This is a genomic window from Thalassospira lucentensis (assembly GCF_011806425.1).
GTDB lineage: Bacteria > Pseudomonadota > Alphaproteobacteria > Rhodospirillales > Thalassospiraceae > Thalassospira > Thalassospira lucentensis_B.
In genome coordinates this window covers 115,343-173,013 of record NZ_JAATOV010000003.1, presented here as the reverse complement: position 1 = coordinate 173,013, position 57,671 = coordinate 115,343, and the positions used below count along the sequence as shown (strand labels likewise).

General features: G+C 52.9%; 55 protein-coding genes (2 of these 55 running past the window's edge). 23 read left to right on the top strand and 32 right to left on the bottom strand.

Annotation, left to right across the window (positions count from 1 at the left end; translation table 11 throughout):
* From HCZ99_RS10760 to bfr (HCZ99_RS10750), 3 genes are all read right to left on the bottom strand, one after another.
* Positions 1-436, bottom strand: the start of a protein-coding gene (locus tag HCZ99_RS10760) for a heavy metal translocating P-type ATPase (RefSeq protein WP_167446982.1). The gene continues 2,099 nt to the left of window position 1, outside the view; 436 of the gene's 2,535 nt are visible here — the first part of the coding sequence; the start codon lies at positions 434-436; its stop codon lies off the left edge, out of view.
* Between the two features lie 196 nt (positions 437-632).
* Positions 633-1,124 (bottom strand): bacterioferritin, encoded by a 492-nt coding sequence (gene bfr / locus HCZ99_RS10755; protein WP_167446981.1) that lies wholly within the window; start codon positions 1,122-1,124, stop codon positions 633-635.
* Between the two features lie 21 nt (positions 1,125-1,145).
* Complete coding sequence (bfr, locus tag HCZ99_RS10750) at positions 1,146-1,622, bottom strand: bacterioferritin (RefSeq protein ID WP_167446980.1); 477 nt, start codon at positions 1,620-1,622, stop codon at positions 1,146-1,148.
* Between the two features lie 278 nt (positions 1,623-1,900).
* On the opposite strand from bfr (HCZ99_RS10750), the gene HCZ99_RS10745 reads away from it, so the two are divergent.
* Complete coding sequence (locus HCZ99_RS10745; RefSeq protein WP_167446979.1) at positions 1,901-3,475, top strand: cryptochrome/photolyase family protein; 1,575 nt, start codon at positions 1,901-1,903, stop codon at positions 3,473-3,475.
* A gap of 137 nt (positions 3,476-3,612) precedes the next feature.
* On the opposite strand, the gene HCZ99_RS10740 is transcribed toward HCZ99_RS10745, so the two are convergent.
* Together HCZ99_RS10740 and HCZ99_RS10735 are read right to left on the bottom strand one after the other, a co-directional pair.
* Positions 3,613-3,777: a DUF1127 domain-containing protein gene (locus tag HCZ99_RS10740; RefSeq protein ID WP_167446978.1), complete on the bottom strand. Its 165-nt coding sequence runs from the start codon at positions 3,775-3,777 to the stop codon at positions 3,613-3,615.
* A 240-nt stretch (positions 3,778-4,017) separates the two neighbouring features.
* Entirely contained in the window at positions 4,018-4,869 is an 852-nt protein-coding gene (locus HCZ99_RS10735) for a prephenate dehydrogenase (RefSeq protein ID WP_167446977.1), read from the bottom strand.
* A gap of 541 nt (positions 4,870-5,410) precedes the next feature.
* Here HCZ99_RS10735 and HCZ99_RS10730 point away from each other — a divergent pair.
* The 4 genes from HCZ99_RS10730 to HCZ99_RS10715 all read left to right on the top strand — a co-directional run bounded on the left by HCZ99_RS10730 (position 5,411) and on the right by HCZ99_RS10715 (position 9,692).
* Complete coding sequence (locus HCZ99_RS10730; RefSeq protein WP_167446976.1) at positions 5,411-6,673, top strand: ABC transporter substrate-binding protein; 1,263 nt, start codon at positions 5,411-5,413, stop codon at positions 6,671-6,673.
* Between the two features lie 113 nt (positions 6,674-6,786).
* The gene (locus HCZ99_RS10725; RefSeq protein ID WP_167446975.1) at positions 6,787-7,695 is read left to right on the top strand and encodes a carbohydrate ABC transporter permease; all 909 of its coding nucleotides are present in this window, start codon (positions 6,787-6,789) and stop codon (positions 7,693-7,695) included.
* Entirely contained in the window at positions 7,688-8,575 is an 888-nt protein-coding gene (locus tag HCZ99_RS10720; RefSeq protein ID WP_167446974.1) for a carbohydrate ABC transporter permease, read from the top strand. The genes HCZ99_RS10725 and HCZ99_RS10720 overlap by 8 nt, the downstream gene beginning before the upstream one ends.
* 4 nt (positions 8,576-8,579) lie before the next feature.
* Positions 8,580-9,692, top strand: a complete 1,113-nt coding sequence (locus tag HCZ99_RS10715; protein WP_167446973.1) for an ABC transporter ATP-binding protein — start codon at positions 8,580-8,582, stop codon at positions 9,690-9,692.
* A gap of 123 nt (positions 9,693-9,815) precedes the next feature.
* On the opposite strand, the gene HCZ99_RS10710 is transcribed toward HCZ99_RS10715, so the two are convergent.
* The 3 genes from HCZ99_RS10710 to HCZ99_RS10700 all read right to left on the bottom strand — a co-directional run bounded on the left by HCZ99_RS10710 (position 9,816) and on the right by HCZ99_RS10700 (position 13,839).
* Positions 9,816-11,321 (bottom strand): sensor histidine kinase, encoded by a 1,506-nt coding sequence (locus HCZ99_RS10710; protein ID WP_254869572.1) that lies wholly within the window; start codon positions 11,319-11,321, stop codon positions 9,816-9,818.
* A gap of 15 nt (positions 11,322-11,336) precedes the next feature.
* Positions 11,337-12,071 (bottom strand): response regulator, encoded by a 735-nt coding sequence (locus HCZ99_RS10705; RefSeq protein ID WP_167447521.1) that lies wholly within the window; start codon positions 12,069-12,071, stop codon positions 11,337-11,339.
* 172 nt (positions 12,072-12,243) lie between these two features.
* Complete coding sequence (locus HCZ99_RS10700; protein ID WP_167446971.1) at positions 12,244-13,839, bottom strand: choice-of-anchor I family protein; 1,596 nt, start codon at positions 13,837-13,839, stop codon at positions 12,244-12,246.
* Between the two features lie 184 nt (positions 13,840-14,023).
* Between HCZ99_RS10700 and HCZ99_RS10695 the strand changes: the two genes are divergently transcribed.
* Together HCZ99_RS10695 and HCZ99_RS10690 are read left to right on the top strand one after the other, a co-directional pair.
* The gene (locus HCZ99_RS10695) at positions 14,024-15,094 is read left to right on the top strand and encodes an NAD(P)/FAD-dependent oxidoreductase (RefSeq protein ID WP_167446970.1); all 1,071 of its coding nucleotides are present in this window, start codon (positions 14,024-14,026) and stop codon (positions 15,092-15,094) included.
* Between the two features lie 45 nt (positions 15,095-15,139).
* Positions 15,140-15,337 carry a DUF2256 domain-containing protein gene (locus HCZ99_RS10690; protein ID WP_167446969.1) on the top strand — a complete coding sequence of 66 codons (198 nt, stop codon included), beginning with the start codon at positions 15,140-15,142 and terminating at the stop codon, positions 15,335-15,337.
* Positions 15,338-15,362: 25 nt separating this feature from the next.
* On the opposite strand, the gene pgi is transcribed toward HCZ99_RS10690, so the two are convergent.
* The 7 genes from pgi to HCZ99_RS10655 form a co-directional block, all read right to left on the bottom strand.
* Entirely contained in the window at positions 15,363-17,009 is a 1,647-nt protein-coding gene (gene pgi, locus HCZ99_RS10685; protein WP_167446968.1) for a glucose-6-phosphate isomerase, read from the bottom strand.
* 142 nt (positions 17,010-17,151) lie between these two features.
* Positions 17,152-18,111: a PfkB family carbohydrate kinase gene (locus HCZ99_RS10680; protein ID WP_167446967.1), complete on the bottom strand. Its 960-nt coding sequence runs from the start codon at positions 18,109-18,111 to the stop codon at positions 17,152-17,154.
* 161 nt (positions 18,112-18,272) lie between these two features.
* Positions 18,273-18,857, bottom strand: a complete 585-nt coding sequence (locus tag HCZ99_RS10675) for a tyrosine phosphatase family protein (protein ID WP_167446966.1) — start codon at positions 18,855-18,857, stop codon at positions 18,273-18,275.
* 112 nt (positions 18,858-18,969) lie between these two features.
* Entirely contained in the window at positions 18,970-19,938 is a 969-nt protein-coding gene (gene speB / locus HCZ99_RS10670; RefSeq protein ID WP_167446965.1) for an agmatinase, read from the bottom strand.
* 57 nt (positions 19,939-19,995) lie between these two features.
* On the bottom strand, positions 19,996-21,501 hold the full coding sequence (locus HCZ99_RS10665) for an aldehyde dehydrogenase (protein WP_167446964.1): 1,506 nt from the start codon (positions 21,499-21,501) through the stop codon (positions 19,996-19,998).
* Between the two features lie 84 nt (positions 21,502-21,585).
* Positions 21,586-22,134 carry a cupin domain-containing protein gene (locus HCZ99_RS10660; protein ID WP_167446963.1) on the bottom strand — a complete coding sequence of 183 codons (549 nt, stop codon included), beginning with the start codon at positions 22,132-22,134 and terminating at the stop codon, positions 21,586-21,588.
* 46 nt (positions 22,135-22,180) lie between these two features.
* The gene (locus tag HCZ99_RS10655) at positions 22,181-23,563 is read right to left on the bottom strand and encodes a glutamine synthetase family protein (protein ID WP_167446962.1); all 1,383 of its coding nucleotides are present in this window, start codon (positions 23,561-23,563) and stop codon (positions 22,181-22,183) included.
* Between the two features lie 477 nt (positions 23,564-24,040).
* Between HCZ99_RS10655 and HCZ99_RS10650 the strand changes: the two genes are divergently transcribed.
* From HCZ99_RS10650 to HCZ99_RS10635, 4 genes are all read left to right on the top strand, one after another.
* The gene (locus HCZ99_RS10650) at positions 24,041-25,411 is read left to right on the top strand and encodes an aspartate aminotransferase family protein (RefSeq protein WP_167446961.1); all 1,371 of its coding nucleotides are present in this window, start codon (positions 24,041-24,043) and stop codon (positions 25,409-25,411) included.
* A 166-nt stretch (positions 25,412-25,577) separates the two neighbouring features.
* Positions 25,578-26,927 (top strand): NAD(P)/FAD-dependent oxidoreductase, encoded by a 1,350-nt coding sequence (locus HCZ99_RS10645; protein WP_167446960.1) that lies wholly within the window; start codon positions 25,578-25,580, stop codon positions 26,925-26,927.
* Between the two features lie 85 nt (positions 26,928-27,012).
* Complete coding sequence (locus HCZ99_RS10640; protein ID WP_175581478.1) at positions 27,013-27,498, top strand: group III truncated hemoglobin; 486 nt, start codon at positions 27,013-27,015, stop codon at positions 27,496-27,498.
* A gap of 178 nt (positions 27,499-27,676) precedes the next feature.
* Positions 27,677-28,393 (top strand): cysteine hydrolase family protein, encoded by a 717-nt coding sequence (locus tag HCZ99_RS10635; protein ID WP_167446959.1) that lies wholly within the window; start codon positions 27,677-27,679, stop codon positions 28,391-28,393.
* Here the strand turns inward: HCZ99_RS10635 and HCZ99_RS10630 are convergent.
* From HCZ99_RS10630 to betI, 5 genes are all read right to left on the bottom strand, one after another.
* Complete coding sequence (locus HCZ99_RS10630; protein ID WP_167446958.1) at positions 28,390-29,706, bottom strand: NAD(P)/FAD-dependent oxidoreductase; 1,317 nt, start codon at positions 29,704-29,706, stop codon at positions 28,390-28,392. The genes HCZ99_RS10635 and HCZ99_RS10630 overlap by 4 nt on opposite strands.
* 427 nt (positions 29,707-30,133) lie before the next feature.
* Positions 30,134-31,726: an L-serine ammonia-lyase, iron-sulfur-dependent, subunit alpha gene (locus HCZ99_RS10625; RefSeq protein ID WP_167446957.1), complete on the bottom strand. Its 1,593-nt coding sequence runs from the start codon at positions 31,724-31,726 to the stop codon at positions 30,134-30,136.
* Positions 31,727-31,905: 179 nt separating this feature from the next.
* Positions 31,906-33,591 (bottom strand): choline dehydrogenase, encoded by a 1,686-nt coding sequence (betA, locus tag HCZ99_RS10620; RefSeq protein WP_167446956.1) that lies wholly within the window; start codon positions 33,589-33,591, stop codon positions 31,906-31,908.
* A 63-nt stretch (positions 33,592-33,654) separates the two neighbouring features.
* Entirely contained in the window at positions 33,655-35,112 is a 1,458-nt protein-coding gene (gene betB / locus HCZ99_RS10615; RefSeq protein WP_167446955.1) for a betaine-aldehyde dehydrogenase, read from the bottom strand.
* A 66-nt stretch (positions 35,113-35,178) separates the two neighbouring features.
* Positions 35,179-35,769 (bottom strand): choline-binding transcriptional repressor BetI, encoded by a 591-nt coding sequence (betI, locus tag HCZ99_RS10610; protein ID WP_167446954.1) that lies wholly within the window; start codon positions 35,767-35,769, stop codon positions 35,179-35,181.
* A gap of 376 nt (positions 35,770-36,145) precedes the next feature.
* Between betI and HCZ99_RS10605 the strand changes: the two genes are divergently transcribed.
* The 3 genes from HCZ99_RS10605 to choV all read left to right on the top strand — a co-directional run bounded on the left by HCZ99_RS10605 (position 36,146) and on the right by choV (position 39,273).
* Entirely contained in the window at positions 36,146-37,105 is a 960-nt protein-coding gene (locus HCZ99_RS10605) for a choline ABC transporter substrate-binding protein (RefSeq protein WP_167446953.1), read from the top strand.
* Positions 37,106-37,246: 141 nt separating this feature from the next.
* Entirely contained in the window at positions 37,247-38,095 is an 849-nt protein-coding gene (gene choW, locus HCZ99_RS10600) for a choline ABC transporter permease subunit (protein WP_167446952.1), read from the top strand.
* 2 nt (positions 38,096-38,097) lie between these two features.
* On the top strand, positions 38,098-39,273 hold the full coding sequence (choV, locus tag HCZ99_RS10595) for a choline ABC transporter ATP-binding protein (RefSeq protein WP_167446951.1): 1,176 nt from the start codon (positions 38,098-38,100) through the stop codon (positions 39,271-39,273).
* Between the two features lie 96 nt (positions 39,274-39,369).
* Here the strand turns inward: choV and moaD are convergent, their stop codons facing one another.
* Positions 39,370-39,621, bottom strand: coding sequence for a molybdopterin converting factor subunit 1 (gene moaD, locus HCZ99_RS10590; RefSeq protein ID WP_167446950.1), 252 nt, complete (start codon positions 39,619-39,621; stop codon positions 39,370-39,372).
* Between the two features lie 78 nt (positions 39,622-39,699).
* A complete protein-coding gene (locus tag HCZ99_RS10585) occupies positions 39,700-39,858 on the bottom strand; it encodes a hypothetical protein (RefSeq protein WP_254869571.1) in 159 nt (52 codons plus the stop codon).
* Here HCZ99_RS10585 and HCZ99_RS10580 point away from each other — a divergent pair.
* The 4 genes from HCZ99_RS10580 to HCZ99_RS10565 are packed head-to-tail and all read left to right on the top strand — an operon-like array spanning position 39,812 to position 43,203.
* Positions 39,812-40,357, top strand: a complete 546-nt coding sequence (locus tag HCZ99_RS10580) for a hypothetical protein (protein ID WP_167447519.1) — start codon at positions 39,812-39,814, stop codon at positions 40,355-40,357. The two genes, HCZ99_RS10585 and HCZ99_RS10580, sit on opposite strands and share 47 nt — an antisense overlap.
* The gene (locus HCZ99_RS10575; protein WP_167446949.1) at positions 40,354-41,499 is read left to right on the top strand and encodes an NAD(P)/FAD-dependent oxidoreductase; all 1,146 of its coding nucleotides are present in this window, start codon (positions 40,354-40,356) and stop codon (positions 41,497-41,499) included. Before HCZ99_RS10580 ends, HCZ99_RS10575 begins: the two co-directional genes overlap by 4 nt.
* Before the next feature lie 22 nt (positions 41,500-41,521).
* Positions 41,522-42,808, top strand: a complete 1,287-nt coding sequence (locus HCZ99_RS10570; RefSeq protein WP_167446948.1) for a M20 family metallopeptidase — start codon at positions 41,522-41,524, stop codon at positions 42,806-42,808.
* Between the two features lie 47 nt (positions 42,809-42,855).
* Positions 42,856-43,203, top strand: coding sequence for a RidA family protein (locus HCZ99_RS10565; RefSeq protein ID WP_167446947.1), 348 nt, complete (start codon positions 42,856-42,858; stop codon positions 43,201-43,203).
* Between the two features lie 72 nt (positions 43,204-43,275).
* On the opposite strand, the gene HCZ99_RS10560 is transcribed toward HCZ99_RS10565, so the two are convergent.
* Positions 43,276-44,508, bottom strand: a complete 1,233-nt coding sequence (locus HCZ99_RS10560; RefSeq protein ID WP_167446946.1) for a bifunctional alpha/beta hydrolase/OsmC family protein — start codon at positions 44,506-44,508, stop codon at positions 43,276-43,278.
* 98 nt (positions 44,509-44,606) lie between these two features.
* Here HCZ99_RS10560 and HCZ99_RS10555 point away from each other — a divergent pair, with 98 nt between their 5' ends.
* Positions 44,607-45,119, top strand: coding sequence for a GNAT family N-acetyltransferase (locus HCZ99_RS10555; protein WP_167446945.1), 513 nt, complete (start codon positions 44,607-44,609; stop codon positions 45,117-45,119).
* Between the two features lie 54 nt (positions 45,120-45,173).
* Here the strand turns inward: HCZ99_RS10555 and HCZ99_RS10550 are convergent, their stop codons facing one another.
* From HCZ99_RS10550 to HCZ99_RS10540, 3 genes are all read right to left on the bottom strand, one after another.
* Positions 45,174-45,671, bottom strand: a complete 498-nt coding sequence (locus HCZ99_RS10550; RefSeq protein ID WP_167446944.1) for a thioesterase family protein — start codon at positions 45,669-45,671, stop codon at positions 45,174-45,176.
* The gene (locus HCZ99_RS10545) at positions 45,668-46,609 is read right to left on the bottom strand and encodes an ornithine cyclodeaminase family protein (RefSeq protein ID WP_167446943.1); all 942 of its coding nucleotides are present in this window, start codon (positions 46,607-46,609) and stop codon (positions 45,668-45,670) included. Before HCZ99_RS10545 ends, HCZ99_RS10550 begins: the two co-directional genes overlap by 4 nt.
* A gap of 126 nt (positions 46,610-46,735) precedes the next feature.
* Complete coding sequence (locus HCZ99_RS10540) at positions 46,736-47,587, bottom strand: alpha/beta hydrolase (protein WP_167446942.1); 852 nt, start codon at positions 47,585-47,587, stop codon at positions 46,736-46,738.
* 196 nt (positions 47,588-47,783) lie between these two features.
* Between HCZ99_RS10540 and HCZ99_RS10535 the strand changes: the two genes are divergently transcribed.
* The gene (locus tag HCZ99_RS10535) at positions 47,784-48,278 is read left to right on the top strand and encodes a hypothetical protein (protein ID WP_167446941.1); all 495 of its coding nucleotides are present in this window, start codon (positions 47,784-47,786) and stop codon (positions 48,276-48,278) included.
* A gap of 52 nt (positions 48,279-48,330) precedes the next feature.
* Here HCZ99_RS10535 and HCZ99_RS10530 read toward each other — a convergent pair whose 3' ends face one another.
* The 5 genes from HCZ99_RS10530 to HCZ99_RS10510 form a co-directional block, all read right to left on the bottom strand.
* Positions 48,331-49,401, bottom strand: a complete 1,071-nt coding sequence (locus HCZ99_RS10530; protein ID WP_167446940.1) for a D-TA family PLP-dependent enzyme — start codon at positions 49,399-49,401, stop codon at positions 48,331-48,333.
* Positions 49,402-49,450: 49 nt separating this feature from the next.
* The gene (locus HCZ99_RS10525; protein WP_167446939.1) at positions 49,451-50,920 is read right to left on the bottom strand and encodes a M81 family metallopeptidase; all 1,470 of its coding nucleotides are present in this window, start codon (positions 50,918-50,920) and stop codon (positions 49,451-49,453) included.
* An 85-nt stretch (positions 50,921-51,005) separates the two neighbouring features.
* Positions 51,006-52,064 (bottom strand): TRAP transporter substrate-binding protein, encoded by a 1,059-nt coding sequence (locus HCZ99_RS10520; RefSeq protein WP_167446938.1) that lies wholly within the window; start codon positions 52,062-52,064, stop codon positions 51,006-51,008.
* Positions 52,065-52,164: 100 nt separating this feature from the next.
* Positions 52,165-53,445 carry a TRAP transporter large permease gene (locus HCZ99_RS10515; RefSeq protein WP_167446937.1) on the bottom strand — a complete coding sequence of 427 codons (1,281 nt, stop codon included), beginning with the start codon at positions 53,443-53,445 and terminating at the stop codon, positions 52,165-52,167.
* The gene (locus HCZ99_RS10510) at positions 53,442-53,963 is read right to left on the bottom strand and encodes a TRAP transporter small permease (RefSeq protein WP_167446936.1); all 522 of its coding nucleotides are present in this window, start codon (positions 53,961-53,963) and stop codon (positions 53,442-53,444) included. Before HCZ99_RS10510 ends, HCZ99_RS10515 begins: the two co-directional genes overlap by 4 nt.
* 207 nt (positions 53,964-54,170) lie before the next feature.
* Between HCZ99_RS10510 and HCZ99_RS10505 the strand changes: the two genes are divergently transcribed.
* From HCZ99_RS10505 to HCZ99_RS10495, 3 genes are all read left to right on the top strand, one after another.
* Complete coding sequence (locus HCZ99_RS10505) at positions 54,171-54,557, top strand: RidA family protein (protein WP_167446935.1); 387 nt, start codon at positions 54,171-54,173, stop codon at positions 54,555-54,557.
* 90 nt (positions 54,558-54,647) lie between these two features.
* Complete coding sequence (locus HCZ99_RS10500; protein ID WP_167446934.1) at positions 54,648-55,532, top strand: MurR/RpiR family transcriptional regulator; 885 nt, start codon at positions 54,648-54,650, stop codon at positions 55,530-55,532.
* Positions 55,533-55,618: 86 nt separating this feature from the next.
* Entirely contained in the window at positions 55,619-56,593 is a 975-nt protein-coding gene (locus HCZ99_RS10495) for a sugar kinase (RefSeq protein WP_167446933.1), read from the top strand.
* 103 nt (positions 56,594-56,696) lie between these two features.
* Here HCZ99_RS10495 and HCZ99_RS10490 read toward each other — a convergent pair whose 3' ends face one another.
* A protein-coding gene (locus tag HCZ99_RS10490) for a translocation/assembly module TamB domain-containing protein (RefSeq protein ID WP_167446932.1) crosses the window boundary here: on the bottom strand, positions 56,697-57,671 show its final stretch. Its footprint extends 3,480 nt past the window's final position; only the last 975 of its 4,455 coding nucleotides appear in the window; its start codon lies off the right edge, out of view — the gene reads right to left on this strand; it ends in the stop codon at positions 56,697-56,699.

Genomic DNA, 57,671 nt, shown 5'->3' with positions numbered 1-57,671 from the left:
CCGTGGCTTCTGTCACACCGGGCAACCCCGCCAAGGCCTTTTCCACCCGGCCAGCACAGTTCGAACAGGTCATGCCATCAATGTCATAGGACCAAGTTTCATCGACAACACCATATCCAGCGTCGCGCACGGCCTGCGCAATGCGCGCCGTATCAAGCTTATCGCCATCAAAGGTGACATGCGCCGTATTCAGCGCCACATTGACGTCGACATCAGAAACGCCATCAAGGGCCGCAACAGATTTCTTGACCCGTCCGGCACAACCGCCGCAATTCATGCCAGTGACCTCAAGCTTAAGTTCACGGTCAGCATTGGTTGCGCTTGGTGCGCTGGTGTCTTGCGACGACGTTGCTTGCCCACTGTCACATTGAGTGTGGCAGGCCTCTGCCCCATCATCCGTAATAGGTGTGTCGTTGGCGTCGGTGCTGCGGTCCATGTGCGTTAACCCTTAATGCGGTTTGCAGTTTTATGGGGTGACCATAGACCTTCCAGCCACTGGAAGGTCAAGCACGAAAATACAATTAGTGAATGCACGCATCCACTGCCCCACCATCCGCGCATAGAAAAAGGCCCCGACACATATCGGGGCCTTTTGGATATCTGACAGTCAAGCAGGACATTAACCCGGTGGGTTATCCTTGCGGAGTTGGTTCGCCCGCAGCTTTGAACTGAATGTAGTTTTGCAGGCCCATCATATCGATCAGGCGAACCTGCTGTTCGAGCCAGTGCGCGTGATCTTCTTCGCTATCGTCAAGAAGTACGGTCAGCATGGCACGGGTCTGGAAATCGTCTTCTTCCTCGGCAATTTTGATCGCCTTTTTCAAAAGACTGATCACGTGATATTCGTGTTCGAGATCATTTTTCATCATCTCTGGCACGGTTTTGCCGATCTTGATCGGTTCACGTGATGCGGTATCTGGAACGCCTTCAAGGAACAAGATACGCTCGATCAAACGCTTTGCGTGCTCAAGCTCTTCGTCCTTTTCGTGGTGCATGCGTTCATACAGCGCGTGCAGGCCCCAATCGGCATACATTTCGGCGTGGGTATTGTACTGGTCGGCAGCCGACAACTCAGCGGTAAGCTGTTTGTTAAGTGCGGCGATAACCTTTTTACTGCCCTTCATGGCGTAAGCTCCTACTTCTGATTAATCGCCGTCGCCTGAACGGCTCTGGATGTAATTTTGCATACCAACATTCTCAAGCTGCCATTGCTCGGTCTCGAGCCAATCGACATGCTCTTCCTGTTCTTCAAGGAACTTGACCAAAAGATCACGGGTCACGAAATCCTCGGCCTTTTCACAGGCGGTAATTGCTTCGCGTAGCAGCGGCAAGGAAGCCAATTCAAACTTCATGTCGCATGTGACGATTTCCTCAACATTCTCACCAATCATGAGCTTGTTAAGGTTCTGAAGATTGGGCAGCCCTTCAAGAAACAGAATGCGTTCGATGCTATCGTCCGCACGCTTCATTTCCTTGATCGAGAGCTTGTACTCGTACTCGCCCATTTCTTCGACGCCCCAATCGCGCAGCATACGGGCATGCAGGAAATATTGGTTAATCGCGGTCAACTGGTTGGTCAAAATGCGATTAAGATATGTGATGATCTTGGGATCACCCTTCATGGTGGCTCTCCTGATGGTTCGTCTGGGCAGATATTGGGAATCACGCGACGCCGTTTCAAGGAAAAACCGCGCCTTTGATTACCATTATCAGTAATTTAGGCGTTTTTTTGGAAATAAAGCGAGAATGCCAGTTTAGTAAAAATCATTCGCACAGTCACACATGAGAATGCAAATCGGTCCGCCAAGTTTCAATGTCATTTGGGTCTTGTTGCGATCTTTTAGCATGGTTCGCCCGTACGAGTCGGAACAAACGTGCAACCAAAAGAAAAAGTGATGCAATGTCCAAACTTCGCACCATTCGTTTCGTCCTGGGCGATCAGCTAAGCCGATCTGTTTCCAGCTTATCGGATGCCGATCCCGATCAAGACCTGATCGTCATGGCGGAACCCAAATGCGAAGCAGCCTATGCCCCGCATCACCGCCAAAAGATCGTCCTGATCCTGTCGGCAATGCGTCACTTTGCCAACGCACTGCGTGATGACGGTTTCCAGGTTGATTATTTTGACTATGAAACCCGTCCAACCGACAGTTTTTCCGCCGCCCTTAAAACCGCCATGGCAGATCATGGCATTTCACGCGTGATTATTGCCGAGCCCGGCGAATGGCGTGTGCACCATGAAATCAATACATGGGGAAAAGACCTTGGCGCGTCCGTATCAGTTCGGCCTGATGATCGCTTTTTCGCACCCATTTCGGCCTTTGCAGATTTTGCCAAGGACCGCAAAGAACTGCGGATGGAATATTTCTATCGCGGATTACGGCGCGAAACAGGCATCCTGATGGAACCAGATGAAAAGCCGGTTGGCGGTCAGTGGAACTTTGATCACGACAATCGTAAACGTCTGCCCGATGAAGTGAGCCCAACATCACCCAAAACATTTAAGCCAGACGATATCACCCGCGATCTTTTGTCAAAGGTCGTCGATGATTTTCCGAATGCGGTCGGTGATACACAATCCTTTGGCTGGGCCGTGACCCGCGATGACGCCCTTTCTGCCCTTGATCATTTCATAGCCCATCGACTGCCGCACTTTGGCGATTATCAGGACGCCATGACAGTCAAAAGCCCGACGGTCTATCACGCGCTGATCAGCCCCTATATCAATATCGGTTTACTGTTACCCGATGAAGTCTGCCGCGCAGCTGAGAAAGCCTATCACGATGACAAGGCCCCGTTAAATGCGGTGGAGGGTTTCATTCGCCAAATTCTGGGCTGGCGGGAATATGTCCGGGGTCTTTATTGGTTCATGGGCGATGATTATGGCAAAGGTAATCATTTCAATGCCAAACGGTCGCTACCAGACTTTTTCTGGGGCGCGGATGTGCCGATGAACTGTCTGCAACAGGCGATCGGTGAAACCCTTGAAAATGCCTATGCCCATCACATTCAGCGCTTAATGGTGATTGGCAATTTTTCGCTGTTGGCCGGTTTAAACCCACAGGAAGTCTGTGACTGGTATCTTGGGGTTTATATTGATGCGTTTGAATGGGTCGAGTTGCCCAACACATTCGGCATGGCGCTTTATGCCGATGGTGGGAAAATGGCGTCCAAACCCTATGCCGCCAGTGGCAAATATATCGATCGCATGTCTGATTACTGCGATGACTGCCAATTTTCGCCCAATAAAAAGACTGGCCCGGATGCCTGCCCATTCAACGCACTGTACTGGCATTTTATGGACCGAAATTCCGATAAACTGGGGAAGAACCCGCGCCTTGGCATGCCGTACCGCAATTGGGCACGGATGAACGATGACACCAAACGCGATCTAATCGCGCAGGCCGATACGTTTTTGCAAAAACTTGATGACGGCAAACTTACCAAGGTCCCCAAGCAAGAGAACTTATTGTAGCAACCTGCACATCAAGCAATCAGTCGACCGGCTCAGCCATGGGCGGCATATGAAACAGCCAAAAACACAAAAAGCCGGACATGTGTCCGGCTTTCGCACTGGCAATCCCGATAAAGGGTGCCGATATATCGCTGGCGTTATGCAATCGCTTCGCGAGCAGCTTTACGAGCAACGTCTTTGATCTGCCACTGGGAAATCCCAACGTCGTCAAGATCGCGTTTATCAAGACCGTAAAGTTCATTCGCAACTGAGCGAGCATAGGCCCAACGGCGAACAGCAACAAAAATACTGGACAAGATCATGGTAAATCTCCTTGGGTTACTATTTTAAGAACGCTGCCTTAAAAGCCGGTTCGTTTGTTGGCCTCTGTTTTGATGGCGCGTCCTGCTCATCAACTTCTGCGTTGCAATATGCCCTGAAGTTATTCGATCCTCAATTACCTAAGTTTGCACATCATCTATTCCACAGCGTCATAACTGAACCGTTTCAAGTTGGGTACTTATCCCCTTACGCTGACCAAAAACTCAAACAAATCAAATATATCACGCCACAGCCCCAGCGTTGCGATGCAGCATTTCCGGTTCGTTAACATTGACGACGTCGTCCGTTGCCACCAACCCAGACGATAAATTTTCAGATAATTGGTCCCGCACACCGGCGGCCAAATCAAAAAAGTTCTCTCTGACATCGCGGGCATAGGGGTTGGCATTTTCAATTGCCCAGAAAACGCTTGGCGCGTCGTAGCGCACCATCTCGGTAGCTTTGAGCAACAAATCAAAGCTTGCGGTCGTCATCCGGGTCGGCAACGGGTCCATTTTCACCAGCACCTTGGCAATCAGATGCGTGACACCCTGCACCACGGCGGCTTCGCGGTCGTGCTCTTCTGGAGTAACCACAAATACTTTTAATCCAAGAACGTGGCGCAAGAACGCAGCCAATCGTTTGTATTGCTGGCCGCGTACCGGGCATATCGCAATCTTAAGCCCGGCAATGCCATCACGCGCACTTTGTGGGCCAAATAACGGATGGGTTCCAATGATCTCGACATGGTCAGGAAGCCCATCAAGCATCACGCGTGCTGGATCCATTTTGACAGAACCAACATCCAAAACGACGGCCCCACGCCGAAGGTAAGGTGAAATCGCCGCAATCACTGACCGCATTTCTGCGACCGGCACAGCTAAGATAACCATATCGCAGCGGGCGACGGTCGCCAGACTTGCGGCATGAATGTTTGGATGATCCGCATTTGACACATGCGCAGCCAGCGCATCGGCGTCGCGATCATGCACAAAAACCGAAAAATGATCCGCCAGATGTCCGGCGGTTAATCGCCCAAAGGCGCCAAACCCGAAAATCCCGATGGTCGGATGAGAAGGAAATAAAAAAGGCATCGTCTGTCTCCAAAGAGCCGCGATGCCGGTGCTTGCCTTTTTTTAAAAAATCAACCGCCGACGACGCAGCGGTTGAACATAGAAAACGCTCCCGCCTTATGTGGCAGGGCCGTAATAAAACTCAGCGAACAAGCAAATGACGTTTTCCATGGTTGTGATTAATACGGCCCACAGATTTTCTGTCAAGCGGTCTCCTGATTGATCGGCGTGCGGGACACACTCAAAAAGAGAAATTCTGCATAACCCGATCAACAATCCCTATCGCAATCAGGATCAAAACCACAGCGATACCAGGCATTTGTGCACGAATAGCAACCAGATACGAGCTATTTATGCAAAACCGTCACAGGTTTAATGCAAAGAAACACCCTAATGATTTACGCTGCTTTGCAATATATTAGGGTGTAATTATACCATTTTTGTAACAAAGTGTTTCAGTTCGCATTCTGGAAACGCCTTGTTACAGTTTTGTGGATGCAATAGACCGCCTCTCGCCGCATGTTGTGGCTGTAAATGGTTCAAAGCCAGGGAGGAAACTTAAATGTATCTGCGCAAAACCATCCTTGCCACCGGTGTGGCACTTTCTGCACTTTCCGCTGCGAGCTTTGCTCATGCTGAGCCGACCGCTGAAGTCCTGCATTGGTGGACATCAGGCGGCGAAGCAAAAGCTGTTGCAGCCCTTAAAGAAGATTTTGAAGCCAAAGGCGGCAAATGGGTCGATAGCCCTGTCGCAGGTGGCGCAGGTGATGCAGCCATGACGGTTTTGCGTTCGCGCGTTCTGTCAGGTGATGCACCGGCAGCTGTTCAGCTTAAAGGTCCTGCCATTCAGGAATGGGCTGAACAGGGCGCACTTACCAACCTTAATGATGTTGCCGAAGCCGAAGGCTGGGATGATGTCATCCCGCCAGCAATCCAAGACGTTATGAAATACGACGGCGACTACGTTGCTGTTCCGGTGAACATTCACCGCGTTGACTGGATCTGGGCAAACCCGACCCTTTTGGCAAAAGTTGGTGCAGACTCTGTTCCGACCACATGGGACGAGTTCAACACCCTTGCTGACAAACTTCAGGCAGCGGGTATTACCCCGGTTGCCCATGGTGGTCAGCCGTGGCAGGACGCAACCATCTTTGAAACCGTCGTTCTTGGCCTTGGCGGCCCGGAATTCTACCAGAAAGCACTGGTTGACCTTGACGAGGACGCACTGAAATCCGACACCATGAAAGCGGTGTTTGACCAGATGCGTAAAATCCGCGGCTATGTCGATTCTGATTTTTCTGGTCGTGACTGGAACCTTGCAACCGCAATGGTCATGAATGGCGATGCCGCCATGCAGATCATGGGTGACTGGGCCAAAGGTGAATTCCTTGCTGCTGGTAAAGTACCGGGCAAAGACTTCCTTTGTGCACCGACCCCGTCCGATCATGGTTACCTGTTCAACACCGACAGCTTTGCCATGTTCAACGTTTCGGGCGACGACAAAGTCGAAGGCCAGAAACTGCTTGCAGAACTGATCGTTGGCGAGAAATTCCAGGAAACCTTTAACCTTCTCAAAGGTTCGATCCCGGCACGCCTTGGCGTTCCGATGGATAAATTCGACGATTGTGCCAAAAAATCCGAAGCTGATCTTAAAGCAGCCCAGGATGCCGGTGGCTTCTTGCCGTCAATGGCACATGGCATGGCGCTTCGTGGCCACCTTTCCGGTGCGATCATTGACGTTGTGACTGCACACTTCAATTCCGACATGACGTCTGACGAAGCCGTTTCGCGTCTTGTCGAAGCAATTGATTTGGCAAAAGACTAATCCCAGTTCGTTAGTACAGTTTCACTGTCTGAACATCGTGCAGGCCCCGGATTTCATTTGATGAGATTTCCGGGGCCTGTTTCCCACTACTTCCAACTTTTGAGGCAAAGGGTATGGGGGCTTCTCAAAGCACCGAAAGCAACCTGACGGCCGGCATCCAACGTCATCTTTCAAAGATCGTGGTTGCACCGTCCTTTGCTGCGTCCCTGTTTTTCGTTTACGGGTTTATCCTGTGGACCGGCTATATGGCGTTTTCCAAGTCGCGCATGCTCCCTGTTTGGGATTGGGCAGGCTTGCGACAATATGAACGTCTGTGGCAGATGGAACGCTGGCATGTTGCCATTGAAAACCTGTTTATCTTTGGCGGTCTTTTTATTGTGGCCTGCCTGGTGATCGGGTGCCTTTTGGCAGTTCTTCTTGATCAGCGTATTCGCGCCGAAGGCGTTCTTCGCACGATCTTTCTTTATCCGATGGCCCTGTCCTTCATTGTGACCGGGACCGTTTGGAAATGGCTTCTTAATCCGGGGCTTGGCCTTGAAAGTGCAATGCATGATCTTGGCTGGACAAGCTTTAAGTTTGACTGGCTGATCAATTCCGACATGGCGATCTACACGGTTGTGATTGCTGCTGTCTGGCAAGCATCGGGCTTTGTCATGGCAATGTTCCTTGCGGCTTTGCGCGGCGTCGATCAAGACATCATTCGCGCAGCCTATATGGACGGTGCCAGCCTGCCGCGTATCTATTTCGGCATTATCATTCCGTCAATCCGCCCGGTTTTCCTAAGCGCGATTGTCGTTCTGGCCCATCTGGCCGTGAAAAGCTTTGACCTTGTCATCGCCCTTACGGGGGGTGGTCCGGGCTATTCATCGGATCTTCCGGCAACCTTCATGTACACCATGGCATTCCAGCGCAACCAACTTGGTGTTGGCGCGGCCAGTGCAATGATGATGCTGGCGACCGTGATGGCGATCATTGTGCCGTACCTGTATTCCGAACTGCGCGGAGGCAAGAAAAATGGCTGATATTCAGACCTACAGCCACGACGCAGGCTGGAAAAACGTCGTACTGCGTGGATTGCTGTATCTCGTTTTGATCCTGTTTGCGCTTTACTATCTCTTTCCGCTGATTGTCATGATTTCGACGTCGTTGAAATCGCTTGATGAAATCCGCGAAGGATCCCTTGTTTCACTTCCGCGCGTCATCACGTTTGATGCATGGAACTATGCTTGGAACGAAGCATGTGTGGGTGTGGAATGTACGGGGATTAAGCTTTATTTCTGGAACTCGGTCAAAATGGCGATCCCTGCTGTTTTGATTTCGACCTTCCTTGGTGCGATCAACGGATATGCACTGACCAAATTCCGCTTTAAGGGTGCGAACATTGTTTTTGCCCTGCTGTTGTTTGGTTGCTTCATCCCGTTCCAGGTCGTTCTGCTGCCGATGTCACAGGTTCTTGGTAAGCTTGGTCTTGCCAGTTCGACCTCGGGCCTTGTCATGGTCCATGTCGTGTATGGCCTGTGCTTTACCACCTTGTTCTTCCGAAACTACTACGTTTCGATCCCGGATGAACTGGTCAAAGCAGCCACCATTGATGGTGCCGGTTTCTTTACAATCTTCTGGCGGATCATTTTGCCGATCTCGACCCCGATTATCGTGGTGTCGGTGATTTGGCAGTTCACCCAGATCTGGAATGACTTCCTGTTTGGGGCTTCGTTCGCCTCTGGTGCGAATGCCCCGATGACAGTCGCACTCAACAATATCGTCAACACCACTACCGGCGTGAAACAGTACAACGTGGATATGGCCGCAGCCCTGCTGACGGGTCTTCCGACGTTGCTGGTTTATGTTCTGGCAGGCAAATACTTCGTCCGCGGCCTGACCGCTGGTTCGGTGAAGGGATAAGCAAATGGCATCACTCACCCTCGATAAAGTTCGCAAGGCTTTTGGCCCTGTTGAAGTTCTCAAGGAAATCAATCTGGCAATCGAAGACGGCGAGTTTCTTGTTCTCGTTGGTCCGTCAGGTTGCGGTAAATCGACCCTTCTGAACCTGATTGCGGGTTTGGAAACATCCTCGGGCGGGGAAATCCGCATTGGCGATCGCGTCATCAATGACGTACATCCCAAAGACCGGAACATCGCCATGGTGTTCCAGTCTTATGCGCTTTATCCCAACATGACCGTGCGCAAGAACATCACCTTTGGTCTGGAAATCCGCGGCGTCTCAAACGCGGAACGCGACAAGGCAGTTGACGAGGTTGCAAAGCTTTTGCAGATCGAACCCCTGCTTGATCGCAAACCAGCCCAGCTTTCTGGTGGTCAGCGTCAACGTGTTGCCATGGGCCGTGCGCTTGTGCGCGATCCAGACATCTTCTTGTTTGACGAACCGCTGTCAAACCTTGATGCCAAGTTGCGCGTTGATATGCGCACCGAGATCAAGAAACTGCACCAGCGTCTTGGATCGACAATCGTTTACGTCACCCATGATCAGATCGAAGCCATGACCTTGGCATCGCGGATCGCGGTGATGAAAGGCGGTATCCTTCAGCAGTTCGATACCCCGCAAAACATCTATGAACGCCCCAACAACATGTTTGTTGCCGGCTTCATCGGGTCACCATCAATGAACTTCATTGATGCGACGCTGACCGAACAAAACGGTCAGTTGGCGGTGTCTATCGAACGTCCTGGCAGCCCGATCACCCTTCCGCTGTTTGAAGCACCGGAAAGCTATAAGGCATATGCGGGCAAAAAGGTTGTCTTTGGCATCCGTCCAGAGGGCCTGACGCATAAACGCAGCAGTTCCGAACAGAACGGCAGCCAGTATGTCAATTTCGATAGCAAGGTTGAAGTGATCGAACCAACAGGTGCCGACACCATGACCGTGATTGAAATTGGCGGCAAAGAAATCGTCGCCCGCGTCCGTCCGGACCGCGCACCAACACCGGGCGAGAGCATGACGTTCTCGGCCGACATGTCTCAGATCAGCTTGTTTGACCCGGAAACCGAGTTACGCATCTGATCTGACTGGCGGGTGGTTCTGGGGGCCACCCGCCCATCTTTTTCTAAAGAACCATCAAAAAAGCGGCCCTGATTTCGGGCCGCTTTTTTTGTCTCTATTCCTCGCCCGTCATACTTTGACCCGTCACGCTTCACCCGTCGTAACCCGGCGCGGCAACGATATGATCACTTCAAGGCCCCTGCCCGGCATATTTCGAAGGGTAATATTGCCGTCATGGGCATCGATCACGGTTTTCACAATCGACAGGCCAAGGCCACTGCCGCCCGTTGTGCGCGCACGCGATCCTTCGACGCGGTAAAACGGCAAAAACACCTTGTCTTGGTGCTCGTCAGGGATGCCTGGCCCGTCATCACGGATGGTCACCAGAACATTGTCAGCTGTTGCATCCAGACTGACATTTGCCCGGTGGCCGTATTTCAATGCGTTTTCAATCAGGTTGGTAAAGGCACGCTTTAACGTCCCAGGACGGCATGACAACCGAATGCTGCGTTTGCCATCAAAGGAATGCGGTGCATCCCCGCCGCCAAAAACCGTATGCACGGAACTAAATTGCAACGGTTGCGGACCATCAAACGCCACCGGACGCCCCAGATCGGCATAATCATCACAGATGGCTTCCAGCACGGAAACGAAATCGACAGTGCGTTCTTCTTCCTTGGCAATCCAGTCACCCAGGAAATCAAGCGCGTCGCTTAACAGGCTGTCCATTTCATCAAGATCGCGCAGCACGGTTTCACGCAATTCATCATTTTCAATGAACTCCGCGCGCAGGCGCAGGCGCGTACTGGGTGTGCGCAAATCATGGGAAATTGCCGCTAACATCCGGGTTCTATCGCCCAGCATCCGCGATATCCGTTCACGCAGATCGTTATAAGCTGCCGCCATCGACCTTGCCTCGGTCGGGCCGCGTTCTTCGACCGGTGGCCCACCGACTTCGTCACCTTGATTAATGATCGCACGTGTCAGGTTCTTAAACGGTCCAGCCATCAAGTCCGCCAGCGCGGCAAACACCGCCAGAACAGCTGCCACCCCCATCAAGAACATCAAAAACACCAGTGATGGCGATGAATAATGCGCCCATAATTCATCATGGCTGACCAAAACCCGTTTGCCCGACGGCATCAGGATTTCGATCTGCGCTTCCAGGCCGACACGGGCGATTTCACGCGACAGCTCAGCGAAAAACAGGCTGGGATTTTCTGTGGCCTCGATCTTTGCACGCTGCGCGGAACTAAGCTTTCCGCGTTGAAAATGGACTTTAACCGATATCGGCCACCCCGTATTTGAAAGCCGTGCGGGCAAGGCGATATGTTGGGCGGGCCGCGAAAACAAAAGCAATCCGCCAACATCATCTTTTGGCAAAATGCGAAGCACCATGCCATCGCGCGCAGCGATATCGACAATGTCTGCTTCAAATTCGGGATTTTCGGCAATGCGAAGCAATTCGCGGATGGTAAAGCCCAATGTATAGGCGCGACTGATCCGCTCATCACGTTCAATCACGTAATAGGATGCCATTGCACTTAGGGTGGCGATGATCACCCCACCAAGCATCATCAGCATAAAGATGCGCCCGCCAAGGGTGCGCGGTTTATAGCGACGAAGGTAGTTTTTAAAGTCTGCGAACATTGCGCGCATCAGACGCTACAGCGTTTGGGTATCAGCACAGAACTGATACCCGATACCGCGTACCGTTTTGATCAGCTTGGGATTTTTGGCATCTTTTTCGATTTTGCGGCGCAGACGGCTGATTTGGATATCAATGCTGCGATCAAACGGCAACGAGCTTTGACCGCGCACGATATCCACCAGTTGCTCACGCGATAAGGCGCGCTTGTTGTTTTTCACCAAGGCGCGTAACAGCGAAAATTCACCGGTCGAAAGATGTACCGCAACGTTATCAGCATCGCGCAATTCACGCGATCCGATATCCAACGTCCAGTCGCCAAACACAATCCGCTGGGTTGGCGTGACTTCGTTATCAACCGGCCCCACCGTGCCGGTTTCAAACCGTCGGAAAACAGCCCGGATACGGGCCAGTAATTCACGCGGATTAAATGGCTTGGTCAGATAATCATCCGCGCCCAGTTCAAGGCCAAGAATACGGTCGGTATCCTCGCCAACCGCGGTCAGCATAACAATCGGTACTTTGGATGTGCGACGCACGTCACGGCACAATGCAAAGCCGTCTTCGCCTGGCAGCATGATATCAAGGATCACAAGATCGATTTTCCAGTCGCGCAAAGCCCGGTGCATTTCATTGCCATCAGACACCGTGGTGATGCGAAAGCCATGCTGCAGCAGGAACTTTTTCAAAAGCTTCTGGATTTCCTGATCATCATCAACAACCAGAATATGCGGTTCACGTCGTGTCGTCAGCGTCCCTACCTCCCAATAGCAGACAGGCCCGATAGGACCGTCGCGGGAGTTTAGTCTATAATGCCAACGGTTTGAACCATTTTACTCTTTGTAACAAACAAAAGAAAAAGCCGGGGGTTTCCCGGCTTTCTCCATTGAAATTCAAATACTTCGCATTGCGCGATTTTATCTCTTATTTCAGGTCATAAACCTTTGTGCTGCCCGATACTTCGGACGCCACCACCAACATCGCATTTCCAGTCGGGCTATCTTTGGCCGAAATGAACTGGAAACCTTCGGGCGCCAACTCGCCAGCGGTATCGCCCTCTGGGCTGCCCGAGAAACGACGATCGCTGTGATAGGTCACAAACTTGGGATTAACCGGGTTGGTCAGGTCATAAACCATAAAGCCACCCTGACGTTCCAGACCGATAAAGGCATATGGCGTGCCGTTGACATACCCTGATGCAATGCCTTCTGGCTCAGGGCCTTTGTCGTCGGATCGGTTATCGCGGCTGTAATTTTCGGTATCGGTTGAATTAAATACATTGGCGTAATTGGCCGCCATGTACTGCTCAAACGCATCGCCGCTGTCAAAGACCATCTCGCCCACGGCATCAAGGACCGAGAACGACCGCGCGCCAAAGCTGTAAATCACATCAACATCGCCATCACCGTCGGTGTCGCCCTGTGCAGTTGTGGTCTTCAACCGGCCAAGATTTTCATCTTTCTGAAGGCTAAGCGCATTGGGAAACGCCACTGGATCAAGCGTCAGCTTTCCAACGCGGGTTTCCTCGCTATAGCCGTCGTAATCGCGTGAATCCCCTTCGTTGGCGATCAGAACCCACGTTTTGCCGTCAATATCGATGGTATCGATGCTGTCTGGCATATACATGCCCATGACCGGCCACGTGCGGATATTGACCTTGCCATCTTTGTCGCTGGCATCAAATGCATGGACCGAATGGTCCTTAAAGCCAAGACCCGCGATCCGCTTTACCGCGCCCGATGCGATATCAATAATCGCAACCGCATTGTTTTCCTGAAGCGAGACATAAGCCGTTTTGCTGTCTTTGGAAACCGCGATGTATTCCGGCTCAATATCTTGGGCAACGCTGGACGTGCCGGGATTGGATGTCCGCATTCCGTAAGGCAATGCCACATCGTTCAGGAATTTGAAATCGACTGTACGCACGTTTTCTGCGGTTAATTTATGAACGCCACCGGCCAGCGAAATGATCGAAACGCTGCCTTCTGGATCGTTGGTAAAGGCGTCATTTGGCTCCCCCTCATTGGCAACCAAAACATGTTCGCCGTCAGGGGTGAATTTAATCATGTCGGGCAATGCGCCCACCACAACTGCCGAAATCAAGTTACCATCTGTGTTGAAAAACACGGCCAGTCCCGGCGCCTGTTTGTCTTTGTTTTCAACCGCAACCGCAACCACGCCGTCCTTAACCGCAACACTGTTGGCACCCTTGCCCCACGGGCCCATCGCGATTGCACCGACCTTGGTCAGGCCATTGGGATCTGACATATCAAGAATATCAATTGATTTGTCTGCACCATTGACCACGAAAAGACGTTTCGACACCGGGTCAAACGCCGGAATTTCAGCCGCACTTTCATCCAGTTTCCCGGTGCGATATTCGCCCATTGGAACGATGTTCAATGGATGCGGCCCCGCATTCACGACATCGTTTGACGTCATCTCTTCCTGTGGTGTTGTCGCCGCACAGGCCGTTAGCAAAACCGAAAGTGCCGCAGATGCCAAAAGTGAAGAACGCATAATTTCCCCTAAATCATTATATTTAACAATGCCGACAACCTGCTGGTTTTTCGTGACAATTTCATGACGCACGAATGACAATTACATAATTATCTTTTCGGCAAGACTGCTCCAATCGGCTTTAGCGCGCGTACCAAAAGCTACACCATTTATTTGTCCGCCCCAACCAAACAGGATCAGTTTCATGCCCCAGATCAAAATTGCTGTCATCGGCGCGGGAATGGCCGGATTAAAAGCCGCCAGCACACTGCATCAGGTCGGGATGGAGGTAACTGTTTTTGAAAAAAGCCGTGGTCTTGGTGGCCGGTTGGCATCGCGCCGCACGGACTTTGGTCATTTTAACCATGGGGCGCAATATGTCACGGCGCGCAATCCGGGATTTGACGCATATCTGCAACAAGCAACCGAACATAAATCGGCGCGCAACTGGCGGCCCAACCTTCATCGCGGCGCCCCGGAAAACGGGATAATCACCCCTGCCCGGGATAATGCTGCCCCCCAAACACAATTGGAACAAACCGCACACACCAGCACCGAAGGCAATCTTGCGATCGATCACTGGTTTCAGGGCGCACCACAGATGAATAAATTGATCCATCCGCTATTGGCATCCTTTGATATCAAAAAGCAGCACCGCATCACGGAAATTGAACCATCAGGCCCACGTCACTTTATGCTGCATGATGATCTTGAAGGAACGTTTGGTCCGTTTGATGGGGTGATCGTTTCGTCCCCGGCACCACAAACATATGATCTTTTGCATCCGCTGAGCGCGCGATTTGATCCGATTGCCGATGTGGTTATGGCGCCATGTTGGGCGGTCATGGTCGCGTTTGAGCAACCCTTGCCAACCGCATTTGATGCCATGCTCTATCCATCGCCGGAAATCAGTTGGGCCGCACGCAGCAGCCAACATGACGATGCCTTTCACACCCGAACACCAGATCCGTGGGTGCTTCATGCCACACCGCAATGGTCGCGTGACCACCTTGAAGACGACAAGGATCAGGTGATTGAAAAACTGCTGGCAGCTCTTCGTACCGCAAGTGGCGTCAAACTGCCTGAATTGCATAGTGTGAACGCCCACCGCTGGCGCTATGCCCGCACCGAAGTCCCGCTTGGCAAAAGCTATCTGAGTGGGATGAATGGCCGGGTGATTGCCGCGGGTGACTGGTGTCTTGGCGCACGGGTTGAAACAGCGTGGCGCAGTGGCCAAACCGCCGCCCATGCCCTGATGGAAACGCTGATCGGCTAAGCGCAAATCGCCAAAAGCAACTCGGACAACCAAGGTCAGAGTCTCATGCCACGCAATGCAAATGGCCCGCAAACCAAAAAGGCAGACCTTCCGCACAAGGTCTGCCCGGTCTGTAACCGACCATTTTCATGGCGTCGGAAATGGCACAATTGCTGGGACACGGTTCGCTATTGCTCAGATAGATGCCGCAACAACAGCAAACAAAAAGTGCGGCACACGCCATCGCACACGCCGCACTTTTAAGAAATCACTTTAACCTCGCTGCACCTTAACCCCGAAGGGAAGACAACCGCTTAATCAGGCCTGCAGTTGATGCATCGCGTGAAGCAGCATCTTCTGTGCCCTGCACCATCGGCAGCAGTTCCTTGGCCAATTGTTTGCCAAGTTCAACGCCCCACTGGTCATAGGAATTCACATTCCAGATGATGCCCTGAACAAAGATTTTATGTTCATACATCGCCACCAATCGGCCAAGCGTGAAGGGATCAAGCTGCTTATACAGGATCATGGTGCTTGGCTTATTACCGGCAAAGACCTTTTGCGGCGCAAGAACATCAATCTCGGCCGGGGAAAGGTCACCACCAGCCAGTTCTTCGCGGACTTCATCCTCGGTCTTGCCCCGCATCAGGGCTTCGGCCTGGGCAAAGCAGTTGGTAACCAACTTTTCGTGGTGGTTTGACAACGGATGCAGCGCATTCGCCGCGACCAAGAAATCAACCGGGATCAGTTCCGTGCCCTGATGGATCAGCTGATAAAATGCATGCTGACCGTTCGTGCCCGGTTCGCCCCAAATGATTGGGCCGGTTTCATAGGCAATCGGTTGACCATCGCGGGTGACCGATTTGCCGTTACTTTCCATATCTGCTTGCTGCAAATAAGCCGGCAAACGCGAAAGATGCTGATCATAGGGCAAGATTGCCTGACTTGATGCGCCCAATACATTGCGATACCACACCCCAATCAGGGCCAAGATCACTGGAATATTGGTTTCAAGCGGGGCTGTTCTAAAGTGGGTATCCATCGACTGCGCACCGCGCAGCAATTCTTCAAACTTGTCATATCCAACAGCAAGAATGATCGGCAGCCCAATCGCTGACCACAGGCTATAGCGCCCACCAACCCAGTCCCAGAAACCAAACGCATTGTCGGTATCGATCCCAAATGCCGCGACCTTATCAAGGGCGGTTGAAACCGCGACAAAGTGCTTGGCGACTGCCGCCTCATCCCCAAGTGCCTTGATCAGCCAATCACGCGCGGAATAAGCATTGGTCAGGGTTTCATCGGTGGTGAAGGTTTTCGATGCAATAATGAAAAGCGTCGTTTCCGCATCAAGGTCTTTGAGCGTATCGACAATATGCGCGCCGTCAACGTTCGATACAAAATGGCAGCGAATGCCCTCCACGTGATAGGGACGCAGGGCTTCATTGACCATCACCGGGCCAAGGTCCGATCCGCCAATCCCGATATTAACCACATCGGTGATTTTCTTGCCGGTATGGCCCTTCCATGCGCCGGAATGAACGCGGGTTGCGAAATCCTTTAACCGGGCCAGAACGCCTTTGACGTCAGGCATGACATCAACGCCATCCACCATAACCGGACCGCCATCCAGTTTACGCAAAGCGGTATGAAGCACAGCGCGGTTTTCGGTAACGTTGATCCGATCCCCGGCAAACATCCGGTCACGCCAGGATTCAACCTCCGCCGCCTTTGCCAGATCGACAAGGGCCGCCATCACGTCATCCGTAATCAGGTTTTTTGAATAATCGACAAACAGATCATTCAGTGCCGCGCTGTACCGGTCAAACCGATCAGTATCATCGACAAATGCCTTACGCAGGTTCAGGTTTTCAGAAACTTCCGCACCCAGATGATCAAGTTTTTCCCAAGTAACGGTCAGTTTTTCTGCGGACATCGCACCCTCGCCAAATTCAAATTAAGTCACAACAAAACATCATGCCAATCAGGTTAGCATGTGCTCAAACCATGTGGGAAAGTTTAGGCAAAATTATGTGGCGGCGATGGGGCCGCCGCCACGTCCTGATGGATATTTTTTTCTAGTGTTCGGAAAGAAACGCTACGACCTCTTTTTCGGTCGGAAGCGCGTTGATCGCACCGCGTTTGGTCGCGGTAATCGCGCCCACCGCATTGGCAAAGGCACATGCGCTGCGAAGCTTTTCTTCTGATCCCAGCAAGGCCGGGTCTTTTAACAACCGCGACAGGAATCCCGCCGTGCAGCCATCCCCTGCCCCAGTCGCATCAACAGCGGTGATTTTGTACGACGGAACAAAGCCATCAAATTCCGGCGTGATGAACCGCGATCCTTTGGGACCATATGTCACAATAAGCGCACGCCATTGATCCGACCACAGGTCGCGAATGCCTTCTTCAAGGTCATCCTTGCCCGACACGAAAATGATTTCCTCGTCCGACATTTTAACGACATCGGCCTGACGGATCGCAAGGCGCAAGATTTCACGTGCTTTTTCTTCGCTTGGCCACAGCGGCAAGCGCAAGTTCGGATCACAGGAAATAATCGCACCGTTTTCGCGCGCAATCCGGATCGCCTCAAGCGTCGCGGCACGCGGATCATCATCAATCATGCAAAGCGTTCCGTAATGGAACAAATCCGCAGATTTCAGCATATCCTGATCAAGATCGGCGGGACACAACAGCATGTCCGCCGACGGGCTGCGATAAAACGAAAATTCACGTTCCCCATCAGCACGCAACGACACAAATGCAAGCCCGGTCAACGCTTCCTTGGTCAGGACGATACCGGATGTATCAACATCGGCACCTTTAAGGGTATCGACCAGAAAATGACCAAAGGCGTCATCGCCCAACTTACCGATAAACCCGGTTTCAATGCCAAGTCGCTGCAATCCCACCGCCGCATTGCCCGGTGCCCCGCCTGCCGCCTTGGCAAATGCCGGCGCATCAGCAAGACCGGTTCCGGTCACAGTCGGTACAAAATCGATCAGAAGTTCCCCAAGGCAAACAGCTTTTGCCGTCATCGCATTTCTCCGTTTTTATCACCCGGACAACGCCCGGGATCGTATCATTTGCTGTGGGACGCACCGCTTTTAAATCGATTCAATTGATCACGCAAAGGAATTAGGGACGTCTTGGGAAACGCCCCTGCTTCCTAGCTGTCAAAAGACGGCATTTTATCGCCTTAGACCGCCCAACCTTGATCAACTTCGCGGCCCCGACCAAGTGACCGCATCCATTCATCAAACGTCGGATCGCGATCAAGCTGTGCGCGGTAATGACGATGCAGGGCTGCAACCAATCGACCATTGCGTTTCAGCAAATCATCGGCATAACCGATCATGCGTGAATTCGGCCACGCAATCGACCGAATGCTCCGAAGTCGGTTAAACAGGCTGTCTTCGTCAAGGTCAGGCTGTGCTTGCGCCATCAAGATCAGCATCGCCGCGGTCGAGCGCGAAACCCCCATATGACAATGGACAAGCAAATGGCCGGTTGACCGCTGATCGACGGTGCTTTTCAAGCCTTCACCAAAGCGCAAAATTTCTTCGACCGTTTCTGGCGTTGGCGCAACCATGTCAGGTTTGTCATCAATGACATCGTGAAACCGCAGCAAGGTGCGTTCATGTGGGCTGTAAAACGTAAAAACATCGGGATCATCACGATCCGGATCAATCATGGACAACACATGGGAAACCGCATTGCTACGATGGGTCGGCAGCTCGTCAATGCCGCAAATTGTCAGCATAGAAATTGCGATATCTTTCATGTCATCCTCCTTGATTTATTTTGTCGTTATAAGACCACAGCATTTTGAAAAAACAAGGGCCGGTTTCATTTAATGAAACCGGCCCTGATCGCTAAACACCTATGGCAAAAGATTATTTGCGGTTCGCAGCATGGATATTCAACATTTCCCACGCCATCGTCGCACCCGCCAGTGATGTAATATCCGAAACATCATAAGGCGGGGAAACTTCCACAACGTCACTGCCGATCAGGTTGATATTCCCGGCAAGCCCGCGCAGGATCGACACTGCCTGATGGCTGGTCAACCCGCCCAACACCGGCGTTCCGGTGCCCGGCGCATAGCACGGATCAAGACCATCAATGTCAAAGGTAATGTAAGCCGGACGATCGCCGACCGTTTCCTTGATTTTCGCAACAATGGCATCAATCGACATTGCCTGCACATCCGGGCCATACAGGATGTTAAATCCATGCGTTGACTCATTGTGGGTGCGAATACCGACCTGAATGGATTTTGACGGATCGACAATGCCCTTTTGGGCCGCATGCCAGAACATCGTACCATGATCGATGCGATCACCGTCGTCTTCCCATGTATCGGAATGGGCATCAAACTGGATCAGCGAAATGCCATCGCCATACTTTTCAGCATGGGCTTTAAGCACCGGATAGGTGATGAAGTGATCCCCACCGATGGTCAGCATTTTGGCACCTGATTGAACAATATCGCGTGCGTGATCTTCGATCATCTCAGGCAGTTTTTCCGGGTGGCCCGGGTCAATGACCATATCGCCGTAATCAATCACAGCCAATTCGGCAAAGATATCGCGACCAGACGGAAAGTGCGGTGCCCATGCCAAATTGGCCGATGCACGGCGCACCCCTTGCGGGCCAAGACGCGTGCCCGGTCGGCTTGAGGTCGCCAGGTCATAGGGAATACCGGTCACGGCCACATCAATGCCCGCCAAATCGCGCGAATATTTACGGCGCATAAATGACAATGCGCCGGAATACATCGGCTCGCTGGTGTTTTGATGCACGGACTTTGCCGTAAAGGCGTTATCGCCGCCCTTGGTATCAATCACGCCGGTACTGCTCATGTTTCATTCCTTATCTTTGAATGACGGTTCGGATCGCAATCCAGAACCCAAATCCAATTACGCGTCGCCAAGGGCAATCCACGTTGATTTGATTTCACAATATTTATCAAGTGCATGCAACGAACGGTCACGCCCCGTCCCCGATTGCTTGTACCCGCCAAACGGCATGGTGATGGAACCACCGTCCCAGCAATTGACCCAAACCAGACCAGAACGCAGTTTTTTCGCGGTCAGATGCGCCTTATTGATGTCACGAGTCCAAACAGCCGCGGCCAAACCAAACGGGGTGTCGTTTGCCGTCTGCACGGCTTCTTTCCAATCTTTTACCGAGATCACCGACAGAACCGGGCCAAAGATTTCTTCCTTGGCGATGGTCATGTCGTTCTTGATCCCGTCAAAGACGGTCGGTTCGACATAATACCCACCGGTTTCAGTCCGCGCGCGTTTACCACCGGTGCGCAGAACGCCACCTTCGGACGATCCTTTTTCGATATAGCCCAGAACGCGGTTCATCTGACTTTCGTCAACAATCGCGCCCATTTCGGTTTTCGGATCCAGCGGATCGCCCGGCTGCATTTTCGCCCCCGCCGCGATGACTTTTTCGATCAATTCGTCTTTGATGCTTTCTTCAACAATCAGGCGCGAACCCGCTGTGCAAACTTCACCCTGATTATAGAAAATACCACCCGCAGCCGCCGCGGCCGCTGCATCCAAATCCGGGCAATCGGCAAGAACGATATTTGGGCTTTTGCCCCCACATTCCAGCCACACACGTTTCATGTTCGACTGACCGGAATACTGCAAGAACAGCTTTCCGACTTCGCCAGAACCGGTAAAGGTCACGCAATCCACATCTTCATGCAGGCCAAGTGCCTTACCCGCCGTTGGACCAAAGCCCGGAATAACGTTCAATACGCCTTCTGGAATGCCAGCCTCGACTGCGATTTCCGCAACACGAAGGGCGGTCAGCGGCGATTGTTCTGCTGGTTTCAGAATGATGGAATTGCCCATTGCCAAGGCCGGGCCAAGTTTCCAAACCGCCATCATCAGCGGGAAGTTCCATGGCACAACAGCCGCGACAACGCCAAGCGGCTCACGCGTAATCATGCCAATCGCGTTGCTTTCACCCGGCGAAATTTCGTCATACACCTTATCAATCGCCTCGGCGTACCAGCGAATGCATTTATACGAAAGCGGCAAGTCATCACGCGAGGCAAGCGTAATCGGCTTGCCCATATCAAGGCTTTCAAGCAACGCCAATTCCGGGGCGTTCTTCTCCAGCAGATCAGCGAAATGAAGCAAGATTGCCTTGCGCTTTGCCGGGGCGGCTTCGGACCAGCTGCCTTTTTCGAAAACCGCACGTGCTGATGCAACCGCGCGATTGACGTCTTCGACATCACATTCGGCAACCTTGGTCAGGACCGAACCATCACGCGGGCTGATGCAATCAAACGTTTTGCCCGATGCAGCATCGACATAGGCACCATTAATGAACGCCTTGTTACGAATATCAAGGCTGGCAGCCTGTGCAGTCAATTGTTCAAAATTCAACGGATTGGTCATCGGAAATCTCCTGACGGATGGCGCTTTTCGGCCTTGTTCAAGTTCTGAAAGGATCGACGCGTAATTTGCCGGTTTTATGGCAGCCTAATAAGATGGGGGTGTGGCGGCACTAACCACTTCACATTCCCCATCACCGACATTTCGGAAACGGTGCGGTATTTCGGCGTTGAAATAATACGCATCCCCGGGGCCAAGAATTTTGACCCGTTCCCCGACGGTCACTTCAAGTTTGCCGCGCACGACGACACCGGCTTCTTCGCCCTTTTGGACGATCAATTTATCACCCGTGTCACCGCCTGCCGGATAGGTTTCATGCAAAACGCGCAAATTACGGTCCTTGCGCGTTGCCCCGACAAGACGCATTGACATGGTCCCGTCGGACAGTTCGACAAGGTCATCCTTGTCAAAGAAGATTTCTTCACCGGTATCAAGATCAACGGTGAAGAAATCAATCAGGGTCATGGGGATACCTGCCAGCACCTTTGCCAGACTATCGACTGACGGGCTGACGCGGTTTTGTTCGATCGTTGAAATCGTGCTGTTGGTGACACCGGCACGACGGGCCAATTCGCGCTGCGACAGCCCGTACATGCTGCGTACAGCTTTTAACCGATCCCCTACCTTTTGAGACATTCCTGTTCTTTTCCCTATGGACGCTTTTTATCGTTTGTATGTGCGTTTAGACCGCATCAAGGTACCAGCGATATTCAAGCTGGGTCACCTCAGAGAAAAACTCGTCATATTCAGCACGACGGCAAATATCGAATACTTCGACAAAGCGTTCGCCGAGATATTCTTTGACAATGTCACCATCAACAAAGCGATCAAGAGCCGAAATCATGCTGCGCGGAACGATTTTACCGCCATGCTGCTCATAGCCATTGCCAACCGTTGGTTCGCCCGGATCAATCTTGTTTTTCATGCCGTGATGCACACCAGCCAATACACACGCCAAAACCAGATACGGGTTGGCATCCGCACCAGACACACGGTGTTCAACACGTGCGGCCTTTGGGCTTCCGGCCGGGATACGCAGGGCAACCGTACGGTTATTCAAACCCCAGTTCGGCGACATCGGCGCATAGGCCTTGTTTTGGAACCGGCGGAATGAATTCGGGTTCGGGGCAAAGATCGCCATGCTTTCAAACATCGCTTCCTGAAGGCCACCGATGGCAAAGCGCAGATTATCTGACACTTCTTCATCGCCCTTGGGCGACATAACATTGTTGCCGTCATCATCGCGCAAACTGACATGGACGTGCAAACCATTGCCCGCCTGATCGGAATACGGCTTTGCCATAAAGGTCGCGGTCACACCGTGATCCCACGAAATACCCTTCACCACGCGCTTAAGCTGCATGGCGTGGTCAGCCGCCATCATCGGGTCACTGACATGCCCAAGATTGATTTCGAATTGTCCGGGGCCGGCTTCGGCAACAATGGTGTCAGCGGGGATACCTTGGCGATTTAACTCGGCAACCGCGTCATGAAGAACCCGTTCGAAATCTTCGATCTGTTGCAGGCCATAAACTTGCACCCCATCGGATGCAATCCCGCCACCAAGCGGCTGCGGCGGCAATGGTGCCGCGGTTTCCGTGTTCTGGTCGGCAAGATAGAATTCAAGTTCCAAGGCAACGGTTGGATACAGACCATCTGCGGCCATCCGATCAACAACCGCCTGCAAAACATTGCGCGGATCGGCAAAGAACGGAGTACCATCAAGGTTATACAGGCTCATCATCACCTGCGCCAATGGCAGTTCGCCATATGGAACGCGGCACAAGGTACCTGGGATCGGCTTTGCGACATTGTCCTGATCACCACTGGACCACAGAACGCCCGTTCCTTCCGGGTTATCACCGGTAATATCAACAAGGCACACAGAGCCCGGCAGATTGATGCCTTCGTGGAAGCTTTTAAGGAATTTTTGCTTGCTGATTCGCTTGCCACGGAACACGCCGTTAACGTCAGGAATTAGCAGTTCAATAAGTTCAATATCCGAATTTTCTTCAAAGAATCGTTGGGCATCTGCCCTACTGTCTTCGACGAACGACTTGTTCATCGTCTTATACTCCCAGAAAAGGCCTCGTATCACAGGGTTTATCCCCTGAAGTCCGGGCTTACGCACATATTTGCAACGTATGATCCGATGAATGCAGCGTCTGACAGCAAAGCAGCAGAAAGGTATTTTTCTTTCAGCACCTTAGACCGACATAACGCGCACAAACGGCGGCAAACGTAGAAACACATATATGGGTAAGTCCATCCCAATGCGCATCGTGCCGTGCCCGAATGCCTCGGTCAAGCCCATTCGTTCGATATATCGTGCAAATCACGCAGCGCACAATAAAATACGATCCGAAAAGATCCCCGGTCACCATTTCGGCCACAACAACCACCCCATAACAAAAAACACCTTATTTCGATGCGGGAAATTGTCGGAAATTTCCTCTTGCAAAGGTGTTCAAAAAAACGAACACTGATGGCATATGTTCAACATATCGCACAAAACCGGCTTGTTAAGCTGTCAGGAGAGACCATGAATAACTTTGATAAAACCGCCTATTGGCAGGATATGGATCAGGCGCACCACATTCATCCGTTCACCGATACGGCGGATCTGAATAATCGTGGTACCCGCGTCATCACCAAAGCCGAAGGTGTCTTTATCGAAGACTCCACCGGTAAAAAGTATCTTGATGGCATGGCCGGTCTGTGGTGCGTAAATATCGGGTATGGCCGCAAAGAACTTGCAGATGCCGCCTATGCCCAGATGCAAGAACTGCCCTACTACAATAACTTCTTCCAGTGTGCGAACACCCCCGCGATTGAGCTTTCCAAAGTTCTTGCGGAAATCACGCCCGATGGCCTTAACCACGTCTTTTATGCCAATTCCGGGTCCGAAGCGAACGACACGGTTGTGCGCATGGTCCGCCAATATTGGGCCCTAAAAGGCAAACCAGAACGCAGTGTCATTATCAGCCGTAAAAACGCCTATCACGGATCGACCGTTGCCGGTGCGACCCTTGGCGGGATGTCGGGCATGCACGCGCAAGGTGGCCCGATGCTGCCAGACGTTGTTCATATCGATCAGCCATATTGGTACGGCGAAGGTGGCGACCACACCCCCGAAGAATTCGGCCTGATGGTGGCCCGCAAGCTTGAAGAAAAAATCGAAGAACTCGGTGCCGACCGCGTTGGTGCCTTCATCGGGGAACCAATCCAGGGTGCGGGTGGTGTGATCATTCCGCCGTCAACCTATTGGCCGGAAATTCAGCGTATCTGCAAAAAATACGATCTTTTGCTGATCGCTGACGAAGTCATTTGCGGCTTTGGCCGGACAGGCAATTGGTTTGGCTCAGAAACCCTTGATATCAAACCTGACCTGATGCCAATGGCAAAGGGAATGTCTTCGGGTTATCTGCCGATTTCGGCTGTCATGGTTGGGGATCGCGTTGCTGACGTTTTGATCAATGAATGTGGTGAATTCACCCACGGCTTTACTTATTCCGGCCACCCGGCATCGGCCGCCGTCGCCTTGGAAAACATTCGCATTATGCGCGATGAAAAAATGGTCGAGCGTGTGCGTGATGACATTGGCCCATATTTCGCCAAGCAGCTTAAAACCCTTGAAGACCATCCGTTGGTCGGCGCGGTTGAGGTTGTTGGCCTTATTGCTGGCATGCCGCTTGTCGATGACAAGAAAACCCGCAAACCGTTTGAAAAACCCGGCACCGTTGGCACCATGTGCCGCGATGCCTGTGTTGAAAACGGCGTGATTTCGCGGGCATGTGGCGACCGTATGGTTCTTTCCCCGCCGCTTTGCATCACGCGTGACGAAATTGACGAGCTAGTCAAACGTCTGCGGGCGTCACTTGATGATACCGCCAAGAAAATTGGCAAAATGTGATCACCATTTGATTGCAATGGCTTAACGAAATACCCGGCATGACATATCATCGCCGGGTATTTTTTAATTGCACCAGCCTAACAAACCTATGCCGCGCGCCGTATCCGTCACCGTATCGCCGCGCTGTTTTCGCCCCGCCCTTGGTCCCTTGCCAAACGAGTAGCCCATGCTTAAACGCATCTATCAGCCCGCCGCCTATCAAACCGACAGCCTGCCTGACAGCTATTGGGTCGAAAGTACAGGCCCCCTGCCCGCCTGCGAACGCCTTGCGAGGGACAGTGTGCATAAAACCGACATCGCGATTATTGGTGGCGGCTATTGCGGGTTGTCTGCCGCGCTGGAACTGGCCGAAAACGGCGCACAGGTATCTGTGTTTGATGCCGGGCGCAGCGGCTGGGGCGCATCCGGGCGTAATGGCGGTTTTTGCTGCATCGGTGGCAGTGGCAAAAGCTATTTTGATCTAGCCAAAAAATTTGGTGACGACGCGGTCAAACAATTTGCCCGCCAAGAATGCGAGGCGATTGATCTTGTTGATCAACGTTTGACCGACTGGAACATTGATGCCGACCGCCATTCCAACGGCGAAGTGGTGCTGGCCCACAAACAAAGCCGCATTGCCGAACTTCATGAAGAAGCCAAAGAGTTTGCACACTTTACCGATGTTCAGACCGAATTTCTGGACCGTGATGCCCTTAAAGAACGCGGGTTGAATGCGGCTGAAACCTATGGCGGGCTACATGTAAAGGCCGGGTTTGGCATCAACCCGATGAAATATCTGGCGGGTCTGCATGAACAATGTATCCGGGCTGGTGTTCGGATATTCGAACAGGCCAAAATCGACCGATTTGACGAAACCACGGGCAAATACACGCTTTATGCGGGCACGGCACAGATCGAAGCCAACAAGATCATTATCGCCACCAATGGATACAGCGCGGAAAACCTGCCCGATTGGTTGGGTGGCAAATTGATGCCTGTCTTTTCGGGTATTTTCGTCACCCGCCCCATGAGCAACGATGAACTGGCTGCACAAGGCTGGACCAGCGACTTAATGGCGTATGACAGCCGTATCTTGCTGCATTATTTCCGCAAACTGCCAGATAACCGGTTCCTGTTTGGCGGACGCGGCGGCATCACCGCCACACCCGAGGCGTTTGAGGCCGGCAAACGCGACTTGGCGGCAAATTTTGAACGCATGTTCCCGGCATGGCGCGATATTGAACGTACCCATCACTGGAACGGGCTTGCCTGCCTATCGCAAAGCTGGCGTCCTTATATCGGGCGCGTTCCTGGCCATCACGACGTTTGGACTGCCCTTGCGTGGCACGGCAACGGCGTTGCCTTGGCCAGTCAGGGCGGCAAACTTTTGGCCCAACGGATGTTGGGCACGATTGGTGATGACGATTTGGGGACAGTTCTGGGAACGCCGATGGACAAATTTCCCCTGCCAAGCCTTCGCCGCGCCGCCCGAACGGTTGCCTATCGGTATTACGGATTACATGATCGGTTTGCGTAAAACGCCAAAGTGACATATGTCATATCGGACCGTCACAGCACGCCGTAAACCTGTGGCATTGTGATTGCTAAACAGGCCCAAAATCATGTCCGAAAAACAGCCTACCCTTGCCGAAATCAAGGAACGCCGCGAAATCGCCACCCGCCGTATTAAGGACGATACCGGCATTGATCAGGACATGATCAAAAACATCGTGCATGGATTTTACGCCAAGGTCCGCGATGACGAAATGCTGGGCCCGGTGTTTGAAGAAAAAGTCGAAAACTGGGACAACCATCTTGATCGCATGGTCATGTTTTGGTCATCAGTGGCGCTGGCCACGGGCAATTATGACGGCCGGCCGATGCAAAAACACATGCCGCTTAAAATCACCCGCCATCATTTTGACCGGTGGCTACAGCTGTTTGCGCAAACCTTATCCGAACATTGTAATGAAGCCGCCGCCAAACACTTTATGGAACGCGCTCTTCGCATCGCTGCAAGTTTTGAAGTCGGCATTGCCGCCCATAACGGTGTCATCTTGTCCAAAGGTGAACGTTATGACCCGGTGACAAGCTGGGACCCGCAGTAAAGTCCTAATAAATAGAAAATTTCCTTCGTTAAATTATTCCCAGAATTGTTCCAAAACAAGCCATTGAAACGAAGTTGAAAATCGATAAATATATGGGGAATCGGTTTGGAATATGACTGATTGCTATATTTTATGACAATTTGATATCCTGACCGATATTGATACGGAGAAAATAAAGATGTGGCCTGCAGTCCTTTTTGCCGCCGTTTTGCTGATTGCCTTGATCGCCTACACAATACATGGCCACCGTCGCCACCTGACACCCAGCACCGGCCCCAAAATTGACCGCGCATCCCGGCCCAACACCGCCCTTCTCTTGATCGATCTTCAGGAAGATTTCACAACCGGCAACTCCAAATATCGCTATCCCGAAGCGGATATGGAAAAGGGCCTTGAAGCGATCAACAATCTGGTCGAAGCCGCCAACGCCAACGGATCGCCAGTTATTGCAATCCGCCAGACCTTTGTTGGCTGGTACATGAACTTCTTGGCCGCCCTGCTTAATCAGGGCCGCGGCTGCCAGAAATCAAACGGCTTGGATATTGATGAACGCATTGATGGCGATATCGACCATGACATCGTCAAGTCCCGTGCAGATGCCTTTCACGAACCTGAACTTGATCGCGTACTGAACGCGCAGAATGTCGGCAAACTAATCATTGTCGGCCTGGACGGCGATTTTTGTGTCAAAGCAACCACCAAGGCCGCCCTTAATCGCGGCTACGAGGTCTACTTCAGTGACGCGACCACGTTGGTCTTTAATCCGCGGTCCTGGAAAAAGACACGGTCACAACTTATTGCCCTTGGCGCCAAAGACGAGATTGAAGCCAAGGACAAGATTGACCAAGAAGCGGCCACGCAATCAGAAGACGCGCCGCAACATAAATCAGCTTAAAGCTTATCTCGGATCGAATACCACAGCATCGCAGCAACCAGCATCGGGTAGCGGAATGTCTTTCCGCCCGGGAATGCTGGTATTTTGACGTTTGACATCACGTCAAAGCGTTCCATCGTCCCCGCCACGGCATCGGCCATGATTTGCCCCGCCAAGGTCGCCATGGCAACCCCATGCCCGGAATATCCCGTCGCGGTAAAGATGTTATCCTCGATCTTGCGGAAGAACGGCATGCGGTTCATCGTAATCGCCAACGTCCCGCCCCAGCCATAATCAATTTTCACGTCTTTAAGCTGCGGATAGACTTCAAGCATATAGGGCGACACAAACGACTTGATGTCTTTTGGGAAGCGATAACCATATGTTTCCCCTCCGCCAAACAGCATACGTTTATCGGCACTTAGACGGTAATAGTTGATCACGAACTTTGAATCCGCGACCGCCACATCGTCCCGAATAAGATCCCGCGCCAAATCATCGGAAAGCGGTTCTGTGGCGATGATGAAATTATTAATCGGCATGACGCGCTTGGCCACGCGATCTTCAAGCGCATCAAGATAGCCATTACAGCCAAGAATCATTTTATTGGCCTTCACGACCGCACCGTTGCTGGTTTTGACCGTCACCTTCCCCGACTGATTTTCATAAGACGTCACAACCGCATTTTCAAAAATACGCGCGCCCGCAGCACGTGCGGCATCGGCAAGGCCAATCGCAAAGTTCAACGGGTGAATATGCCCCGCCCCCATATCAAGCGATCCGCCATGGTAAAACGCACTGCCCACCATTTCACGCATCTCATCGCGTGAGATATTGCGGATCTGATCATAGCCATAATCGCGTTGCAGCTTGTCGGTATAGGCATGGGTTTCCGGCACAAACCGCGCGCGATGATCTGCATGCAAAATGCCCGGCTTCCAATCGCATTTGATGTCATGCTTGGCGATCAGGGATTTGACGATGTCCTTGGACTGTTCTGCGATATCCCACAGCTTTTTGGCGTCATCGCGCCCGACCATTTTTTCAAGGTCGTCTTGTTCGCGGCGCTGGCCCGACCCGACCTGCCCGCCATTGCGCCCCGACGCGCCCCAGCCAACCCGATGCGCTTCAAGCAAAATAACGTCAAAGCCGCGCTCGGCCAGATGCAAGGCCGATGACAAGCCGGTAAACCCCCCACCAACAACCACAATGTCACATGACTGCTGCCCGTTGACGGTGTCAAACGGCGCGATCGCATTGGCGGTCGCGGCATAATAGGACGCCGGATAGGATCCTTGTGTGTCATTGGCGGTCAGCAAATTCGGGGTAAACACGGCAAAGCCTCGATTTCATTGTTATTTATGACGGTTATTTATCGCGACATCCTGCCTGATCGGCGGCATCTATCAAGAGAAAAACAACTGTTTCTCTAGCATTGATACTCTTTTGGCAGATTATTCGAAAACCCCTTATTGCGACGACATCTCATTGCTAACGGGACATTCCGTTAACGATTGAAAATAGTGTTTTTACCAGCAGAAATACCCTAACCTACATTAGGCAAACATAAATGAAAGTAAGTATGCGATGCCTCTTTTGGTTCTGTATCAGCTTGTGTCCTTAGGAACGTTTGTGTTTCTCACTTTCTTTGATGGCTATAATTACAACGGGTGGAATTGGATAATTGCAATTCCCATAAACGCATTTCTTTCCGAAATATGGCCTATTTACTGGTGTATTCTGAGATGGCTTTTCTGAGGTTCAACGACCTTGGGTGATGGCGTCGACCATGCGATTGGCAGTCTTGGTTGCCGCACAGCCCCCACGCGCCGTACAGCGCAAATCAGGATGCATCATCGACCCGATTTTAACCGTCTGATCGACCAGTTCGTCATATTGCAAAACCGCATCAAACCCGGCCAAAACCGCCATCGCCGATGAAAAGGCATGTGACACCCCCGCGACATTGCGCGCATGACACGGAATTTCAACATCCCCGCCCACCGGATCACACACCAGTCCAAGGGTATTCATCAAACACATGCTGGCCGCGTCAAAGCACTGCTTGGCATCCCCGCCATAGGCATATGCGACCCCTGCGGCTGCCATCGCCGCCGACGCACCGGTTTCGACCGAACATCCACCGCATTCGGCGGCAAAGGTCCCGCGTGCAGCAAAGACCGCCCCGATCACCGCCATCACCTGCAACGCTTCCGTGGCGCCATCAATATCAATTCCATGCCGGATCAGTCCGTATAAGGTGCCCGGCACCACCCCGGCACTGCCCGCCGTTGGCGCAGCACAGACAAGCCCGCGATTTGAATCGCGTTCCATCGCCGACAGTGCACCTGCCATCGCATCCTGCAACACCGGTCCGCCAAGACCGGCCGGCAAATTGGCATCGCGAACTTTGCGCGCACGCAGGGTTAAAAACCGCATGACGTTATCTTCGGGCTTTGCATCGAATCCTTCGGCCACAACGCGCAGCATCAATTCGCACCGTTCGCGGAAAAGCTTACGCGTGGCATCACGTGAAAGGCCAAGACGCTTTGCCTCAAGCACCAGCGCCGCATCGGCCAATGAGCCGCCGGGCTGCCGCAGGGCGACCGCGATCACACCATCGGCTGTTGAAAACAAATCATCGCCGGTGCAGACCGGATATTGCGACGCATCGCCAAACCGAACAGCCTCCACACCGTCCCGCAGACGGATCGCGTCGAGCACTGTTACATCGGGCAATGATTGCAAGGAAACTTCAACACGCTGATGGGCGGGATCGACGGATGTTCCCAGCAAGGTATTTGTTCCACTTGCCAGCTTCTGGGCAATGCCATCGGCATCCAAAACCGCCCCATCGCCCCAAACAAACACAGTTGCCGTCTTACCGGTCAAAAACACCGGTTCGCCATTCATCGCATCGATGTAATACATCCCCCCGCCGACCGACGCCCCGGCATACAGATCGGTTCGTAGGGTGCCGTCGGCGGTTTGAACGGTCAGTTCCAGATCGACGCGGTTGGGATGGTTATTGTTTTCAAGTTCCGTGACTTCAACACCAAACTTAAATCCCTCTCCCTGCTCCACACGTCCTAAAATATCGCGGTAATCAGGATCGGTCAGCTTGGCGCCCGCCAGCCCGGCGGCAAAGTTCTCGTCCGAACTTTGCGCCTTATAAACCGGGGCGAAAGACCCGTTTGGATCAAACCGCACCACTGCATTTTTTAAAACTTCACCGTTTGAACAAGAAAGTTCGCGCACCAGCTTTGCCATCATATAGGGCGCAGCACAGTGCGAACTTGACGGCCCGCGCATAACAGGACCGATCACCGAATTCAAAAGACTGATTTCTTGCATGGCTAAATACTTTAATTGGCGCGCACCAAAAGATGCCGCCCGTGAAAATGCGGTGCAAGGATGATTACCCGCCAACCTTTTGAATGCAATGACCCAAACAAAAATCCCCGGCCAAACAGAATGCTGGGCCGGGGATTTTGGAATTAGGTTTTAAAAACCAGATGTCGTGAGGCAGCCGCTTAACGCTGCTTGGTTTCCCATTCGGGATGCACGAAATACGGTGCGTTGGACGGAGCCAATGGTTGGCGGCCACGGATAATGTCCGCCGCCTTTTCACCGATCATGATCGTCGGGGCATTCAAGTTACCGGTCGCAATTGTCGGCATGATCGAACTATCAACCACACGAAGCCCTTGGATACCATGAACGCGCGTGTTTTCATCGACCACGGCCATATCGTCGCTTCCCATTTTGCACGAGCATGATGGGTGATAGGCACTTTCGGCGTGATCGGCGACCCATGCATCAATCTGCTCGTCGGTCTGGATGTCCTTGCCCGGTGCAATTTCACGCCCACGCAAATCGGCAAAGGCTTCCTGACCGAAAATCTCGCGGGTCAGGCGGACGGATGCGCGCATTTCTTCCCAGTCTTCCGGGTGGCTCATATAGTTCGGGTCAATGATCGGACGTTCTTTCGGGTCGGCGGATGCAAGGCGAACCGTACCGCGTGATTTTGACCGCATCGGGCCGATATGGGCCTGAAAACCATCCTTCTCGGCGGCCTTCGACCCGTTATAGTTAATCGCAGCAGGCATGAAGTGATACTGCAAATCAGGATGCTTCACCCCGGCTTTGGACCGAATAAAACCGCCCGCTTCGAAATGGTTGGTCGCGCCAAGGCCGGTTTTAAACAGATACCATTCAAGCCCGATCTTAAACTTGCTCCAGGCATCAAGTTTGCTGTTTAGGCTGATGGGTTTGGTGCATTCCATCTGAACATAAAGTTCAAGATGGTCTTGCAGGTTTTCACCGACCCCGGGCAAATCTGCCACAACGTCAATACCATGTTCGCGCAAATGTGCCGCCGGGCCCACGCCAGACAACATCAAAAGTTTCGGCGAATTGATCGATCCGGCCGACAGGATAACTTCGCGATCCACCAGCGCACGCACCGCCTGCCCTTCATAGGTGAAATCAACACCAATCGCGCGTTTACCATCAAAAACAATGCGCTGTGCAAATGCCTTATTGTAAACCGTGACGTTATCGCGCTTGGCCGCTGGATGCAGATAGGCCTGCGCAGTCGACCAGCGACGGCCTTTATAGACCGTCATATCCATGGTGCCGAGGCCTTCCTGACGATATCCGTTTTGATCATCAGTATGGGTATATCCGGCCTGAACACCGGCCTTCATCCATGCCTTATGCAGGTCGTTTGTGCACGCCCCTGTCGTCACATGCAGCGGACCATCCCCACCGTGATATTCATCGCCGCCGGTATTTTCGTTGCGGGTATTTGCCTTACGGAAATAGGGCAAGCACCGTGCATAATCCCATTCCTTAAGCGCCGGGTCTTGTTCCGCCCAGCGATTATAATCAAGGGCATGCCCACGCACATACGCCATCCCGTTGATCGAGCTTGACCCACCGGAAACCCGCCCACGCGGTGTTTCCATCCGGCGATTGTTCAAATTGGCCTGCGGCGTCGTCCAATAAGCCCAGTTATAGGTTTCCGACTGCATCGGATACGAAAGCGCAGTTGGCATATGAATACGCCAATCCCACCAATGGTCTTTCGGACCGGCTTCAAGCACCAGCACCTTAACGTCGCGGTCTTCGGACAGACGGTTGGCCAAAACAGCCCCGGCAGAACCGGAACCGACAATCACGTAATCATATTTTTCAGTCTTCGTCGGGGTCGACATATCTGATCCCTTTATTTTCAAGCAATGTGGGCCGGCCATTATTCAAAGTGCGTAGCTGCGCACTTAGTAAGGCGCCTCAACATCGCCGGTTTCGACATAAACCGATTTAATCCGGGTGTAATGCTCAATCGCGGCACGGCCATTCTCACGCCCAACGCCGGATTTTTTTACCCCGCCAAACGGCATTTCAATCGGCGTAATGTTATAGGTGTTGATCCAGCAGGTCCCCGCTTCAAGCCGGGACACAACCCGGTGCCCGCGCGACAGATCCTTGGTGAAAACACCGGCCGCAAGGCCATAAGGTGTGTCATTGGCGCGTTTGACGGCCTCGTCTTCATCGCTAAAGGTCAAAACCGACATCACCGGGCCAAAGATTTCTTCGCGAACAATGGTCATATCATCGGTGCACTCGGCAAAGATCGTCGGCGCGACAAACAGCCCGCCTTCCGGCATGCCATCAGAAACCGCATGACCGCCCAGAACGCATTTCGCGCCTTCTTTCTTGCCGGTTTCGATAAATGACATCACTTGATCGAATTGGGTTTTGCTGACGATCGGGCCGACTTGGGTTTTGGGGTTTTCCGGATCACCGAGGATAAGGTCCTTGCTGCGCGCAATCAGTTTTTCCATGAACGCATCTGCAATACTTTCATGAACAAAAACCCGCGTGCCGTTTGAACAAATCTGCCCCGATGAATAGAAATTCGCCATCTGCGCGCCTGATACGGCGTTATCAAGATCGGCATCTTCAAACACGATCATCGGTGATTTGCCGCCAAGCTCCATGGTCACGGCCTTCATGCCGCCCGCCGCGGCGGATGCGACTTTCGCCCCGGTTGCTGCCGAGCCGGTCAGCGATACTTTATCCACGCCCGAATGATCGACAAGTGCCGCACCAGATTCTCGCGCCCCCTGCACAACGTTATAAACCCCATCCGGAAGGCCTGCTTCCTGAAGCGCCTCGGCAACCGCAATCGCCGAAAGCGGTGTGACCTCGGACGGTTTGTAAACAACCGCATTGCCACACGCCAATGCCGGTGCTGCCTTCCAGCACGCAATCTGAATCGGATAGTTCCAAGCCCCGATGGCGGCACACACCCCAACCGCCTCGCGGCGGGTATAGGCAAAATTCCCACCAAGATCGATATGCTCACCGGCCAGGCTTCCGGCGACACCGGCGAAATATTCCAAACATTCAACACCGGAAATCACATCAACAATTTCGGTTTCCTGAATGGCACGCCCGGTATCGCGGGTTTCAACCATCGCCAATTCATCATTGCGATCACGCAGGATTTGGGCGGCCTTAAACAACACGCGGGCCCGTTCGGCCGCCGGTGTGTTTTTCCAAATTTCAAACCCTGCACGTGCGGCCTTTACAGCGGCATCTACGTCCGATGCGGTGCTTTCATTGCCCTTGGCAAGAACAGTATTGGTTGCCGGATTAAAAGTAACCATTTCTGGTCCCGACCCGGTTGTTTTCTTGCCATTGATGAAATTGTTGATCTGGTAAAGGCTCATGTCAAAACTCCTTCCGGCCGCACCGCATAATGGGCGACTGTAAACTTGGTATGTGTGTGTTTGGCGTTAGCGCGCTGGCGATTGCGCCAGATAAAGATGCATGGTGCCCAGCACCATCTTGCGCGCTGCCGCGACATCGGTCCGCCCGGACGAAAGCCCGGACCGCACCCAAATGCCGTCAATCATTGCCGCCATTGCGGCCGAAATTTCGTCTGCCCGCTGATCGGTTGTCAGTTGGCGCAGCTCGTGACGCAGGTTGGATGCCAGTCGCTGGAAATAGATATTGTTTAATCGGCGCAGCGGTTCGGAAAACGGCACCTGCGCCCAAAAAGACAACCACGCGACCGTCACCTGCGGGGTAAACTGTTCTTCGTCAAAATTGGTGTTCACGATGGCTTCAAGGCGATCGACCGGCGTTCTGGATTGTGCCAAACGCGCCATGTAGTCGTTGCGCAATTCCTGCATCAAAAACCGCATGGTGGCTTCCAACAATGCGTTTTTGCCGCCGAAATAATGCGAAATAATGCCCGACGACATACCCGCCGCCTTGCTGATACGGGCAATCGTCGTATCGGCAAATCCGTGGCGATGAATGGTTTCAATCGTCGCGTCGATCAACTGCCTGCGGCGTACAGGCTGCATACCAACTTTAGGCATTCAGACAATCCAATTCAGAACGTTTCAAGGGGGTTTGAAACCGCGTCATTAAACCGCAACGCACTTTTTAACCCTTCTTAATTGACGTATCGAGAATATGCTGTATTTTAATTGAACAATCAATCAATAAAAATACGCCGGTATATGCGGCGCAATGATCAGGGGATCCCATTGCTGCGCGGCTGTATGGCTGTTTTTGTGATTATTCCGGTCCATTCGGACGGGTTATGGAAACCTGTTTGTCTGTCTCTGGGCGAGTATTAGCGACACAGAAGTTGCGTTGATGTTCGTCTGGCCTCCGGAACCGAAAGCTTCTGATGACCTCGCCTGCGGGGTCATCATTAACGTTAGGTCCACACAAGGGAGAACCAGAAACATGATCAATCTTTCCACGTTCGGCCGCCTTCTTGGCAGCACCATCATCGCAAGCGCGCTTTTTGGTGCCGCAACGGCGAATGCCGCCGACAGCGATGCCTGCAAAACCGTTACGTTCTCTGATGTTGGCTGGACCGACATCACCGCAACCACCGCGACCGCATCGGTTGTCCTCGATGCGCTGGGCTATGACGCAGAAACCGAACTTCTGTCGGTGCCTGTTACCTATACCAGCCTTGCCAACGGCGATGTTGATGTCTTCCTTGGCAATTGGATGCCAACCATGGCGGCTGACATCAAACCCTATCTTGATAAGGGCACGGTTGTAAGCACTGGCGCAAACCTTGAAGGTGCCAAATACACCCTTGCGGTTTCCAAGAACGCCTATGACGCGGGCCTCAAAGATTTTGCTGACATCGCCAAATTCAAAGACCAGCTCGACGGCGAAATTTACGGTATCGAGCCGGGCAACGATGGCAACCGTCTTATTCAGGAAATGATCGATAACGATCAGTTCGGTCTTAGCGATTTTGAACTTGTTGAGTCCTCCGAACAGGGCATGCTTTCAGAAGTGAAGCGTAAATCATCGCGCGACAAGTTCATTGTCTTCCTGGGCTGGGAACCGCATCCGATGAATGCGAAATACGACATGGCCTATCTTGATGGCGGCGATGACGTGTTTGGTCCGAACTTTGGCGGTGCCACCGTTCATACCAACCTGCGTGCAGGCTATGCCGACGAATGCCCGAATGCGGGCAAATTTGTCACCAACCTGAAATTCACTCTGGCCATGGAAAATGAAATCATGGACGCGATCCTTAATGACGGGACAGATCCGGAAAAAGCCGCCACCGCGTGGCTTAAAGCCAATCCGGATGCGGCCTATGCATGGCTTGACGGTGTGACCACCTTTGACGGTGGCGATGCCAAGGCCGCGCTTAAAAGCGATCTTGGCCTTTAATCGGCCTGCCTGACCGGACTTAACCGGTTTTGGGATTCTGCCGATACGCCCCTGCCCGCGACTTTCATATCCCCCATATTTGGGAACTGGCCGGGGCGTATCGTTTATTTAACTGATTTATAAACAAACGGAAATATTCCCATGGAATGGCTCACGGAAACCAAACTTCCGCTGGGGCAGTGGATTTCATCTTTGATGAATTCGCTGAACGAACATGCCGATTTCGTTTTCTATGCCATCTCGGATGTTCTTGAATTCATTATTGAAAACACCACCGACTTTCTGTTGTGGCTGCCGGCCCTTCTGATCATTGCCGGGTTTGCCGTGCTTGCCACAGTCCTGCATCGGTCATGGAAACTCACCGCCTTTACCGTGCTTTCCCTGCTGCTGATTGTGAATCTTGGCTATTGGGAAGAAACCATGCAAACACTGGCCCTTGTGTTTTATGCGTCGCTGTTTTGCATGGTGATCGGGGTTCCGCTGGGTGTGGCATCCGCCCACCGTCCGTGGCTGTATCAGGCGATGCGCCCCGTACTTGACCTGATGCAAACGATCCCGACCTTTGTGTATTTGATCCCGACCCTGATCCTGTTTGGTTTGGGCGTTGTACCGGGTCTTATTTCCACCGTGATCTTTGCCATTGCCGCCCCAATCCGCCTGACCCATCTTGGCATTTCCAACACGCCAAAGGCCCTTCTCGAAGCAGGCGAAAGCTTCGGCTGCACGCCGCGTCAATTGCTGTTTAAGGTCGAACTCCCGTCTGCCATGCCATCGATCATGGCCGGGTTGACGCAATGCATCATGCTATCGCTATCCATGGTGGTGATTGCCGCCCTTGTGGGCGCTGATGGCCTTGGTAAACCGGTTGTGCGCGCACTTAATTCGGTCAACATCGCCCAAGGCTTCGAAGCAGGTCTTGCGATTGTGATCCTTGCCATTGTGCTCGACCGCATTTGCCGTCGTGAAAACAGTCAAACAACGGGGCAGTGATCATGACAAATGCTGTTGAATTTGAAAATATCGACGTCATCTTTGGCGACCGTCAGGCGGAATCGCTTCGACTGCTTGATCAAGGCAGAACACGCGAACAAATCGCCGATGCCACCAACAACGTCCTTGGTGTTGCCAATGTCAGCATCGATGTCCCCGAAGGCGAAATTTGCGTTCTGATGGGGCTTTCGGGCTCTGGCAAATCATCGCTTCTGCGGTGCGTAAACGGCCTTAACAGCGTATCGCGCGGGTCGCTTCGCGTACGTGCCGGGAATGACATGATCGATGTCACCACCTGTGATTCGACAACGCTGCGCAATCTGCGCCGCAAAAACGTCGCCATGGTGTTCCAGCAATTTGGCCTGTTTCCATGGCGCACGGTCGAAGACAACGTTGGCTTTGGCCTTGAACTGGACGGCATGGGCCCGACGGAGCGACGCGACGTTGTCCGCGAAAAGCTGGCCTTGGTCGGACTGGATCAGTGGGCGCATAAATATGCCCACGAACTGTCGGGCGGCATGCAGCAACGTGTTGGTCTGGCGCGTGCCTTTGCCACGGATGCCCCGATCCTTTTGATGGACGAGCCATTTTCCGCCCTTGATCCCTTAATCCGTAACCGCCTTCAGGACGAGCTTCTTGATCTTCAGGAAAAGCTCAACAAAACCATCCTGTTTGTCAGTCATGACTTGGACGAGGCCATGAAACTTGGCAATTCAATTGCCATCATGGAAGGCGGCTACGTGGTTCAGCATGGCACACCCGAAGACATCGCACTGCGTCCGGCCAATGGATATGTTGCGGACTTTGTCGCGCACATGAACCCGGTCAATATCCTGCGCGGTCGGGCGATCATGCATCGCGTGACCAAGGATCAACGCAATTCATCGGGCATCATCGCCATCGAAGACGAAGGCATGCGTATCACTGTCGACAATGGCACGGTCCAAGCCGTCCATAGTGCGGAAATCGGCGATCTTAAACTGATCGCCTATGACGGCACCCTGCCCACGGACCTTGATGGCACGGATAACTCGGTGGTGTTTGTCGCCCAGGATGATGTGCTGCTAAAAGATCTGATCGACATGCGCTCGATCACGCAAAACCCCGTGATCCTCACGCGCGAGGGCAAGATATCAGGCACATTGGGCCGCAAGGAATTCTTTGACAGCCTGACCTAAAACGCCTTTGCACAGGCGGATATTCAATACTCAGACAAAACAAAGGGCGGCTCATTTCAGGGCCGCCCTTTTGTATGAGGAATACTTTAACCGCCCCTATCCGCCGGTCACCGGCGGGAACAGGGCAATTTCACTGGCCTTGGTAATGTCGGTATCAGGTGTCGCATATTCCTGATCGACCGCGACGCGGATGATGGATGGCTCTGCCAGGGCATTGGCGAAGTTTTCCCCACGTGCGGGGATCCATGCCAAAAGGTCGGCAACGGTTTTGACATCACCGGGCAATTCGATGGTTTCTTCGGCCATGCCGATCCGTTCTTTGACCCAGGAAAAATAGACCAGTTTCATCTTCAATCCAGCTTGTTGATGTTCAATTTTGCGCATGCTTGCGCAATTGGCGCCACCATGCAAGTCGCGATCCTGTGATTATGGATAAACGAAATAACCATCGGGCGCGTTTTCCATCCGTGCGGTCAGGTTATCAATAAAAAACCGCTCAGCCCGGCTTTGCGACATACGCGGGTTGGTCATCAGGTAAATATCAATTGCCATCGCCGCCCAAGACCTGCGCGCCAAATATGACACGGTCGCGCTCCTTGATGTCGATTTGCATCATGGCAACGGCACCCAGCATATTTTCTATGCCCGCGATGATGTCATGACCCTTTCACTTCATGCCGATCCCGGTGATTTTTATCCATTTTATTGGGGCCATGCCCATGAACGCGGCGACGGGGTTGGGGTTGGATTTAACCACAACGATCCCCTGCCCCTTGGCAGTGGGGACACGGTTTTCTTAACCGCCCTTGACCGGGCGCTGGCAGTGATTGATGATTTCAATCCCGGTGCGGTGGTGATCGCATTGGGACTTGATGCATCACGCGACGACCCGCTTGGCGGCCTTACCGTCACCCCGGATGGCTTTGCCAAAATCGGCGAAAAGATTGGTGCGTTAACCTGCCCTATCGTACTTGAGCAAGAAGGCGGTTATGTTAGCGCCACCTTGGCCGAAAACCTATTTCAATTTATCTGCGGGTTTCGCGCCACCAACAAAAACAAATCGTTATCAGAAGGCCCCAAATGACCCATTCCGACATTCTGATTATTGGCGGCGGTATTGCAGGCATGTCCGCTGCGTACTTTCTGGCAAAGGCGGGAAAATCCGTTACGGTTTTGGAACGCGAAGACCAGCCGGGCTATCACAGCACCGGGCGGTCTGCCGCCCTTTACAGCGAAACCTACGGCCCGAAAATCATCCGCAAGATGTCGACCGCCAGCCGCGATTTCTTCATTACCCCGCCCGATGGGTTTACCGAAAACCCGATCCTGTCGCCGCGCGGCATTATCATGACCGCCGCACCGGGGGAAGAAGCCAAACTTGAAGAAATCCTGACCGAAGGCCGGGCAAACGGCGCAAACTTTGTGTCCCTAACCCCGGCCGAACTTAAGGAAATCATTCCGGTCATTAATACCGATCTGATTGCCAGTGCCGCCCATGAACCTGATGCCATGGATATTGATGTCCATGCGCTTCATTGGGGCTTTATCCGCCAGTTTAAATCAATGGGTGGAACGCTGCTGACCAAGGCCGATGTCACCGCAATCGAAAAGTCAGACGGCAAATGGCACGTCACCCTTGGCAATGGCACCCGCCACAGCGGCGATATCATCGTCAATGCTGCGGGTGCGTGGGCCGATGACATTGCCAATAAGGCCGGCGTCAAACCGCTTGGCATTACGCCAAAACGCCGCACGGCCGTGATGGTTGATCTGCCATCGGACGTTAATGCGCATGGCTGGCCCTTGGTCGCCTGCCTTGATGAAACCCTATATTTTAAGGAAGACGCCGGGCGCTTGCTGGTCTCGCCTGCGGATACAACCCCGACTGAACCGCATGATGTGCAGCCCGAAGAACTTGATATCGCCATCACGATGGACCGGTTAATGACCGCCACCAGCATCGAAGTCCGCCGGCCGGGTGAATCCTGGGCTGGTTTACGCAGCTTCTTTGCCGACGGCGATCCGGTATCCGCATTTGATCCCGCCGATGAGAGTTTCTATTGGCTGGCGGGTCAAGGGGGCTATGGCATCCAAACCGCCCCGGCGATGGGCGAATATGCCGCCAATATCATCTGTGGCAACGGCATCCCCGATTACATGCAAAAACTTGGCATCAGCCAAGACGCCCTGTCGGCAAATCGCGCCAGTCTTGCGACGGGCAAATAATCACGTGATCGGAGAACACCCCATGAGCACCTTTGACCGCGCAAGCCTGCGCAAGGCCGTATCAAACCGCACATTATCGGCGGTTGATGATTTGTGCGCGCTGGTCCGCCATGACAGCTTGCTTGGCAACGAAACATCCGCGCAAAACTGGATCGCCGATCAATTCGCCGATATGGGGCTTGATGTTGAACGTATCGCGATTGACATCAATGCCCTTCGCGACCAACCGGGATTTTCCCCGCCGGTGATTGACGATTATGACGGGCGTGAAAATGTCATTGGCCTGCACCGGCCGAAAAACCCAACTGGCCGCAGCCTGATCCTTAACGGGCATATGGATGTCGTCCCAACGGGTCCGGCCGATAAATGGCGCCGTGGCCCGTTTGATGCCTATGTCGACGGGGACTGGCTGTATGGGCGTGGTGCGGGCGATATGAAGGCCGGGATCATTGCCTATTGCCATGCGCTGCGCGCCCTTCATGATATCGGTCTCGAACCTGCTGCACCGGTCATTTTGCAATCCGTGATCGAAGAAGAATGTACTGGCAATGGCGCACTTGCCTGTCTTCATGCCGGTTACAAGGCAGATTGTGCCATCATCCCCGAACCGTTCAATCAAACACTGATGACCGCCCAGCTTGGCGTGATGTGGTTTCAACTGCACGTCTCAGGAAGCCCAGCGCACGTTCTGGATACATCCGCTGGCAGCAACGCGATTGAGGCTGCCTTTGGCTTTTTCGAAACGCTCAAAGAAGTCGAAGAAATCTGGAACCTGCCCCAACACCGCCATGCGGCTTATGATGCACATGTTCACCCCGTTAACTTTAACTTGGGCAAAATCGATGGTGGTGAATGGGCATCGACCGTTCCGCCGGTCTGTTCGGCCGATATCCGGGTTGGGTTTTATCCAGGAATGGATCTTGCGAAAGTCCGCGAAACGATTGAGGCCGTCAAGCAAACTGCACTTGCCAATCACCCGGCCTGCAAGGGCGCAACGTTTGACATCACCTATCGCGGTTTTCAGGCCGAAGGATGCGAAATGGACGTCAATCACCCGATGATGTCCATGATCGGCGATATCCATCAAGAAGTCACCGGAAACGCGATTGAAAACTATGCCTCGACCGCCACAACCGATGCGCGGTTCTTCCAAATTTACGGCAATATCCCGGCAACGTGCTATGGCCCCAAAGCCGAACGTATCCATGGCATTGACGAACGTGTTTCCATCGCATCGATGATGGAAGTTACCGAAGTCCTTGCCCTGTTCATTGCCGACTGGTGCGGCGTGCAAAAGCGTGCTAGCTAGTTCGTATTGTTAAATAAATTACCCAAAGACACATCAAGGAGACTTCTATGAGCATTCAACGTTTTCACACCGGCCCACGTATGAGCCAGGCCGTTGTCCATGGCGACACCATCTATCTTGCGGGCCAAGTCGGCAACGCCGATAGCGACATCACCAATCAGACCAAAGAGTGCCTCGAAAAGGTTGATGCGCTTTTGGCTGAATGTGGCTCCAGCAAAGAAAACATCCTGTCGACCACCATCTGGCTGGCCGACATGAAAGATTTCGCTGCCATGAACGAAGTTTGGGATGCATGGGTACCGCAGGGCCACACCCCGGGTCGCGCATGTGGCGAAGCCAAACTTGCCACCCCGGATTACCTTGTCGAATTCATCGTGATCGCGGCAAAACCGTAATCATCGAAAACGCCAAGAAAAACGCCCGGTCAGGTTTTCCTGCCGGGCGTTTTTTATGAGCTTTTGCGGGATTTAGTCGCGCACTTCGTTGGTTTCAATCAGCGACGTTGCCTCCAACGTGCGATGCACGGGGCATTTATTGGCAATTGCCAGCAATTTGACCCGGGTATCCGCATCAAGGTCGCCGATAAACGTCAATCGACGCTCAAACCGATCAATCTTCCCGCCTTTTTGGTGATGCGCATCATCGCATTCCGCACAATCATCGGCATGAATTTTATCATGCAGGATTTCCGCCCGGACAGCATCAAGGGTGATGTTTTTATGATCGGCATACATTCGCACGGTCATCACCGTACAACTTCCCAAGGCCGCCGACAGAAAATCATAAGGGGACGGGCCGCTATCTAGCCCGCCGACATTTTCCGGCTCATCGGCCATCATGCGATGATGTCCCGCCATGACCATGCATTGGAACTTGCCCTGCCCGGTTTCACGCACAACCACACCGTCGCTAGGTTTGACCGGCGTTTCCGCGTCACGGGGCAAATACCGCCCGGCCCAGGCCGCAATTACCGATGCGACGTAACTGGCATCGGCTGGTTCACGCAGTAAATGATCGGCATCGTCAAGCGACACAAAACTTTTGGGATGTTTTGCCGCGTCAAAGATTTTTCCGGCATTTTCAATCCCGACCGTTTCATCGCGCGGTGCATGCAAAACCAGCAATGCCTTGCCCATCTCGCGCGTGGCCTGCGCGATATCATGCTTGCCCAAATCATCGACAAACTGGCGCTTGATCACAAACGGCCGCCCGCCCAGCGATACTTCCGCCGCTCCTTTGGTTTTAATTTCCTCAAGATGGTCGGCAAAGTTATGGGTGACATGCCCGATATCGGCTGGCGCGCCAATGGTGGCAACGGCGGTTGCTTCGGGCACGCGTTCCGCCATGGCAAGGATCGCTGCCCCGCCCAACGAATGACCAATCAAAAGCTTGGGTGCGTCATACTCGGCGCGTAAAAACTCAACCGCGCGCCCCAGATCATCCAGGTTGGAGGTAAAATTCGTCGATGCAAAATCCCCACCCGATCCACCAAGCCCGGTAAAATCAAACCGCAAAACCCCAATCCCCTGAAGGGTCAAGGCTTCGGCAATTTTCCGCGCCGCGATCAAATCCTTGCTACAGGTGAAACAATGCGCAAACAACGCATAGGCTCGAACCGCACCGCTTGGCAGGTCAAGACGTGCCGCAAGTTTGGCACCATGTGCGCCGTCAAATGTCAGTTTAATGGGTTTTCCCGGCATCGACATTCCGATCACTGAAAATGTGAAAAAATGATTTTGATCCTACGCCCAAGACAATAGGATCGCATCAATGCCGCCAATGCAACCAGGAAAACCACATGACCATTTTGGAAACGCAACGCACCATTTTGCGTAAAGCAACCCATCAAGATGCCCCCTTCATCATGGAACTGGTCAATGGTCCGGGCTGGCTGCGCTTTATCGGCGATCGCAATATCCACGATCTTGACGCCGCCCGCGCCTATATCGACGCGCGTATGATTTCAAGCTACGCCCAACACGGCTTTGGGCAATCCATTGTTTGTGAAAAAGAAACCAACCGCCCGATTGGCCTGATCGGTTTCATCAAACGCGATACCCTTGATGCGCCTGATATCGGCTATGCCATGCGCGAAGGCGAACAAGGCAAAGGGTATGCCTTTGAAGTCTGTGATGCGTTGCTTCAGCACGGCTGGACACAGCTTGGCTTTGATAAGCTCTATGGCTATTGCCTGCCCGAAAACGTTGCCTCGACCAACCTTTTGAAAAAGCTTGGCCTGACATATCTGCGCGATCAGGACCTTCATCAATCGGGTGAAATGTGCAGCCTGTATGTCATGCATCGACCATAAGCAGCACCCAACAAAACAAAACCCCGCATCTTTAACAAATGCGGGGTTTTGTTTTTACCTGCGACGAATGCCAATCTTGCGCCCGACACCCGATGGGATCGGAAGGTCGGCATGCGCATCTTTGATCTTGTTTAGGGTTTCCAGAATGTCATCTGGAAACGGTGCAGATCGGCGCGTGGACATATCGATATGCATGGTGATGATTTCGTTGGTCGCGGCCCCCCATCCGTCTGCCCCGTGGCGCATTTCGTGATACATGTGAATGCGTTTTGCATCGCAATCGAGAACCCGGGTATGGATCACAAACGGCGCATCCAGGTGGATTTCCCGATCATAGGTCACATGCATTTCAAGCCCAAAGGTCGATCCGCCGCGCTTTTTGGGATAATCCAATCCCATCCCGACCGCGTTTAAAAACGCGATTGAGCCCAGATCAAACGCCACCACGTAATACCCCACATTCATATGGCCGTTAAAATCAATCCATTCCGGTTTGATTGTCGCGCGGTATGTTTCAAGGGGTTCTGGCGCGAACAGATCGGTACTGATCATTTTTGGGTGGCCTTCACCACGGCAACCGCCGCCACGAAATCTTCCAGCGAATGCCCAACCGATTTAAACACCGTGCACACATCATCGGCTTCGCGGCCCTTAACGTCGCCGCGTGTCAGACCAAACAGATCGCCAATGATATCGGATTTTGAAATTGCCCCGCTGTCGATCGCCTGCACGACGTCCCCGCCTTCGGCACTGGCCCCTTCGAAACTATCGACATAGATGCGGCATTTTTTCATCACCCCATCGTCGGTTTCGCGCATGGTGGGTTTAAACGCGCCGACCAAGTCAACATGGGTGCCATCGCGCAACCAGTCACCACGCACCAACGGTTCGGTTGACAGCGTCGCACATGAAATCAAATCGGCGGATTTACACGCCGCTTCCAAATCATCCGTCCCCTTGGCGTTAAAGCCAAGCGCACCAATTTCGGTCGCAAGTTTCACCGCCTTATCGGCATTACGGTTCCAGATGGTCACGTTTTTAATCGGGCGTACAGATGCATGCGCCTTGATCAATTGCGGTGCCATTGCCCCCGACCCGACCATCACCATGTCGGTGCTGTCTTTGCGCGCCAGATAATCAGCCGCCAAGGCCGATGCGGCGGCTGTGCGGCGCGTGGTCAGTTTGGTGCCATCAATCACCGCTGATGGTTGGCCCGTCACCGCATCAAGCAGGATATAAGTCCCCGACACCGCCGGCAGGTTCCGCGCCGAATTGCCCGGCACAACCGCGGCAACCTTGACCCCGGCTGCACCATCTTTTTGCCAGGCTGGCATAATCAGGAAAGTCGCGTCATCCTCGTTGCTGCGTTCCATGTTGAAATGGCTGCGCAACGGCGCTTCGCACCCTTGTGCAAAACCATCCCGAAGGGCTTCGACCAAATCACGGGGCGAAACAAACTTGTCGATATCTTCTGCCGAAACGAAACGCATGAGCCTTCCTCTATAACTATTTTTGATTTCAGTGGGGTAGCGGCCTCTTTTATACCACGCCACACCGTTTCAGTCACAGGAAGACCAACGGATTTTTCGCTGTTTTTAAGGGGAATTGTCGAAGATTCACGCCTTCAAAAAGCGTTTAAGATGCGCAAAAAGCGATCCCGTTTCCAAAAACACATCTTCGAGAACGTTAAAATGGTTGGCACCCCATGCCTTATAGACCGGTACCGTCACCCCGGATCGCCCGCAATACGCGGCATAGGCATCACTTTGGCGGACAAATTCCGGGCTTTCATCGCGCCCGACGACCACCATCATTTTGGTATCGGTCGCAACGGCATCCAGCATGGGCGAATTATCCGCCGCAGATGCTTCATCAAGCTTGATGTCCTTATTGATCGTCGTAAACCGCACCGGTTCAAGATCAAACACGCCAGAAATCGGGATCACGCCACAAAACGGATTAGCCACCCCAAGCACGTCTTCCCAATCATAAGACGCCAAACGCGCAACAATCTGCCCGCCCGCCGAATGACCCGAAATCGAAATGCGGTCACGATCGCCGTTAAAGTCGTCAATGTTGTCATAGACATATTGCACGCACCGCACTGCTTCTTGGGTGATATCGGCAACCGTCACATCGGGGCAAAGATCGTAATTGGGGCAAATAACCGTAAAACCCGCCGCGACAAGGTCACGCGCGACAAAGGCATAATCCTTTTTGTCCTGACTGCGCCAATAACCGCCATGGAAAAAGATATGTACCGGCGCGCCTGCATCGGCGGCCATAAACACATCCATGGTTTCCTTTGGCCCATCGCCATAACGCACATCAATCTTGGGCTTAAGATCCGCACGCGTTTCTTCCGACAGCTTAACGCACCGTTCAACATACGTCATGAAATCGGGCACGGTTTCGCGCGCGTTATATTGCCATTCCAGTTCTGCCTCTGTGAAGCCACCCCAAGTCATGCATTACCTCGATTTTACGGGTTTATTATTTGTGCGATCTCAACGTTGCATATGATCTTTCTTTAATTCGGACCTCTTTGCAATCAATTCGCATGGGGTCTACCTATTTTTTGCGTCAAACACCCCCAAATGATTGATCACCCCGCATGGCAATGCCAAACTCGGCAAAATAAATTTCAGATCAAGTGGATAGATCATGACAGCCGCCACGCATCAAAGCCCGTTCCCTGCAACCGACCATGACCGCAATCAGATTTGGCAAATGCTTGTCCCGCGCGACATTGCCGCCTTTGTCGCAGCCGATTGGTCAATGGTCGAAGATGATTTTAAGGCAGATGGCTTTTACGCCATTGATGCCTGCACATCCGATGATCCCGACACATGGAAAATGATGTTTCCCGACCTTGGCGCTTACCGCGATGAATGGTTGCGCCAGGCAGATGCGGCCCAAAACGCCTGCTATGCCGAGGACCTATATTCGGCTGTTTTCCGCGCCACGACGCTTGATAAAATCGACATCACCGGCAATCGTGCATTGGTCCGCAAACACTTTAACGGACGCATTAAAAAAGCAGACGGATCCGAAGACCGTCTGCTTTGGAAAACGCATTATTACTGCGAAAAACAGGCTACTGGAAAATGGCTGATCACCGGATTTACCGGTTATCTGCCCAACCATGATCCGGCTTAAATCGGTTACCCCGGTTAGATGACCGGGGTAACCTGTTTTCTATGTTCGGCCCTTAAAGGACCTTACCCCGTGCGGCCACATCAACGGTTTTGATGGTATCGCCGCGCACCAGATGCACCTGATCAAGCATATTGCTGACCACGCAAACATGGTTGGGGATGATTTCGATCCGCTCGCCAATTTCAAACGGGGTTAAATCCCGTTCGAACTGCAAAACACCGTGTTCTTCCGAAAGGCCGACCACATCAACTTCGGGATGCCCCACGACATAACCAAACCCGTCCAGTCCGAGCAAATCAGACGTCAAAACCTTGGACCCGGCATCAATTACCGCCCGTCCCGGTGCCGGAAGTGAAACCACCTCGGCCAGAACGCGCAATGCGCAGTCATCTTCACCGCACACATCGCGCGCCATCAGCGACCGGTCATTGTAAATATAGGTCCCGATCCGATGTTCGGTGACGTTGGCAACCTCGTGGGCTTTCCACATATCGGGCGTCCCGCCAGAACTTCTGATCGGGCATGCAATGCCACGTTCGTCAAGCTTTGCCATCGCATCGCCAAAGAACCCGCCAACCTTGGCACCACCGCCCGCCGCCGGATAGGTCATCAAACCGGCAAACTTAATCCCCGGAAGGTCTTCAATGATCTGCGCAAGTTTAACCGCATCATCGGGGGTCTGAACCCCGCAACGTCCGCCGCCTGTGTCACATTCAACCAAGATTTCAAGCGGCTTGGCACTGTCGGCAAACGCCCGCGAAAGGCCTTCGACCACAGCCGCATTATCGGCAACAACACGCAGGCTTTTAACCCGGTCAAATAACGCCCGCAAGCGTGAAAGTTTGCGCGATCCAATAACGTTATAGGTCAGCAGAATGTCATCAAGACCGGCATCGGCCATAACTTCGGCCTCGCCAATTTTCTGACAGGTGATCCCCTTTGCCCCGGCGGCCAATTGTTGCTGGGCGAATGCCGGGATTTTGTGGGTTTTGATATGCGGGCGCAATGCAATGCCATGCTCATCGCAATAGGCCTGATAGGCATTTACGTTGCGATCCACGGTATCAAGATTGATCACCGCGCACGGCGTATCAAGTTCAGAATATTGCGGCGAGCGGGTCATAAAAACCGTCCTTTAATTTCGGTGGTGACGCAAGGGGGCTATTTGATCATCAACTTGCGTTGGCGGCAAATGGATCATCAACAATCGGCCACAACGGACGTTTCACATGACGGTATCCATTGGTTTTGGGATCCGACGGATACGGACCATGCACATCCACATAGATGATTTCACCGGCAATTTTGGCAAATGAATCGTGGAAGTGATTGGTCGATTTAATGAACAGATATTTCTTCGCGGTCGGATCAATGCCCATATTCGAAAACAGGCTGGGATCGAAACTTTGCGATCTGTTGCTATTTAGGATCACTTCGCCCCCACCGGGCAGCTCAATCACCGCACAATCGCCAAGTGGCACGATGCTTTCGCCAAAATACTGCCACGCATTGCGTTCGAGTTTTTTGACTTTGACCTCGGCATCAACCGGCGCCCCGGCATGGGCACCGGTTTTACCGCCAAAACGAAGTGGCAATGTCGCCCCCTCGCCGGCGGAGAAACATGTGCGAACCGCCATCGGGTCCCACAGGGTTCCCACGGCAAAATCACGAAGGCCCCGTTCCATCACAGCGCGCAGCAAAATCGTGCTGTCGCCCGGCACCCCGCCGCCCGGATTGTCCCAAACATCGGCCAGAACAATCGGCGCTGCATCAGATGCCGTCGCCTGATCAAGGGCAATGTCTGGTGTCACAAAACTCGGGCGGGTGGCCCCACGAAACCCAAACAGCTCGACCCCCAGGTCTTTTGCAAGCTGCGTGGCTTCCGCAGGGTTATTGTTGGTGGTGACAATCACCTTGGCCCCAAGGTCAGGCACGTCACCAGCCATAAATCCATGAATGAATGAAACCGACAGAATATCGCCTGTCCCCTCCATATCCTTGGCCCGGTCGATAAACGACCGCATCGGTTCACGTGATGTCGGCAACACCTCGATCATGCGGCAATCAAATACCGCCTTGGTCGGGTTGATTTCGCCGCGCAGGGTTTTCAACACAAGATCAACAACCGCACGCCCGGTTTCGACAAAATCGGTATGGGGGAATTCCTTGAACGCAACAATGATGTCCGAATTATTGATCCGCAAATCGGTCAAATGGCTGTGCGGGTCAAAACTGGTACCAATCACAACGTCCGGGCCAACCATGTCACGCACACGCGAAATCAAATCGCCTTCGCAATCAAGGTAATCTTGCGCCACCATGGCCCCATGAAGGCCAAGGATCACCGCATCAACCGGCATGGCCGCGCGCAATTGCCCAAGAACTTCGTCGCGCAAATCTTCATAGGTTTGGCGATTAACCAAGCCACCTGGTTCTGCCCATGTGGCGGTCCCTTCGATCAAATCCCAGCCTTCTTTGGCGGCACGAAGGCGCGCCTCGGTGAAAACGGCACTGCACAGGGTCGGTGTGACCGGGTGCTGACCCGGTGGGGCATAAAAGCTTTCTTTAAAATCTGAAAAATCAGTTCGAAGGGGGGAAAATGTATTTGTCTCGGTTGCAATCGAGGCGCAAAAAATCCGCATGGCCCGTGCCTTTGTTATTGGTCTTTTGATCGTGGCTTCATAAATGCCGAAGGGACGCGAACCGCCCCTTCGGCACCAAAATGGATTAGTCTTCCATGTAACGGCGTGCGTTGGCTTTCTCGACCTCGGCTTTGAACAGGTCAAGCAAAGCAACACCTTCGTCGCCAAGGCTTTCCTGAACGTGTTTGACCACGACCGGCTGGGTCGCTGCTTTGAACTTTTCACGGTCTTCAGCCGACAATGCGGTGATTTCCATTTTGTCCTTAAGACCAGCCAAACCACGATCGGATGCTTCGATCACGCGTGAAACACCGCGGCTGGCAACAACGCAAGACTGCGCTGCATAACGCACGATTTTCTGCTGATCCGGGGTCAAGTCATCCCAGAATGATTTCGAAAGCATCATGGTGTAAGGCGAGAACAAGTGGTTGGTCAGGGTAAGATAGCCCTGCACTTCGTTGAACTTGGCAAATGTCACGGTCGGAACCGGGTTCATCTGACCATCGATCACACCCGTCTGAAGACCGGCATAAACTTCGCCCCACGCCATCGGATAAGCTTCTGCACCAAGCGCCTGCATGATTTTCTGATGGGACGGCAGCGACATGGTGCGCACGCGAATACCATCGAAATCTTCAAGCTTGGCAATCGGATGTTTGGAGTTGGTCACCGCAAAGAACCCGCCGGTATCGGGGAAACCAAGAACCTTAACATCGCCAAGGGTTGCTTCGATGTCTTGCGCCAGTTTTTCACCAAACGGACCATCAAACACGTCATAGGTCGATGCGTTGCTGTCAAAAGCAAACGCAAGGTTCAAAACGTCAATGCGCGGGTAATAAGATGCCAGCGCGCCGGTCGATGTCAGGGTCGCCTGAATGATATCATTACGCATCATCTGAACATGTTCAGCGGCGGAACCAAGCTGGTTAGACGGATAAATTTCGACTTCAATTTCGCCATTGGTGTCGGCTTCGACGATGTTGGCAAAAACAGCCGTGCAGGCATGGGCCGGGTTCTCGAACGGATCGGCCTTGTTGTCATGCGCGAATTTCAAAACTTTCGCATCGGCAAATGCCATTGATGTGCTGCCCATCAGCATCGCGGTTGCCAGGGCTGCTGCGCCAAAACGTTTTACGGCTTTCATGATAGTGCCTCTCCTTGATTAACGACTTTATGATTGTCCGATTGTTGGTTTATGTGCCCCCGATCCGGACCCGATCGGGGGCTATTTCAAACCCTTCGGCCTAGCGGAACCCAAGCAATCGCGGTATGGCGAGTGCAAGGTCACCCCAAAAGGCAAACAGGAACAACACACCCAATTCGGCCAACAGAAACGGCCAAAGCTGGGCTGCAATTTTTTCAAGTTTTTCCCCGGTCACCGATGACAGCACAAATAGACAGGCCCCAACGGGCGGCGTCATCAGCGAGATATTAAGTGCCAGAACAAAGATGATCCCCGCATGGATCGGATCCATACCGATCTGCAACGTCAGCGGCACAAGAACCGGGGCAAGAATGATCAGGATCGCGTTGATATCCATCACCATGCCGATCATCAACAGCATGCCGACGATCATAAAGATGATGATGTATCGGTTATCCGAAACGCCCAGAACCATATTGGCGATTTCTTGCGGGATGCGGTTAAAGCTCAGCCACCAGCCAAGGATCGATGCAAAGGCAATAATGACGAAAATCACCCCCGTCACCCGCGCCGTTCTGATCAACATTTTAAAGAAATCGTTGAATGTCAGGGCGCGATAGACGAACACACCGATAAACAGGGCATAGGCAACCGCAACCGATGCGGCCTCGGTCGGGGTGACAATCCCGCCCAAAATACCGCCCAAAATAATCAACGGCATGATCAGGGCTGTAATCGACGATTTGAAAATCTTCCAGATTTCCAACAAGGACGCGCGACGTTCATTTTTCGGCAGGTTCTTGGACCGTGCGGTCACCGCAATCACGGTCATGCAAATCAGGCAGATCATAAGACCGGGCAAAATACCCGCTGCAAACAGCCCGCCAATCGAAACCCCCATCAGCGATCCATACACAACCATCAAACCCGATGGCGGAATGGTCGGACCAATGATCGATCCGGCGGCCGTCACCGCACAGGCATAATCACGACGATACCCGCGCTCAACCATGGCTGGCACAAGGGTCTTGCCAAAGGCCGCCGCATCCGCGGTCGCAGCCCCGGTCAAACCGGCAAAGAACACCGATGCCAACATGTTGGTATGCGCAAGGCCACCACGTAAATGCCCGACAAGTGCTTGGGCAAACTTCACCAACCGGCTGGTAATGCCGATGTGGTTCATGATTTCACCCGCCAGAATAAAGAACGGCATTGCAAGGAACGGAAACACGTTCAAACCGTTAAAGACCTTGCTTGGACCCTGGGATAAAAACATCCCCCCGCCCATGTCAAACAGGCCAACAACCCCTGCAACACCAAGGGCAAAGCCAATCGGCATCCCCAAAACCATCAGAACGACAAAGATAATGGCGACGATCATTCCGCGCCCTCCGTAAGATCAATCGGAACGAAACGACCCTGATCGCGCAAGGCAACAAGAAGAAGCTGTATCGCGGCCAACAAGGATGCGACGGGCACAGCCGCATAAGGCAACGCCAAGGACATGCCAAAAATCATTGCCTGTCGGCTCATGCCGCCCATGGCAAAATCAAATCCGTAAATTGCCAGATACAGGAATGCCAAAAGCGCAATCAGATCGACCAGAAACAGTACAGTTCGCTGCAACCGGATCGGCAAATTCAAAACGACCATGCCAATGCCGATATGTTCGCGCCGCGCAATCCCGGCCGAGATCGCCAGCAACGCTGACCAGATCATCAAATAGCGCGCCAATTCTTCGGGCCACGGCAATTGCCAATGAAAGATGTATCGATCAATAACGCCAAGCCAGACATCGAGAACCAAGGTCAACATCAGAACCGCGATAACGCGTTCGACGACCCAGTTCAAAGATCGGCTCATGGTTGCTGCAGTTGTTTCAACACGGCGTAATGCCATCTTCGCCAAACTCTCCGCTGATGAATATTTTATGTACTTTTTCTACATACTGAGTATCATTTTGTAGCTTGTCTACATATTTTTGACATCAAATACGCATTTTTTACCCTATTGACGTTGTAGTAGAGTTTAATTAGGTAGTTAAACTACATTTTAAACGGTCGTCGTTTTCAATCGGCCCCACCAGTCACAACAGGGAGATTATCCATGGCGATCAAACATTACGACAATGAACGCAGCGGCGCCGGTGGTCAGAAACTGCCATTTTCACCGGCTGTTCGAGCAGGCGACTACGTCTATATTTCAGGACAGGTTGCCATGAAAGAAAATGGTGAAATTGAATATGGCGGCATCGAAGACCAGCCCCGTCGCACCATGGAAAACGTCAAGGCCGCATTAGCACTTGCCGATTGCACGCTTGATGATGTGTTCAAGACGAATGTCTGGCTGGCCGACACCCGCGATTCTTGGACATTTAACCGCGTCTATGCCGAATACTTCCCGGGCGAGCGCCCTGCCCGTTCCACGGTACAGTCCCAGATGATGGTTGACGCCAAGATTGAAATTGAAGCTATCGCATATAAGCCTGAATAGTGATATTTTCCAATGGGGTGCAAATTTGCACCCCATTGAATTTAAACCCGATCGCCAGACCTTGGTCTTTTCACAGAACCGGATATCCCCATGCAACCGACCGCCGACATTATCAGCTTGTTGCGCAGCCAATCGGGCAAATTCCCGAACCGGGAACAACAGGTTGCCGATTATGTCAGCGACCATCTCGAAGCGGTAACCACCATTGCCCTTTCGGATCTTGCCAAAAACATTGGGGTTAGCGAACCAACCGTGATCCGGTTTTGCCGCACTTTGGGATGTGACGGGTTTCGTGATTTCAAGATGCGTCTGGCGCAAAACCTTGCAGTCAGTATCCAATACCTGACCCCGGACGACATTTCGGACGACACGACCGCTGCCGACGTTTTATCCAACCACGTTCTGGGCGTGATCATTGATAACCTGCGTCTCTTGCGCGATCAGATTTCGTCTGACCAGATTGACCAAGCCGCCGATATTTTGGCCAAGGCCCGCCAAATTGCGTTCTTTGGTGTGGGCGGCGGTTCGACCACGGTGGCCTTTGATGCCGCCAACCGATTTTTCCGCCTTGGCATTCCAGCACAATCGCAAAGTGATGGATATCTGCAACGCATGTTGTCCTCGACCCTTGGTCCGGACGATGTGGTGTTTGCCATTTCCACCAGCGGCCGCCCGACCGAACTGATCCATTCCGCTGCCATTGCACGCCAATACGGAGCGAAAGTCATTTCGCTGACACACCCCGATAGCCCGCTTGCCGCCGAAAGTGATCTGGTCGTGGCGATTGATATGCCTGAAAACCCCGATATCTATAAACCGACGGCCACGCGCCATGCTTTTCTGGCAACGATTGATGTGATCGCCACCGCTGTTGCGCGCCGCATGCCCAATCAGGCCAAAGAAAAATTGCGCCGCATCCGGTCTTCCCTGCTGACCATCAATCCCCCAACGGGCCGCCAGCCGATTGGCGACTGATCGCGCCATATCATCCCACCTTGGCCGCACCCAGAACAACACCCTGCATCACGCCCAAAATCACGTCTTAAATCAAAGGTCCCCACATGCCCCATATTGCCTTTATCGGTGAATGCATGATCGAACTGTCGGGATCAAAACCCGATGCGATTTTTGGCTCTGCACAACTTGGCTTTGCCGGGGATACGTTAAATGCAGCGACCTATATGGCGCGCACATCCCAGCTGCTTGATCAACAAACCACAAATGCCAGCAAGGATGCCAACGCGAACACGGCATCCTACATCACCGCACTTGGCACAGATGCCTATAGCGACGCGATGCTAAATGCCTGGCAACAAGACGGCATTGCAACCGACCTTGTCCGCCAGATTGACGGGGCATTGCCCGGCCTTTATGCCATCCAAACCGATGCGGCGGGGGAACGCAGCTTTTCCTATTGGCGCGCCAATGCCGCCGCCAAGCAGATGCTCTCTGATGGTCATGATGACAAAATCAGAAACGCCTTTGGCCAGATGGATGGCATCTATCTGTCGGGAATTACGTTGGCGATCCTGTCGGATAAAGATCGTCAAAAAATGATCCAGCTGGCGCGTGATTTCGCCGATCAAGGTGGCAAAGTTTACTTTGATACCAATCACCGCCCGCGTCTTTGGGCCAATGACCAAACCGCAATTGCCGCCTATGATGCAATCGCCCCGCTATGCCATACGATGCTTCCGACTTTTGATGATGACGCGGCCCTGTTTGGCGATGCTTCACCGCACGACACAGCCAAACGCTGGCTTGATGCTGGCGCATCGGAAGTCATTGTAAAATCGGGTGGCGATCCAACGACCTTTGCCAGCCAAAAGGGCGACATCGGCACCATTGCGCCCCCGGTGATAACCGACATTGTCGATACGACATCGGCGGGCGATTCATTTAATGGCGCCTTCCTGGGGGCCAAGGCACATGGCAAGACGACACAACAGGCCATTGAAATTGCCCAAAAAGTTGCCGGTCGGGTGATTTGCCGTCACGGCGCCTTGGTCGACATCAGCGACCTGACCTTCGCCTAGCGTCGCGCGCCCCGCGCCCAAAAAACCATTCCTTGGAAACCAACTCGATCTCCAAGGAATGGGCTAGCTTTCCTCATCAATCACCTGACGCAGCACGCGTGCCTTAGTAATCCAGCCGATACTGAATGCCGGCCTTGCTGTCGATCTCGGTGGTTTCGCTGGTCACGCTGATATTCGGGGTCAATTCAATTTCGACCTCAACCCCGCTTGACCCCGGCGTGGAACCGGCCTTGGTGCCAACATAAACCCCATCGGTCAGATATTTACCCAGCTTCACTTCGGGGCCGTCTTCGCCACCCCCGACCTGCAAAACATCCGCCCCGATAAACCGGCGCACACTGCCGACCACATCAAGCCCACCACCGTCGCCCGACAGTTCGCTCAGCGCACTGGCAAGCTGCACGGCCTCAATCGCGCTCAGGCTGCCTTGCGATTTACCAAACAGAACCTGCGACAAAATTTCGTCCTCTGGCAAGGACGGGTTAGACGTCAAAACCAGTTCGGGATCACTCGAAGGACCACGGAAACCAGCCGTCACCTCAAGCTCAGACGTCGAATAGACACCCTTGATATCAAGTAACGGATCGGGGGGCGATCCGCCCGAAAACGTAATGTTGGAATCTTTCACGACAAAGGTTTTGCCAATGATATCAAGCTGCCCGCGCAGGGCTGAAAGCTTGCCGACAATACGTGGATCATCGGTGGTGCCCGAAATATCAAGGTTGCCACCCCACTCGGAATCAAGCCCCTTGCCGCGCACGAACAGACGCCCCGGAATATTCACCGTCACGTCCAGATTGCCAACAAACCCGCCTTGTTCCTCGGCTTCTTCTTTGGCTTCTTGTGTTTCGCCGGCGTCGGGCAAGTTCACAACATCAAGGGTCGGAACCGATTCCGGCAACGCCAAGCTGATATCGACTTCGCCGCGCTGAAGGGTGACGGTACTTTTGATGTCTGCTTTTTCTTCGCTGCCGGTGACAGATGTATCGACATCGGCCCACATTTGCAGCTCATCCTTACGCGTCAGCGCCATATTCACCAGCTTCAACGCGACATCATATTTCACCATCGACCCTTG

Coding starts and splice junctions, on each gene's coding strand:
- choW (WP_167446952.1), top strand. CDS start 37,247: ATGGAATGGCTCACGGAAACCAAACTTCCGCTGGGGCAGTGGATTTCA.
- HCZ99_RS10535 (WP_167446941.1), top strand. CDS start 47,784: ATGACAGCCGCCACGCATCAAAGCCCGTTCCCTGCAACCGACCATGAC.
- HCZ99_RS10655 (WP_167446962.1), bottom strand. CDS start 23,563: ATGAACAAGTCGTTCGTCGAAGACAGTAGGGCAGATGCCCAACGATTC.
- betI (WP_167446954.1), bottom strand. CDS start 35,769: ATGCCTAAAGTTGGTATGCAGCCTGTACGCCGCAGGCAGTTGATCGAC.
- HCZ99_RS10650 (WP_167446961.1), top strand. CDS start 24,041: ATGAATAACTTTGATAAAACCGCCTATTGGCAGGATATGGATCAGGCG.
- bfr (WP_167446981.1), bottom strand. CDS start 1,124: ATGAAGGGCAGTAAAAAGGTTATCGCCGCACTTAACAAACAGCTTACC.
- HCZ99_RS10710 (WP_254869572.1), bottom strand. CDS start 11,321: ATGTTCGCAGACTTTAAAAACTACCTTCGTCGCTATAAACCGCGCACC.
- HCZ99_RS10735 (WP_167446977.1), bottom strand. CDS start 4,869: ATGCCTTTTTTATTTCCTTCTCATCCGACCATCGGGATTTTCGGGTTT.
- HCZ99_RS10555 (WP_167446945.1), top strand. CDS start 44,607: ATGACCATTTTGGAAACGCAACGCACCATTTTGCGTAAAGCAACCCAT.
- HCZ99_RS10680 (WP_167446967.1), bottom strand. CDS start 18,111: ATGACGGCAAAAGCTGTTTGCCTTGGGGAACTTCTGATCGATTTTGTA.
- HCZ99_RS10665 (WP_167446964.1), bottom strand. CDS start 21,501: ATGACCAATCCGTTGAATTTTGAACAATTGACTGCACAGGCTGCCAGC.
- HCZ99_RS10745 (WP_167446979.1), top strand. CDS start 1,901: ATGTCCAAACTTCGCACCATTCGTTTCGTCCTGGGCGATCAGCTAAGC.
- HCZ99_RS10720 (WP_167446974.1), top strand. CDS start 7,688: ATGGCTGATATTCAGACCTACAGCCACGACGCAGGCTGGAAAAACGTC.
- HCZ99_RS10700 (WP_167446971.1), bottom strand. CDS start 13,839: ATGCGTTCTTCACTTTTGGCATCTGCGGCACTTTCGGTTTTGCTAACG.
- HCZ99_RS10560 (WP_167446946.1), bottom strand. CDS start 44,508: ATGCCGGGAAAACCCATTAAACTGACATTTGACGGCGCACATGGTGCC.
- HCZ99_RS10540 (WP_167446942.1), bottom strand. CDS start 47,587: ATGACTTGGGGTGGCTTCACAGAGGCAGAACTGGAATGGCAATATAAC.
- HCZ99_RS10695 (WP_167446970.1), top strand. CDS start 14,024: ATGCCCCAGATCAAAATTGCTGTCATCGGCGCGGGAATGGCCGGATTA.
- HCZ99_RS10495 (WP_167446933.1), top strand. CDS start 55,619: ATGCCCCATATTGCCTTTATCGGTGAATGCATGATCGAACTGTCGGGA.
- speB (WP_167446965.1), bottom strand. CDS start 19,938: ATGAGCAGTACCGGCGTGATTGATACCAAGGGCGGCGATAACGCCTTT.
- bfr (WP_167446980.1), bottom strand. CDS start 1,622: ATGAAGGGTGATCCCAAGATCATCACATATCTTAATCGCATTTTGACC.
- HCZ99_RS10570 (WP_167446948.1), top strand. CDS start 41,522: ATGAGCACCTTTGACCGCGCAAGCCTGCGCAAGGCCGTATCAAACCGC.
- HCZ99_RS10730 (WP_167446976.1), top strand. CDS start 5,411: ATGTATCTGCGCAAAACCATCCTTGCCACCGGTGTGGCACTTTCTGCA.
- betB (WP_167446955.1), bottom strand. CDS start 35,112: ATGAGCCTTTACCAGATCAACAATTTCATCAATGGCAAGAAAACAACC.
- HCZ99_RS10515 (WP_167446937.1), bottom strand. CDS start 53,445: ATGATCGTCGCCATTATCTTTGTCGTTCTGATGGTTTTGGGGATGCCG.
- HCZ99_RS10725 (WP_167446975.1), top strand. CDS start 6,787: ATGGGGGCTTCTCAAAGCACCGAAAGCAACCTGACGGCCGGCATCCAA.
- HCZ99_RS10605 (WP_167446953.1), top strand. CDS start 36,146: ATGATCAATCTTTCCACGTTCGGCCGCCTTCTTGGCAGCACCATCATC.
- HCZ99_RS10740 (WP_167446978.1), bottom strand. CDS start 3,777: ATGATCTTGTCCAGTATTTTTGTTGCTGTTCGCCGTTGGGCCTATGCT.
- HCZ99_RS10510 (WP_167446936.1), bottom strand. CDS start 53,963: ATGGCATTACGCCGTGTTGAAACAACTGCAGCAACCATGAGCCGATCT.
- HCZ99_RS10505 (WP_167446935.1), top strand. CDS start 54,171: ATGGCGATCAAACATTACGACAATGAACGCAGCGGCGCCGGTGGTCAG.
- pgi (WP_167446968.1), bottom strand. CDS start 17,009: ATGTCCGCAGAAAAACTGACCGTTACTTGGGAAAAACTTGATCATCTG.
- HCZ99_RS10575 (WP_167446949.1), top strand. CDS start 40,354: ATGACCCATTCCGACATTCTGATTATTGGCGGCGGTATTGCAGGCATG.
- HCZ99_RS10715 (WP_167446973.1), top strand. CDS start 8,580: ATGGCATCACTCACCCTCGATAAAGTTCGCAAGGCTTTTGGCCCTGTT.
- HCZ99_RS10675 (WP_167446966.1), bottom strand. CDS start 18,857: ATGAAAGATATCGCAATTTCTATGCTGACAATTTGCGGCATTGACGAG.
- HCZ99_RS10500 (WP_167446934.1), top strand. CDS start 54,648: ATGCAACCGACCGCCGACATTATCAGCTTGTTGCGCAGCCAATCGGGC.
- HCZ99_RS10565 (WP_167446947.1), top strand. CDS start 42,856: ATGAGCATTCAACGTTTTCACACCGGCCCACGTATGAGCCAGGCCGTT.
- HCZ99_RS10640 (WP_175581478.1), top strand. CDS start 27,013: ATGTCCGAAAAACAGCCTACCCTTGCCGAAATCAAGGAACGCCGCGAA.
- moaD (WP_167446950.1), bottom strand. CDS start 39,621: ATGAAACTGGTCTATTTTTCCTGGGTCAAAGAACGGATCGGCATGGCC.
- HCZ99_RS10645 (WP_167446960.1), top strand. CDS start 25,578: ATGCTTAAACGCATCTATCAGCCCGCCGCCTATCAAACCGACAGCCTG.
- HCZ99_RS10625 (WP_167446957.1), bottom strand. CDS start 31,726: ATGCAAGAAATCAGTCTTTTGAATTCGGTGATCGGTCCTGTTATGCGC.
- HCZ99_RS10545 (WP_167446943.1), bottom strand. CDS start 46,609: ATGCGTTTCGTTTCGGCAGAAGATATCGACAAGTTTGTTTCGCCCCGT.
- HCZ99_RS10690 (WP_167446969.1), top strand. CDS start 15,140: ATGCCACGCAATGCAAATGGCCCGCAAACCAAAAAGGCAGACCTTCCG.
- HCZ99_RS10550 (WP_167446944.1), bottom strand. CDS start 45,671: ATGATCAGTACCGATCTGTTCGCGCCAGAACCCCTTGAAACATACCGC.
- HCZ99_RS10530 (WP_167446940.1), bottom strand. CDS start 49,401: ATGACCCGCTCGCCGCAATATTCTGAACTTGATACGCCGTGCGCGGTG.
- HCZ99_RS10520 (WP_167446938.1), bottom strand. CDS start 52,064: ATGAAAGCCGTAAAACGTTTTGGCGCAGCAGCCCTGGCAACCGCGATG.
- choV (WP_167446951.1), top strand. CDS start 38,098: ATGACAAATGCTGTTGAATTTGAAAATATCGACGTCATCTTTGGCGAC.
- betA (WP_167446956.1), bottom strand. CDS start 33,591: ATGTCGACCCCGACGAAGACTGAAAAATATGATTACGTGATTGTCGGT.
- HCZ99_RS10525 (WP_167446939.1), bottom strand. CDS start 50,920: ATGCGGATTTTTTGCGCCTCGATTGCAACCGAGACAAATACATTTTCC.
- HCZ99_RS10635 (WP_167446959.1), top strand. CDS start 27,677: ATGTGGCCTGCAGTCCTTTTTGCCGCCGTTTTGCTGATTGCCTTGATC.
- HCZ99_RS10660 (WP_167446963.1), bottom strand. CDS start 22,134: ATGTCTCAAAAGGTAGGGGATCGGTTAAAAGCTGTACGCAGCATGTAC.